The sequence below is a fragment of the Hoeflea marina genome (assembly GCF_003182275.1).
Classification (GTDB): Bacteria; Pseudomonadota; Alphaproteobacteria; order Rhizobiales; family Rhizobiaceae; genus Hoeflea; species Hoeflea marina.
Genome location: NZ_QGTR01000001.1, coordinates 512,158 through 569,828, shown reverse-complemented (window position 1 = coordinate 569,828; position 57,671 = coordinate 512,158). Strand labels below are relative to the sequence as shown.

The 57,671-nt window shown below is 61.6% G+C and carries 27 protein-coding genes, 1 tRNA gene and 1 CRISPR repeat array (2 of these 29 only partly in view); of the genes, 3 read left to right on the top strand and 25 right to left on the bottom strand.

Annotated features, from left to right (window positions below; genetic code table 11):
• Together DFR52_RS02550 and DFR52_RS02545 are read right to left on the bottom strand one after the other, a co-directional pair.
• Nucleotides 1-118, bottom strand: partial view of a septal ring lytic transglycosylase RlpA family protein gene (locus DFR52_RS02550; RefSeq protein ID WP_170132207.1) — the beginning only. 923 nt of this gene lie to the left of the window's left edge; the window shows 118 of its 1,041 coding nt (coding positions 1-118); it begins with the start codon at nt 116-118; the stop codon falls past the left edge of the window.
• A gap of 284 nt (nt 119-402) precedes the next feature.
• Nucleotides 403-792, bottom strand: a complete 390-nt coding sequence (locus DFR52_RS02545; protein ID WP_245415162.1) for a hypothetical protein — start codon at nt 790-792, stop codon at nt 403-405.
• A gap of 204 nt (nt 793-996) precedes the next feature.
• On the opposite strand from DFR52_RS02545, the gene DFR52_RS02540 reads away from it, so the two are divergent.
• Both DFR52_RS02540 and DFR52_RS02535 read left to right on the top strand, forming a co-directional pair.
• The gene (locus DFR52_RS02540) at nt 997-2,241 is read left to right on the top strand and encodes a CaiB/BaiF CoA transferase family protein (RefSeq protein ID WP_110030335.1); all 1,245 of its coding nucleotides are present in this window, start codon (nt 997-999) and stop codon (nt 2,239-2,241) included.
• 292 nt (nt 2,242-2,533) lie between these two features.
• Nucleotides 2,534-2,623: transfer RNA gene (locus tag DFR52_RS02535), tRNA-Ser, on the top strand.
• Between the two features lie 180 nt (nt 2,624-2,803).
• Here DFR52_RS02535 and DFR52_RS02530 read toward each other — a convergent pair.
• The 11 genes from DFR52_RS02530 to DFR52_RS02480 all read right to left on the bottom strand — a co-directional run bounded on the left by DFR52_RS02530 (nt 2,804) and on the right by DFR52_RS02480 (nt 28,576).
• Entirely contained in the window at nt 2,804-4,516 is a 1,713-nt protein-coding gene (locus DFR52_RS02530; RefSeq protein WP_110030334.1) for a nuclease-related domain-containing DEAD/DEAH box helicase, read from the bottom strand.
• Nucleotides 4,516-9,510, bottom strand: a complete 4,995-nt coding sequence (locus tag DFR52_RS02525) for a protein NO VEIN domain-containing protein (RefSeq protein WP_110030333.1) — start codon at nt 9,508-9,510, stop codon at nt 4,516-4,518. The genes DFR52_RS02530 and DFR52_RS02525 overlap by 1 nt, the downstream gene beginning before the upstream one ends.
• 190 nt (nt 9,511-9,700) lie before the next feature.
• The gene (locus DFR52_RS02520) at nt 9,701-12,325 is read right to left on the bottom strand and encodes a helicase-related protein (RefSeq protein WP_158284840.1); all 2,625 of its coding nucleotides are present in this window, start codon (nt 12,323-12,325) and stop codon (nt 9,701-9,703) included.
• A 1-nt stretch (nt 12,326) separates the two neighbouring features.
• Nucleotides 12,327-14,390 (bottom strand): phospholipase D-like domain-containing protein, encoded by a 2,064-nt coding sequence (locus DFR52_RS02515; RefSeq protein ID WP_110030331.1) that lies wholly within the window; start codon nt 14,388-14,390, stop codon nt 12,327-12,329.
• Entirely contained in the window at nt 14,390-15,721 is a 1,332-nt protein-coding gene (locus DFR52_RS02510) for a hypothetical protein (RefSeq protein WP_110030330.1), read from the bottom strand. Before DFR52_RS02510 ends, DFR52_RS02515 begins: the two co-directional genes overlap by 1 nt.
• A 63-nt stretch (nt 15,722-15,784) precedes the next feature.
• Complete coding sequence (brxL, locus tag DFR52_RS02505; RefSeq protein WP_110030329.1) at nt 15,785-17,878, bottom strand: BREX system Lon protease-like protein BrxL; 2,094 nt, start codon at nt 17,876-17,878, stop codon at nt 15,785-15,787.
• Between the two features lie 7 nt (nt 17,879-17,885).
• Nucleotides 17,886-20,399, bottom strand: a complete 2,514-nt coding sequence (gene pglZ, locus DFR52_RS02500) for a BREX-1 system phosphatase PglZ type A (RefSeq protein WP_110030328.1) — start codon at nt 20,397-20,399, stop codon at nt 17,886-17,888.
• Nucleotides 20,392-23,874: a BREX-1 system adenine-specific DNA-methyltransferase PglX gene (pglX, locus tag DFR52_RS02495; RefSeq protein ID WP_110030327.1), complete on the bottom strand. Its 3,483-nt coding sequence runs from the start codon at nt 23,872-23,874 to the stop codon at nt 20,392-20,394. Before pglX ends, pglZ begins: the two co-directional genes overlap by 8 nt.
• Entirely contained in the window at nt 23,874-27,395 is a 3,522-nt protein-coding gene (gene brxC / locus DFR52_RS02490) for a BREX system P-loop protein BrxC (RefSeq protein ID WP_110030326.1), read from the bottom strand. Before brxC ends, pglX begins: the two co-directional genes overlap by 1 nt.
• A gap of 3 nt (nt 27,396-27,398) precedes the next feature.
• Nucleotides 27,399-28,001 (bottom strand): DUF1788 domain-containing protein, encoded by a 603-nt coding sequence (locus DFR52_RS02485; RefSeq protein WP_110030325.1) that lies wholly within the window; start codon nt 27,999-28,001, stop codon nt 27,399-27,401.
• A complete protein-coding gene (locus tag DFR52_RS02480; protein ID WP_245415161.1) occupies nt 27,998-28,576 on the bottom strand; it encodes a DUF1819 family protein in 579 nt (192 codons plus the stop codon). Before DFR52_RS02480 ends, DFR52_RS02485 begins: the two co-directional genes overlap by 4 nt.
• 868 nt (nt 28,577-29,444) lie before the next feature.
• Here DFR52_RS02480 and DFR52_RS02475 point away from each other — a divergent pair.
• Entirely contained in the window at nt 29,445-30,647 is a 1,203-nt protein-coding gene (locus DFR52_RS02475) for a TorF family putative porin (RefSeq protein ID WP_110030323.1), read from the top strand.
• 97 nt (nt 30,648-30,744) lie between these two features.
• Here the strand turns inward: DFR52_RS02475 and cas6 are convergent, their stop codons facing one another.
• The 12 genes from cas6 to DFR52_RS25135 all read right to left on the bottom strand — a co-directional run.
• The gene (gene cas6 / locus DFR52_RS02470; protein ID WP_110030322.1) at nt 30,745-31,632 is read right to left on the bottom strand and encodes a CRISPR system precrRNA processing endoribonuclease RAMP protein Cas6; all 888 of its coding nucleotides are present in this window, start codon (nt 31,630-31,632) and stop codon (nt 30,745-30,747) included.
• A gap of 62 nt (nt 31,633-31,694) precedes the next feature.
• Nucleotides 31,695-31,982, bottom strand: a complete 288-nt coding sequence (cas2, locus tag DFR52_RS02465) for a CRISPR-associated endonuclease Cas2 (protein WP_110030321.1) — start codon at nt 31,980-31,982, stop codon at nt 31,695-31,697.
• 7 nt (nt 31,983-31,989) lie between these two features.
• A complete protein-coding gene (cas1, locus tag DFR52_RS02460; RefSeq protein ID WP_110030320.1) occupies nt 31,990-34,035 on the bottom strand; it encodes a CRISPR-associated endonuclease Cas1 in 2,046 nt (681 codons plus the stop codon).
• A gap of 5,660 nt (nt 34,036-39,695) precedes the next feature.
• Nucleotides 39,696-42,140, bottom strand: a complete 2,445-nt coding sequence (locus DFR52_RS02455) for a TIGR03986 family type III CRISPR-associated RAMP protein (RefSeq protein ID WP_110030319.1) — start codon at nt 42,138-42,140, stop codon at nt 39,696-39,698.
• A gap of 2 nt (nt 42,141-42,142) precedes the next feature.
• Nucleotides 42,143-43,453, bottom strand: coding sequence for an RAMP superfamily CRISPR-associated protein (locus tag DFR52_RS02450; RefSeq protein WP_110030318.1), 1,311 nt, complete (start codon nt 43,451-43,453; stop codon nt 42,143-42,145).
• The gene (locus DFR52_RS02445; RefSeq protein ID WP_158284839.1) at nt 43,453-45,300 is read right to left on the bottom strand and encodes an RAMP superfamily CRISPR-associated protein; all 1,848 of its coding nucleotides are present in this window, start codon (nt 45,298-45,300) and stop codon (nt 43,453-43,455) included. The genes DFR52_RS02450 and DFR52_RS02445 overlap by 1 nt, the downstream gene beginning before the upstream one ends.
• The gene (locus DFR52_RS02440; RefSeq protein ID WP_110030316.1) at nt 45,297-46,976 is read right to left on the bottom strand and encodes a Cas10/Cmr2 second palm domain-containing protein; all 1,680 of its coding nucleotides are present in this window, start codon (nt 46,974-46,976) and stop codon (nt 45,297-45,299) included. Before DFR52_RS02440 ends, DFR52_RS02445 begins: the two co-directional genes overlap by 4 nt.
• A gap of 197 nt (nt 46,977-47,173) precedes the next feature.
• Nucleotides 47,174-47,908: a hypothetical protein gene (locus DFR52_RS02435; protein WP_110030315.1), complete on the bottom strand. Its 735-nt coding sequence runs from the start codon at nt 47,906-47,908 to the stop codon at nt 47,174-47,176.
• 2,137 nt (nt 47,909-50,045) lie between these two features.
• Nucleotides 50,046-50,824: direct repeats of the CRISPR family, unit length 24 nt; unit sequence TGACCACGTTGAGTGGATAGAGAC.
• Between the two features lie 974 nt (nt 50,825-51,798).
• On the bottom strand, nt 51,799-52,995 hold the full coding sequence (locus tag DFR52_RS02420; protein WP_110030312.1) for an IS256 family transposase: 1,197 nt from the start codon (nt 52,993-52,995) through the stop codon (nt 51,799-51,801).
• 969 nt (nt 52,996-53,964) lie between these two features.
• On the bottom strand, nt 53,965-55,785 hold the full coding sequence (locus tag DFR52_RS02415; protein ID WP_146215528.1) for a hypothetical protein: 1,821 nt from the start codon (nt 55,783-55,785) through the stop codon (nt 53,965-53,967).
• A gap of 433 nt (nt 55,786-56,218) precedes the next feature.
• Nucleotides 56,219-57,463, bottom strand: coding sequence for a replication initiation protein RepC (repC, locus tag DFR52_RS02410; RefSeq protein ID WP_158284837.1), 1,245 nt, complete (start codon nt 57,461-57,463; stop codon nt 56,219-56,221).
• A 148-nt stretch (nt 57,464-57,611) separates the two neighbouring features.
• On the bottom strand, nt 57,612-57,671 hold the end of the coding sequence (locus tag DFR52_RS25135) for a helix-turn-helix domain-containing protein (RefSeq protein ID WP_110030309.1). Its footprint extends 156 nt past the window's final position; only the last 60 of its 216 coding nucleotides appear in the window; its start codon lies beyond the right edge, outside the window; the stop codon is at nt 57,612-57,614.

Genomic DNA, 57,671 nt, shown 5'->3' with positions numbered 1-57,671 from the left:
GCGTGCCAGAGCCGGATTTGGAGGTCGAGCTGCAGCCCGCCATGGAGGCGCAGGCCAAGGTCAGGAGCCCGAGCCCCAGCGCCTGGCGCGCCCATCTGTTGGATACCGCAGAAATCATTTGCCCCACTTCACGCCCAATGGCCCCGTCACTTCCGGAATGCCCCGTCCCGGGCCGTCCGCACCACAATGAGACCCTATCGGCCTTGTCGAAGCCTTAAGTCCACCGGCAAGATGGCGAAAATGCGTTTGGCCGCGCCAAGGAGCGCCACAAAGCCGAATTCATGGTGAACAGACGGTAAACTCCGCGCCCGGAAGGCGCCTGCGCCGGCCCGCGCATGCACCTTGGCGCCAACGCCGGCCCGCATCGGTCAGTCGGCGGCGGCTGATTCGGCCGCCCGGGACTCAGCCCTCGATGCGCGCCCTGCCCTCAGCGCCGTCGTCGCGGACCCAGTTGATCGACCGCTCGCCGGTCTTCGAGATGCGGAAGCAGGTGACCTTGCCGTCATACCAGGTGGGCCACTGCTGGCACAGCCGGCCGCCCTTGACCCACCAGCGGCCGCTTTCCCGCGGCGCCATCAGCCGGCCGAGCCCGAGCGCCGAGCCGTCGCCGGTGACCTCGCCCGAGGAGCGGTAGTTGAGCGGAAATTCGCCGCCGAGCGGCGTGGCGAGATAGACCCGCTTGCCGGTGACGAGCGCGCGCAGCGCGTCTCCGGCGAGGTCTTCGGCCAGGCCGGGCTGCATCGGCAGCATGAGGCCGAGCGCGAGGGCGGATGCGGCGAGCGGCAGGCGCATGGGACGTCCTTTCAAAATCAGGCGGCGTGGCACGGCCGGCCCGGCCGCGCTTCCCGACGGGAAACGGTCTGCAGCGGAAAAAGTTTCACCGCCGCCCTGCCCCCCGGCCCACAGTGCCGGGCACCCCTGCCCGATTGAGGATGGCGCTGGCGCAAAAGCGCGCTACACCTTGCCGATGGGAGAGCCGCATCGGGGAGGAATTGCATGGGACCGCTTGAAGGCATCCGCGTCGTCGAGTTCGACGCCATCGGGCCGGTGCCGCTCTGCGCCATGCTGCTCGCCGACATGGGCGCCGACATCGTCCGCATCGCCCGCCCCGGCGGCCAGGCGGCCTTCGAGGATCTCGGCGAGGCGATCCTGCACCGCGGCCGTGCCGGCGTGGAGCTCGACCTCAAGCAGGCGGCGGACCGGGAGGCGGCGCTGGCGCTGGTGGAGATGGCCGACATCGTCATCGAGGGGTTCCGCCCCGGCGTGATGGAGCGGCTCGGCCTCGGGCCCGATGTCTGCCTCGCGCGCAACCCGGCGCTCGTCTACGGCCGCATGACCGGCTGGGGCCAGTCCGGGCCGCTGTCGCCGCGCGCCGGCCACGACATCAACTATCTCGCCATCTCCGGCGCGCTCGGCGCCATCGGCGAGGCCGGCGGCGCGCCGGTGCCGCCGCTCAACCTGGTGGCCGACTATGGCGGCGGCGCCATGTTCCTGCTCGCCGGCGTGCTGGCGGCGCAGATCTCGTCGCGGCGGACCGGCCACGGCCAGGTGGTCGACGCCGCCATGAGCGACGGCGTGCCGGTGCTGATGAGCCTGTTTCACGCGCTGCGCCAGTCCGGCGGCTGGCGCGAAGAGCGCGGCTCGAACCTGCTTGATGGCGGCGCGCCGTTCTACCGCTGCTATTCCTGCGCCGGCGGCGGCCATGTCGCGGTCGGCGCGCTCGAGCCGCAGTTCTTCGCCCGGCTTGTCGCCGGGCTGGGGCTCGACCCCGGCCGCTACCGCCAGCACGACCGCGCCGGCTGGCCGGCGATGGAGGCGGACTTCGCCGGCGCGTTTCTGAGCCGCGGCCGCGACGACTGGGCCGCAGCCTTCGCCGGCAGCGACGCCTGCGTGACGCCGGTGCTGTCGATGGCGGAGGCGGCGGAGCACCCGCACAACAGCGCCCGCGCCAGCTTCGTCCGCGGCCCGGCGCCGGGCCCGGAACAGGGCGCCGACGCGGAAAGCGGACCCGGCGACGTAACGGGCCGTCAATCGCACGCTGAAACAAGTGAGGGACCCGACGGTGAACCGGGCGATGAATCGGGCCGGGCGGCGGCGGGCGGGTTGCTCCAGCCGGCCCCTGCCCCGCGCTTCGGCCGCACGCCCTCGGCCATCCGCCCGCAATCGGCCGCCACGGCCGCGGAGATGCTGAGCCGCTGGCGGAGCCCGCCCGCCGCAGACGACGGCCGCGACCCGGACTGAGGCGCGAGCGGCCCAGCCGAAACGGCCCCGCGGCACCGGTCGGGTGCGCGGCCCGCTGCGGCAGCCGATTGCGGCTGCTCGGGTGCGGACGAAAGCCCGCGATCGGGCGGCCCGCGCCGGCCGAAGCACTCTCGCCGCGGCCGCTTCCGCAAGCGATGCGGCGCGCAATCCGGTTGACGCCGGCGCCGGCCGCGCTGTAGAGATGCGCCACCTGCCCCGGGCAGCCAAGCCGTGGAGAGCGCCGTCAACCGGGCGCCACCCGCTACGGCCCGGCCCTGACCCCGAGGCCAGCGGAGGAGTGGCCGAGCGGTTGAAGGCACCGGTCTTGAAAACCGGCGTGCGGGAAACCGTACCGTGGGTTCGAATCCCACCTCCTCCGCCACCTAATCGAGCATATAGTTGTATTTAAATGATAATATGGAATGAATTTTGACTGTGTGCACTCTTGTGTGCACTTTCGTTTCGATGAGTATCAGTGCCATCCGGTGAATGCGCGCGTCAGGCTGGTTTCGCGTTGAGCGGTGCCAAATCGCCACGCAACTTTCAAAGAATGCCGACGAACTTATGTCTGAGCTGCTAAGATATGGTCACAGGCCTCGCGCGACCCAACAACATAAAGCAGAGATTTGGCACGTGACATGCCTACATATAGCGTTTCGCGATCTTTGCCCACATCACACCGGTCGAAAGCCCAGAGTATCACCACGGCACGCTCGAGCCCCTTGAAACGAGCGACCGTATCAACGGTCAGTCCCCCGCGGCTGAAGTCTTCGACCCGACCGAGTTTCACCGTGGCAGGCAGAGGTAACGTCTGAAGGGCTCGCTCGCGCGCGGGCCGATCGGCGGGATCACAGAGCAAGATTGCGATTTCGTGAGGAGCTACGCCCTCCTCAACGACGAGCTTGGTCACCAACGTTCCGATCAACGCCGCCTGCTTTTCAATCCCAGAAGCAAGGAGACGGTTAACCTCGACACCACTGATCTGAGGCGGCTCGACGACAGCACCACGGTAATGACTGTAAGCTGCCGCATGGATCGCATCGGTGTTCCGACAATTGCGGTCGAGCACCATCGGCTCACCCTGCACCGGTATTTCCGCGGAACGGCGGTAGATGTCCTGATTCTCATCCAAGAAGACGTAGAGCATGGCTTCGTCGGGTCGCGTCAAGAGCATCTCGACCGGGAGCCAGAACTCGTCACCGAAATCCTGAGCTTCGTCAACCACGATTGCGTCATAGATTGGACCCAAAGTGTCTACCGCGTTAGCGAGAGCCATAGGCATGTGATGATCAAACTCGTCGCCTCGCGGCAGGTTGGCGCGCGCTTCGGATAGCAGGTCCCTGCCATTCTTTGCCTTCACCCGCTCGATCCATCTGTGGCAGACCTGATGAAAGGTTGCGACATCCAAACCTCCGATTGTAGTGCACTGCTCGCGGAGATGATCGGCAAGTCCGCGGTTGTAGCAAAGCAATAACGTGCGCATGCCTTCAGAAGCCAGTCGCACGGCTTTCTCTCGTGCGATCAGGGTCTTCCCCGTGCCAGCGCCACCGGCAATAACGACTCTTCTCTGGCGCCTCAAAATATCAAGGATTGCGGCTTGGCGGATCGTTAGTGAAAACCGAACATCCTCTTCATCAGCAATACGGGCAGAGAGCAATGGTCGCGTTGAAACAGAACGAGCGAAGAGCGCGACGAGGGCATCCACACCGCGCGTGCCGATCTGCTGACCAGCCCCTTCTTGGCCTGACCAGTAGTCCAACACCTGCCCTACCCATGCGCCCAGATCGGAGAGATCACGCCGGTCGCCGATCATTTCGGCGGGGGCATCAGGTCCGCGAAGTCGGTCGCCGTCCCCGACATTCGGGACGAACACCGCATATCCAATGTTGAAACGCCCAATGCCCAGCTTCTTCCAAGCCGGACTTTCCTTGAGTTTCTCTAATAGGGCAAACTTTCCGCGCCGGGCCTGATCGAAGGGATTCTTGATGTCATGGGCGACGCCGTTCGCGTCGATTGATACCCAAGTCCGCGTGCGATAATCGAGCGAGACGCGTCCACCCTTTACCTCCAATGCGAGCAAACCGCGCACGGGGTGGGCTATGAGGATGTCGGTTTCTCCTTCACGCGGCCCACTACCGCCGGGCCGTGATATCCAAGCCACAGAATGTAAGATAACATAGTCGGGTCCGAGCTGTTCAGCGAGGGCCTTATACAGCAGGAGTTCTGCCTTGGATTCGGATACCGCATCATACGGCTCGGGGAAGCACTTCGCCATCAGCCGAGCACCTTAAGCGAAGAGTTGAATGGAACCCCTCGCCGTCCTTCTATGGTGCCGAAGTCGACAACGACGAATGGGATCGCACCACGCGAATCGATTTCGGTCACTACTCCTTTGCCCCAGAGATGATGCTCGACCTTTAGCCCTACCCGTAGATGAATGTCGCGCGACGAAGCTCGCTCTTCCGAAACCTGACGCCAATTATGGTCGAACCAGTATTCCTCGACCTTTCCGAAGGGATTGCAGATCGCACTTACACGTTGGCGTTCCATGTCACGAGCATGTTCGATGACGTATATCCAGAACTCATCAAGGTGTTCACGCGCCATCGCAAACTGGACATGGCTGAGCTTGATACCCCGCTCGGTCCAATCGCTTTCGAGGCCCTTTACCTCAATGAGACGACGACTGCCACTCGGCGATCTCGATACGATGTCAAAACCGGGGTTGAAGTGCGGTTGTTGTTCGGGAGCCCATCCCCGTGTTTGCTCATAGCTGAGCGCCGCTTTTATTGCTGCCGCGTCGATAAGTTTCGAGATGTCGTCGCCTGCAGACGCGACCGCAGCATCGCCATTTCCGCTCGGTCCACTGCGTAACACGTAGGAGAGCATGCGCGAACGACGCACTTGGTTCTCCGCGATGGCTTCATGCTTCCGATTGCCTCCGGCCTTAAGCGAAGCGCCAGTTCCGCGAGGCTCGCCACTCGATGTCGCGATGCCTCGCCCGTTGCCACCTGCTGCCGTCACTCCGGTTGTCGCAACATCACCTGGATCTGCACCGAAAGCACCGCGACCGGAGGCGGACCCATAGGCCTCATCATCGAGATCGACGTCATCGTTTTCACCGTCTTGAGAAACGTCATCATCCGTTTGAGGGTCATCGGCAGGCCCGGCAGCATATCGGTCCCCGGCGGTATCGTAACCAATTTTGTCATCCCAACCAGCTCCGTCGTTCTGTCTGATCTCAGTTCTCTTCGACCCTGAGTCGAGTGTGTCTTTGTTGTCCGACGAAGCTTCATCCTCTGCCACAGTACTTTCATTTATATCTTCGATAGGGTCGTCGTCGGTAGGGCCATCCTCGACGACCTCGATCTCGGCCGCAACATCGGCGCTAGTCTCAACTTGCTCGTCCTCGAGCTCACGGCCAACTTGGATCCCCTGGTTGTCATCGGCAGGCGCTTTGAAGTCCGATGCCAGGAGCGCCTGCTCAGCCTCCGTCCGATCCTCCAGCGACATGATGTATGCGGCGGTCAGACACAGCGGCGGAATGTCAGTGGATGGGCAAAATCGTTCGATTTCGGAGAACACAACGCGAAAGGCAGCAGCCCAGTCCACCCGACTCGTTGTCGAGCGTACATGCAACAGCCCTGCCTCACGATCCAAGTAGGCATTAGCGGACGATGCTGGGGATCGCACCGGCGGATTTAATGCGTCGATTTCTGCATGCACCATCAACTGGGCGGAAAAGCTAACATCAAGCCGCTGAAGAATTTCGATGAGAGCTTGCCGGGTCGCACGATTGGGTGCAAGCCAAAGGATCAAATCGGCTCTTGACTGCAAGAGAGAGGTCGCTTCGATGGCGGGGCGTCCATCGGGCTCATCTGCCAAGCGGAACCGGGCAATGTCGGTCAGCGCAGGCACATCCAGACGAAACAGGAACCGGATCGCGGCCGAACGACTGAGGTCGGTCAATCGAACGATACGATCGTCCAGAACCGAACCGAACGGTGCGGCCAATTGTTCAGAGTCCAGCCATATCGCATCCCTAGTCGAAATCGGGTCGCCATTGACGGCAAGAAATGCCCTCTCGTCCGATAGGAGATCGACAGCTTCCGCTGCGCCAGCGTCCTCACGCTCGAGCGCCTCGGCAAGAGCGGCGAGGCAGCGGCTATGAATGACAATGTCCGTGGCTGTTGGTGAAGGACTGCCCGCGATCCGCAAGGCCAGAGCGGCGAAGTGGCGGGGCTCGGGGGAGTCGGCGACCCCAAGCCGACGGTAGAGCTGATCGCGCTGTCGCATGCGCGCGCTTGCCGTGTGCCAAAGCCCACCGAAGGCCGGCGGGATCCAGAACACCTCGCCGGCGCCGATGAAGCCGACATCAGGAAAATAGATGAAGTCTGTTCCTTCAAGGCGATCGATACATCCGGCATTGTCAGAGCGCTCCAGACGCTCGCTCAACATCTGATAGGTTAGGTCGTTTACAGCGGTGCCTGAGCTCATGCAGTGTTCAAGATGAGCTACGATCTTTTCTGTCGGCGGCTCCGCTGGCAATTCTATGAGGTCCAGGAATTCTGTAACTACCGAGGTCGACTGGCGCAGGGCCGTCATCTCGACAACCGGCACCTGGGACGCGAAGCCGGTCGCGCGACCAGCCCGATAGACCCCGCGCGGTGAGTATCTTAGCCCCTCCTTCCGCTCTCCATCCACGATCGCGGAGAGGAACTTCACTTCCCGCAGTCTGCTTAGCACAATCCGGTCTTCGTCATCGAAACGAGTCCACCGCTCCAATACGTAACGAATGATGGGCGTTGTTCCGGCAACGATGTTGTCAAGATTGCCTGCCTCTGCGATGGTGTTGATGCGCTCGACTATGTGCTCTGCCGCGACCGTGATGGGCATGCCGAGCCTTTCGAACAGATCGCGGGACCGCGCGTTTATCTCACTCGGAAGCCAAGTCTCATCCACCCATCTCGCCGGTTCTTCGCCAAGAATCGCCGCCAACGGCGCGGACCAAAAATACAATTCGTTCGGTCTCGCGTATTCTCCGGCCCGTGTACGAACAAAGGCGATCCCGGCCAGTGCCGCAAGGGTGCCGTCCTCGTCGAGCTGGGAACGGTGGTTCAAGATCTCGGTAAGCAGCGCGCCATACTGCTGCCGCGTCAACTCTCCAGCGAGAATCTGCTCGAGGTGCTCCTCAACGTAATCGCGGAACGTTAGGACGTTTGTCTGCAGCACGTCCCTCGCCAGATCCATCATGACGGTGACGAACAGCCGGGTGTCGATGATCTGGAAGTGCCCGATGGGATCACGGAAGTCGCCGGGCAACTGGCCCCGTGACGGGCTGACAAATCCAGTGCCGGTCCGCAACATAGGAACTTCTGCCAGTGTGCCCGAAACTGCGCCGCTCTTCCTATCCGTCGGGAACGATGTCAGTAGGGAGTAAAAGCGTCGGGCGTCCGCGTCAGTGTCGCCTATCGCCGCGGTGGCCGACATGTCGTCGGTGATCACATCCGCAAGGTCGGATGCGAGATCGTCCAGCAAATATTCTGCGACGAGGCTTGAAAGATGTGGGAGTGATAGAATGTGGGAATTCACAAGGATGCGATTTGGAACCGTACGTCGCAGCGCAGCCGCCGATACGCTAGCGGGCAGTCGTCGAGCTTCATTTGGGCTGATTGGTTGATCATCGGCGTCCAGCATGAAGGAAATGGCTTTTAGCTTTGCAAGCACCATGGGCAGCTCGGCTCTGTCCGAGGACACGTCGATCAACAGTTCGATGGCTGACCAAAGCCTCCGCAGAGGCTTGCTTTCGCCCGCTGTTACTTCGTCCGCCCGGGCATCCAACGCGGCGACCAAATTCGCAAGCCGGAGATGCTGCACACCGATGCTAGATAGCACGGTCCAATGACGACGCAGTTTGGGATGGATCAATGCGAGACCAAATTCGGCGATCGCGGCCTGATCAGGGGGTGTCATGGTGTCGGGCGGGAGGGCCGTCTCTTTCGGCAGGCGCCATTCGCCCTGCGTGGTCCATATCGATGGCGCCTCGGTCGCAGCTTTTCCCAGTCTATCCCAAAACGGCTTGAACGCGGGCTCACTCCGCCGGTGAAACGCGGCCTCAGCCAACGCCCAGAAGCGCTCCGAACCTAGTAGATCGCGGATGCGGACGAAATTGTCCGCTAATGCCGCCGCGGCCGTCTCGATGAGCGCCTCGTTCCAATATCGGTCATGTTGTTCGCCCTCTAGCACAATCGCCTGACGGCTAGCATGGGGAAAGAAGTCGGCGTTCACATGGACGGGCATGCCGGTCGACTGGCGGGTCGGCAGGTAGGCGTAAAGCAAACCGTCTATCTGCTCAAGGTTCAGCGGCACAGCGACGCTGACCGTCATCGAACGGTCAAGCCGCGCCAAAGCATCGAACCGCTCGGAAAGCTTGGCAGCTGCAACAACGTCATCGGCCTCTCGTTGAAGGACAAGCCAGCGTTGAGTGTGCCCGGATGGATCGAACCGAAGTGTCACCGCTTCCGCGGACCGATCAATCTCGACGCTGACGATAAGCCTGCCGTTGCGTCGCAATTCGACACGTTGGATATGCCGAAGGAAAAGCAGACTGCCCTCGAGAACGTGGTCGATCTCCGCGACCACTTTGTCCGCGACATCCACCGGTGTGGGTGAGGCGTTCAGACCGGCCCTAACTTCAGAATTCTCTGCGGCCCACGGCAGCACAAACTGAGTGCCGGCGAAACGGGCGATCTCGCTCTTTACCACCTCTTGGGTCTGCGGATTGAGGCGCAACTCGACGCCGGACGACCGGACGATAGGCGTGTCAGTGATCTGATAGACCGATACAAAACCTATCCCGAAGCGCCCGGTCTGCTCAGGTGCGTGCAGCTTGCTTCTGCTACCCATCTCAGCGATCGCATGGAAGTTGCAGGGACGCCTCAACCCGGTAGGATCGCCGGACTTGGTCCACGGACATTCGGCGTCCTCAAGCCCACAACTGGTGAACTCTCCCTCGTTCCCGACAACCAAAGCATCATCGCGTGCATCGAAGGATAAGCTGTTGGCCCCGGCATCGTCAGCGTTCTGGATCAGTTCCAGCGCCATGATGCCATACCCTTGCAGCCCCTTCAGCGCCTGTTCGATGTTGCCAAGTAGATTTGCTCGATACGGAATTGTTACCGATTTCGGCGCAGCTTCGGAAAGCTCCGCGAACCGAGCTCCCTCGATTTTGGACTGAGGGTTCTGGTCAGATCGAATATGGTCGCTCAATTAGAATCCCCCTATTGCCAAACACATAGCTTTCTAGTTTGGGTAGATAAAGCGGTTTCAGCGACAATCGTATTCCCGCCATGCGTGAACCGGCGTCGCACCGGGATACGGGATTTGACGTACAGCTGCCATGATGTTGAGGACGGCTGGGAATCCCGTCTTATCCTGATGGAGCGAACACTTTCGTAGCTCACGTCTTTGATGATGGTTCTGGCGAAAAGTCTGGGCTCCCTTCCTCGAGCGACTGAAGAAGCCGCCTGTCACCTTCTGTCAGGCTCTCACGATCGCTGCCCGACGCAATGAAACCGTGCAGTTGCGAGCGCAGTTCGTCCCAGCGCCGTGACAGTACTGACCAATGATGCTCATCGTATGTACCCCGAAAGATCACGGGTCGAATTTCTATCTGCGGCATCTCCCTGCTACCGGCATCGACTGCCTCCCGCAGAAGCCGCGACCAATGGCTGTTCTTGCGATCGACGCGGCCGATCTGCTGCTCCACGACTCCGGGGTTCCATTCGAGATGGAGTAGAATGACGATCCGGCAGCTTTCGTGCAGGTTGAGCCCTTCACGTCCGACCATGGATTGGGCGATTAGCACATGCGGTTCGCTTTCCGAGCGATTGAAGGCAAGCTGAACCAGACGTCGCGTGGAAGGGAGTGTCTGGCCGTAAAGCATCCGTGCAAATGAGGCTCGAGGCGCACCGTACTCCTCTATCAGGCCCTCACGAAGCCTTGCCCACAGTGCATTCGCAGAGAGGTCGTCCAGTTTATCATCGTCTTGGGCGCTTCCCTCGCCGCGTTCGCGTAGGGCATCGGTGACATTGATGAGCGCTCCGATCACCGCTTTGCGTGAGATCTTCGAGCCCGACGTGTCCTCGCGCAAGAAAGGCTCGGCAGCCCGGGCCAGCGGCGTGACTATCGTCGACGGGTCCGTGTCCCTCGCAATGGCCTGCAACAGGGCGGTCTGGTCAGTTGCCCCGCTCTCGATCAAGGACGAGATGTGGTTTCGCAGTGCCTGACGGTGCGTTTCGAACGCTCTGTAGGCATCGGTCAGAATGTCATCGACATGCTTGCGGTCATAATCAAATTCCAGTTGCTTGGCAGCTGCGAGCAGCACCCCCTGATCGTCGTCGGAGGTCTTTTCCTGCGGCCAAGGTGTTCCATCTCGAACTGCCCGCAACAGCGCCCGGGCGTTGAGAAGATCTGTCAGGACACGCATGGGCCGCGTGAAGCGACCGAACACGAGTACCTTCTCGCCAGTGCGTGTGTAGTTTTCGATCTCGACAATGACCTTCGACAGCACCGGATGATTAAGAAGGCTCTCGGTGCCATTATCGAATGGTGCCGAAAGCGCCTTTTTCCACCAGTCCGCACGTTGCTTTCGCTTGCGCACGCCATATTCCTCGAATGAGAGCTCTGCGCTTGCTTTGACACCGTCTTCCGCACGGTCTTCCGCAGACTGCTGGCGATCGGCTTCGTCATCTTCGTGGCGACTGTTTCCAGCCCGCCGGCTCGCTAACTTGTCGATAATCCCGGCCACTCCGTGACCGTTGCTGATCGTCAGCCGTGCACGAGCCGCAGTCGTGTCAGCGGCCGCCTGTCCGATGACTGAGAGTGCCTCGGCGGCAAACACGATCCGGAGCCAGCCTGGCGATAGATCACCGGCTTGAACTTCGATCGGGTGCTGCCGTCGATAGCTCATTCCGCTTGGCGAGTGCTCGTTGAACAGAATGGTTGTGACATCACGACGCTTGTCCCGGCGCACAACCCAAGGCGCAAGACTTGCGTGAAACTTCGCCGCCGCCGTCATGTAACGGCTTTGTGCCGTTTCGTCGGTACGCCAGCGCCGGCGTGCCGCTTCGGCAGCTTCGCGGTACTCCAGCACAGCAGGTTCGATCGACATCCAAACAGGCTCAGACATGCAAACGCGCATGAGCGTGCTCTTCCACTGCCACACGTCAAGCTCGACCGGGGTCGCAGTCAGGCCAAGTCGTCGGCCCGTCTTGTCAGATGAAAGGATGACGCGATCAATAAGCACCGAGAGTTTCTTATATTCACCACGAGATTTATGGGCCTCATCGATGATGATCAGATCGAACGGACCAAGTGCAAGTCCAAGTGTGCGTTCAAGCAACTTGAGTTCAGGCGACTGGTTTTTGAAGCAATTTGAATTTAAATCGTCGAGTTCAGCCCGACTATCGAGGTTCTGGAACTGCTCGACGATTTTCTCAACGGCGGATTTAGTGAGATGGCAATGCTCGGCCCGCCTAATGATCTCGCCGGCCGCCAACTTGACACCCGGCATTTGCCGTTCCGCGAGCGTACATCCCTTCCGAATTCTTCTGTTCGCATTCCAGACGAGCAGCTTTAGGAGATCGGCGCGCCACCTCTTTCCGGACGTCTGTGCACGCACGTCACCGAAACGGTGAGAGAGGATGACGAGCGCGTCATCCATTCTTGCCGCGCCATCGGTTTCATAGTCACGCATCAAGCCGTCGAAGCTGCGCAGCATGTCTTTGGAACTCTCGCCGGCCTTGATGATCTCGTCGCGCCATTGTGGGGCGACGACCGGTGGAACAACGATGGCTACCCTGCCGCCGCTCCGCTTGACCGCAAGGGCCAGCGCGACGGCGATCCGCGTCTTGCCCATACCGACCTCGTCGGCGAGCACTGCACCGTGCTTTTTCATGGACGCAGCCAGAGCATTCAAGCCGTCGATCTGGCCCTCATCGAGATAGTCTTGTGGAAATAATTCCGGTTCTTGCGATCCACCGATGCACGCGCAAACCGCTTCCCATCCTGCGAACTGGCTCATATTAACCGGCATCCGATACTCCACATTCCAGTCCAACGAATTCGGTCACACCCCAATTGGCCTCCACCGCGCGCAACGCCTCGTCCAGAGCGAGGAACTCCGTGCTGCCGCGCTTGACGTGGTCCGGCAGGAAAGGCCGTTCGCGCAGGCAGGAAAGGGGATTGATCTCCAGTGGGAGCAAGGCTTCGACCAATATTCCTCTCGTCATCCCTTTGCTGGCCGCGCGCTCTTCGCCATTGCCTCCGTGTTGGGGCAGACTGCCCAGTTGTGTGAGCACACATTGCAGGCGCTGGGTCCAACGTGTCCAATCTGCCCCAGGCACCATCGTCTGGCGTTGGGCGATTGCTTCTATTAGCTGCATCGTTCGCCGAATTGCATAGCGCGCGTCCGGCATTGATCGTCTGGACGCTGCAGCCAGAATATTCGTGTCTGGCGGCGCAGGCGTATCTTCAGCGCCTCGGGTATCACCTTCCTCCGGCACTGCAGGAAAGCCGGCCAGAAGTTCAATGGCCTGCTCTAGGTCGATTGGGTCCAATCGGCGCGCAGCAAGCCTTCCATAGCGGTCCAATACAGGAACCAAGACAACCGAGGCACTGTCATCTTGATCTATGGGACGCGTCCCTACATACGCCGGCTGCTCGCCATCCCAAGGGAACCGTCCACATGCGTCTTCTATCAGCGCCTCATTGTTGGGTCCCAGAATTACAATCCTCGTGGCATCCTCGCCTTCAGGAACCGATAAGAAATTGAAAGTGTCTTCGGGTACCCACAACATATGGGAGACTGACGCAGCCATAAAGAGCGGGTCGCGCTCCGGTGGGCCATCTCCTGAGGAAAGCACCGAAACGTCTGAGATATCAGCGTTCCAGTCGATAGGAAGGACCTTGGCAACCGGAAGAAGGGGGGACTTGGTCCCCAATTTCCAGCAAAGTCCATCTGCCGCCATTATGACGCCAGCCTCGAGATTACCGCCACGGTTGGGCGGATTGAGAAAACCGGCAGGCGTGAGATTGCCAGAGCCGAGGTAAACCCAGGCCGAGGCGCAATTCTCGCTGTCTCCTTGCCTGTTTGCCGAGAACAGGAACTTAGCATGAAGACGCCGCACGTCGCCCTCCACCTTAAATGGATGGAGAAGCGTCCATTTCGCTGCTTTAATGCTATCAAAGACGCCCTTATCTGCCAGCGCGGCGCAGCCTTGACTCTCAAGGACCAGAGTAATCTTTGCCGATTGTGTCAGGAGCGATGCGTCTACCAACGCTTTGGCGATCTTGCTGGGAACCTTCGGCAGACCTGTGATCGGCTCCCCCTCCCAAAACCCCGAGCCAAGAACGAGATTGTTCCTCCGCTGGGAGCCGGCGTGTGCTTTGACACGGTGGGCCAGTTGGTTGATCAAGGCCTGTTGCTGGGTATGGATGAAGCGGGGCGTCACAACTGTATTTCCCTTCAGCCGGCTCAACCAGTGCTCCAATTCTAGAAATGCGGCAGCTTGCGTCTTCTGTGCCTTCTCGGCTTTTGCATCCACTTCGAGGAGCCGGCTCTGGTAATGCTGCCGCAACCCGCGCCAAAAGTCGCGCGCCGCAACGATGTCGACCCGACATTGCTCGAGCGCATCAACCGGCTCGCGCGCCAAAAGATCTTGTGCGGCAAGATCCAGCCGCCAGACAAGATCGATACTGTCCTCGGTGGTCTGCCGGGTCCAATTGCCGGTGGTAACAAGAAGCCGCAGAGCCCAGTCTTTATCATCAGCCGCGCTGCGAAATGCAAGGAGTGCAACTTTCGCATGCATGAGGCGATAAGGCGGTGAGTCATCACGAGCGGGCAGATGAAGGACGCCTGGCACTTCGCCTGGTGGGATTTGTGCCTGCGAACGGTCAAGGCAGAGGCCTATGAACGTGCGGCCAAGATCGGCACGCGCCGATCGGCCCTGACCGGTAAAACGCTCAACGAACGCCTCCATGAAATCTGCGTCGGCAGAAAAGCCGCAAATCCATCCCGCATGGCCGGTCATGCCCTCCGGGGGGCCTGCGTGCTCAACAAGGGAAATGGGCAGATGTGGATGGATCATCAGTTCCGCCCCTGCGCTTCAATGAACATGCCAAGCTGTCCGTTGAGATCAAGCGCCAGGCGCCGCAGATATACCAGGCGCGGGGAAATCGCGAGCGGCAGGACGTCACGCTCTGCGGGCACCAGGGCCCCGTCCTCCGCCCCCTCGGCGGCCGTATCGATGCCAGACGCGTTACCCTCTCCGTCGTCTACAGTAAGAACGGCGTCTGTCCGCCATGCAGCAGTTGGAACTACGGCATTACCTGTTACCCGCAACGTGTGGTTCTCGCGGTTCACGAGTTTCGTGATTGCCTGGACGTCGGATTGGAGTGACTCGTTACAGAACTCCCGCGCAGCTGCGGCCGCCTCGCTAGGCCCGTGACCATCAAGCGCCAGAAAACCCTGCGCTTCCTTGCGCCATAATCTCAATGAGGCCGATACGCCTTCGGGAAGTGGGCGTGTCAGGTTGAGACGAGAATGCACGACAATTTCTTGTTCGATGTGGGCCAACACTCCGATAGCAGCGCTGCGGGTCTGAACAAGCACCGCCCCGGCCCGCATATCTTTCCAGTGGTGATCGTCAATCTCCTCGGGTCGGTTTGTCCAGTGGGTGTGAGGATTTACGCCGAATTTCCCCCCGGCATCGATTCTCTCCACCCAAGCTAAGGCATTCCGACGACGCTCGGCATCAGGCCCCGGAAACGCCAACGCCTCACGCATAACCTTGCGCGCATTCTGTCCGGCATCGCTAGTTGGGTTGAGTTTTTGACGCAGGGAGGTCGTGAAGTTGTCCGGTTCACCGCGCACCCAGTCGCGGAGGTAAGCCGGCACATAACGCCGACCTTGCCCCTTTTCGCCAAAAACTGCCTCGATGAGTTCGTGTCCACGAGCGTTGACCGAAAAGCTGTTAAATCGAGACCCGTTCGCGTCAACAAAGCCCATCCCCGGAAGAGCTTCGACACAGCCCATGCGCATGGGCTGAGTGACGTAGGAAGAGGGCGACTTTAGCCGACGGAACGTCCGCTCCAGCTTCCTGTCATCCAGGGACTTGAGCTTGAGTGGCCCGCGCAGTCTCCAGTCTCCTCGGCTCCAGTCTCTTTCTTGGTAGCCGACCCAGCAGGCCAGCGCCTCTATGGCGTTGGCGACCTCTATCTTGCTTCCGGCAGAGGGGAACTCTTCCGCCACTTGAATGCCAATGAGCGCCAGCGCCGCCTGGCGAATGAACCACAAGCCGCCGAGCCCTGGAACAGCCGCTTCGTTGTAGAGCATTACTGCCCTGCCGAGCCCCAATGTTAGTCTTCTGCGCGAAGGTTTGACGTTTTCAGGCGCCAGCATGCCCCAATAGACCTTCATGCTAAATCTCCGATTTGCGCCGCGCCGGGTGAGTTCCTCTCACCGCCAAAGTGATCAGGGTCATCACTCCCGGACCTCGGAACCAGCATCGGCATGCCGGACATAGGTCACGTAGAAGCCCTTGATCATCCGGTGTTCCTGCATGCGGTCACTCAGCGAGAAGCCGTTGGCCTTGCGCAGCGGCGGCTGGAAGATGTCCAGACCGCGATCAAGGACGATCTTCCAGCCTGTGTCGGCGGTGATGTCGCGGGCGTGAACGCTGCCCGTGGTGTCAAAGGCCCAGGTGAAGTCCACTCCCGTGCCGATGCAGGCCTCCGTTATCGAATCCAGAAGCTCGCGCTGTGTCTCGATGTTGCCGTCATCCGGGCCGGTCACCAGATGGATCGAGACCTGATCCTCCGGCGCCTTGCGCCGGATAACCATCTCGACAAGCTCCATCATGTTCTTGATCTGGTAGAAGATCCGGATGTAGGGGTCGGTCACGACGATGCGTCTGGCACCGTCGAGATAGGGTCCGAAGAGCTTGTCGTAGCCGATGCCCTTCCGGTTCTCGGCAAAGACGACATGGCCGTCCTGCGGCCGGGGCGCTGCCGCTCCGGACGGAGCGGCGGGCGCCGGGAGCGGCCGGGCGTCCGGCGTCCGGTCGGCGGTGTCGCCTGCTTCGTCCTCTCCGGCATCAGCCTGCTTGCCATGGCGGTAGAATTGCGGGAACTCCTCTTCCTCGACCGTTGTGACCGGGATCTTTCGTCCATCGCTCGCCGTGTAATGGAAGTCGACGGCCGGATAGGTGCTGTCGATGCGGAAGAGCTGATCCTTGACCCGCTTGCGGCTTTCCATGGCGATCCGCAGAAGCTCCTCGACCTCCTGTTCGGTTTCGCCGCCGTTGGGAAAAATGATCTTCAGCAGCCCCGACATCGTCTTGTAGATGGCGTCGCGGTCACGGGTGGACATCTTGCTGCTGACCGTGAAGAACCGGTCGGGCCGGTGCGAGAAATCCTGCGCGCGAAGGTGGCGCAGGATCTCGGCCAGGTAGTCGACGATGAAGCCGTAGCCGGAGGTGAACATCTCGCTGCGGATGACATCCACCTCCCAGCCCGGCAGATAGGCATGCAGGCGATCGATGAAGGCGGAGTCGTGGAACTGGGCGGGCAGCGCTTCGAACAGATCGCTGTTCTTCAGCATATAGGGAACATTGTGGTCGGTGTTGCCGACGAAGGCGAAACTCGCCTCCGCCCCCATCGGATTGACGCCGCGGGAGAAGCTCTTGTTGGCCATGTAGTTCTTCATGATGTCGACGAGCGCCTTGTTCGCCGTCTTTTCGCGGCCGGCGAATTCGTCAAAGGCCACGACATCCCAGTAGCCGACGAGGCCGATGCGCCCGTTGGAATTGTTCACGAACAGCTTCGGCACGGAGACCTCGCCGCCCGAGATCAACTGGCCGTGGGGCGAGAACTCGGAATAGATGTGCGACTTGCCCGTGCCCTTCGGGCCGAGCTCGATGATGTTGTAGTTGCGCTCGACAAAGGGAACCAGGCGCATCAGCTGCAGCAACTTGCTGCGGCGGCCGAACACGCCAGGCTCGAAGCCGATGCTCTGCATCAGGAGATCGATCCACTCTTCCGTGGTGAAGGCGTCGCGGGCGGCAAGATAGCTGTCGAAGTCAACCCGCGCGACCTGGATCGGCTTGATGCTTTCGAGTATCCAGGGCGAGATGCGGGCGTCGTCGCTGAACTCGTACTGGACATCGGCGATGCACCAGACACCGGTGACGAGCAGCTTGGGATGCGCCCTCACCGTGCCGCTGTCGACGGCGACCTTCTTGATGCCGAGGTTTTCGAACGTGGCCTCGTAGCTGTCCGTCTTCTCGTTCAGCGCAACGCTGACCTGATCGATGACCTTGTAGCGGCCCTGCTCCTTGATCGTCGACTGCACCAGCCGGGCTTCGCTGCGGTGGACATAGTGCTTGCGCAGGATTTCCTTGACCGTCTCGATGCCGGTGGCGATCGAGGCCTCGTCGTCGGTGGCGCAATATTGCCCGAGAAGATATTCGAGCACATAGGTCGGGACGATGGCGTTGCCCTTGACGGCCTTCACCAGGTCCTTTCGGACCACGTAGCCGGCGAAGTGTTCGTTGATCCTGGCGTCCAGTGTGGTCATGTGATCCTCAGAAATCCAAATCGATGCTGGTGTTGCGCTTCAGCTGGAAGGGATGGCTCGCGTAATCCTGATGGCGGCTCGTCTTGCCAATCCGTTCGCGCAACTTCAGATAGACCGTCTTGCCATTGTAGCCATCGGCGGCCCGGTTGAGCAGGAAGCTTCTTGGCATTTCCCGTTCGCGCGCATTCTCCGATGCGAAATCGAACTGCAGCTCGTGCTCGTCGGAAATCGCCGTCCCGTCCTCGGCATACAGGCCGGCAAGAAGCATCCTGCCCTGCATCTTCTCCGACACGGGCTCGGCCTGATAGAGCGAAACGGCAATCTGGCCCGACGTGATCAGGCTCTTTCCCGGAGCAATGATCTGGACGCTGACCTGGCTGATGTCGGCGGTGCGCTGCTTGCCCACGCGCAGGACGGGAATGACGACTTCCTGCAGCGACGCGCCGCCATGCACATAGCGGCTGCCCGATCCCTGGCGCCGGAGACGGTTGATGGAGTTCGGAATCAGCACCTCGACATCGCCGCTCATGCCCAGTTGGGCGGATGTGAATTTCTTCATGCCCGCGGTCGGCTTCAGGCCACGTCCGAGGACGAAACGTCGGTTGCGTGACAGGATTTCGTCGCCTTGGGGATCGGCGAGGGCAAAGTCACTCTCGTCCAGCGCCTGATGCTGATAGAGGAAGCCGTGGTCGGCGGTGATCAGGATATTGGTCACATTGGCCGAAGTGAGCTTGCGGACCAGCTTCACGAGATCGTCTATCGCATCCTCTACGGCGCGGCAGAGATTGCCTTCGGTCGCGACCTTGTCGCCGACAGCATCGATCTGGTTGTGATAGATGTAGATGATGTCATGATCGCGGAAGAGCTCCTTGCCTTCCGACACAGCCATGTTCATGGCCTCTTCCGCCCGCATAGCCTTGGCGCGGTCGCCGGCGCGTCCCGCGGCCAGAATTTTCTCCCGCGCCGGCAGGCCCTGGGTGCTCTCGCCACCTGATAGAATGCCGTCACTACCGTCCGTCTTGAACGACAGATCGCTGTTGGGAAGCAGTGAAGCCATGCCGAGCTGGGTGTAGCTCGGCAGCGATGCGATCATCGGCTTGAGATCGGCATCGAAGCGGTTCAGTTCGCGGATCTTGCGCAGGCATTCCTCGGCCACTTCATAGCGCAGCGCGTCGGAGATGATGACGACGACCTTCTGGTCCTTGCGGCGGAATTCGGATGCGTGCTCACGATAGAAGCTTCGCTGCGGCACATAGCCGGGTATCTTCCAATCTTCCAGCCGGTTGACCTGATCCTGCCAGGCATCGTTGACGGCGAGGACGAAGTTCGTCGTGTAGCGCTTTTCCACTGACTGGTAGAGCGGCCTGAGAAGACCTGCCTGGCCGCTCTTCTGCATGTGGTGGATGAATTTGCGATAGAGCTGGTCGAGCTTGTACCAGCTGGCGGCATAGCGCTTCACGCCTTCGCTGACGCTGTTCATGGTCAGATTGGCTTCCGCCAGCGCCTGCTGGAATTCGGTGGCAAAACCAATTGCCTGGTAGATGTCCTCATAGGTCTTGTACCAGTGGCTCTGGCGGCGCTCCCGCACCCATCGAAGCACATCGGCGGAATTGACCGTCTGGGTCGCCATCGCCTCGACCAGGGAACGGATGATCTGCCGGTCCATCGCATCGAAATGATCATGGGGCATCAGAAGGCGGAAATCGCGTTTCTGCAGATCATCCTCGATCTTCAAGAGCTCCTGGTACTGCTGCGACAGCGCCTCGAAGGCTCCGGCCCAATGCCTGTTGTTGGCCCAGCGCCGGAACATCAGCGACGCCTCGGCGTTCAGCCGGCCCTCATCGCCAAGGGCGCGGTGATAAGCGGAATCGAACAGAGCGATGGCGAAATCCTGGAAGTCCGGCTGATCGGCGGCATAGCCGAAACCGGCCTCCACTTCCTTCCAGAAGAAAGCCATCAGTCCGGATCGGGCGATCAGCCGCAGGCTTTCATCCTGGCCGTCCGCCAGCTCTCCGAGCAGCGCCTCGATCACCGTATCGAGATCACCATCGGCACCGGCACAGACCGCCAGCATCTTGCGCCGGACATCCTTTTCCGAGCGTGACGGCTTGTCCTGTTCGAAGGTCCGGAGCCGCTCCAGCCGTTTCTGTGAGCGATAGAAGTCCGGGTGCTCGCGCACCGCTGCCTCGTATTTTGCGGGGATGCCGAGTTCGGCCACCCAGATCGCCGTCTGGTCAGCCTTGAACACGGCGCTGGCTAGCTGGACATCAAGCAGCCAGTTGTCTGCGGCTGCCGGTTCAGCCCCTTCTTTATAAAGCAGGAATCGGGCTTTGGGTTCCTGCCGCAGCATGCGGTATTTCAGGCCGAACTCATTGTTGGCAATTTCGAGTTTCGCGACACCGGCGAGCTCGACCGCATCGAATTCGCCGCGCAGGTCACGGTCGGCATCATACCAGAAGACGATGCGGTGCCCCTGATCCTCGAACAGGCGTTTGAGGCCCGCCGTGATGCGGTCACTCATCCGCAGCCTCCAGCCCCTTGATCGGCTTGAGCGCATCGCCAAACAGCGGATAGTTGGCCTTCACACCGTCATCGAGATCGATCTCAAGCTGTTTCTGTGCGAGTGGGAACATCACCTCGCGCTCCCATTTGGTCAGCTCGTCGATTTGTATGATGATGCCCGTCACATCCTTCAGCGCCTTGGTTCGCTGGCTCTGGCTGGCGCTTGCATCGTCCGCCAGTTGTTCGAGTCGCGCCCGCTCGGTTTCGAGCTTGGTGATGAATTCGCGCAGATACTCGTTGAGCACCACCGACACCGTGTCAGGGCGATAACGGTGCATGTAGATCAGCGCGTTGAACGAGCCTTTGGGGCTTGAAAACATCCAGTAGATCGGGCGCTTCTTGTAGCGCCTGACATGGTCATTGTAGAAATCGCGGGTGAAATATTTGCGGACATCCTTGTCCAGAGCCTTCTCGATAAAGCGCAGATTTTCCTGCAGCTTCTCCGCCCCGAAGGTGGTGGAGAGGAAAAGGCGGAAACGCTCGGTGATGTCGTCGGGGAACCAGTCACCATCGAGCACAGGGATGACATTGTCCTCGTCCGGCATGAAGCTCGGTTGCGGCACGCGAGCGAGGTAATCCGCCAGCGTCTCGCCCTGGTTGGCGAGGATCAGGCCCGGCCCGTCGAGGCTGTAGCGGCCGAACATGCAGCCCACGGCGTAGGACAGAAACTCGGCCATCGTGTCGGCCCGCAGACGGGCTTCAAGCTCTTCTTGGTTGGCCTTGCCGCCATAGCGATGGGCGGGGTTGCAGATGAGGGTGATCTCCTCGACGGGTACCTCAGGGGTGAGTTCATCCTGCAGGCCATAGGCATCGATGAAGATGCGGTTGTTCTCTTCCTCCAGCCGCTGCATCTCGACCGTTATGCCCTGCCAATAGGTGCGGAGGGCGGCATAGCTGTCCTCCAGCGTCTCGGCCCGGCGGTCGGTTCGGAGCAGCGGGTGCGTGGAGAAATCCCAGGAGGTTTCGTAGGCGTCCCAGTCGGAGCGGGCAATATGAACTGCCCGTCGAATCTGCCTATTCCAGTCTCTTGCGCCGATCGCATCATTGGGCAGCGGCAACGGCGCAACATGACCTACCTCGGTCTTGTAACCTGTGGAAAATGAGCGAACGAAGAATTGGGATGCAGAACTGCCGAGGCAAGCCAGAAGATCCGCGGTGGTTGCCTCTTGAGTGGTCGTCAGAAAAGGGCTGACATCGTCGAAGGCGAACCCCTTATCCACGTGACGAGGATAGAAACGCCCATTGGATAAACGGTTCCAAGAAACACATTCTTGAAAATACTCTGAAGAATTCCTCAGAGAGCTATTCTCAACGCTTTTAATATCGCTCGCAGAGTTCGATAAATTTACCACGTATGAGTTGTTTCCATACCATTTTCTCGCATCCCCACCACGTTGAAGCGGAGCCCAGACCAACCTGTCGGAAGTGTCTTCCATAGAATGTATCGAGGTTGAAATATCGGCGCGACATACCTCTTGCCATTGACGATAAAACCGGTCGTTGTCGCCGCTCTGGATGCCAATCATCGGGCGCGCAACTTGAGAGACTTGTCGCCCCTCAAATGCTTCATAGACAGCCGAGTTGTGCCAATAAGCTACGGGAGCACCTGGGATCTTTAGGAAGTTATTTTGATCGCTTAGATAAATTTCACAGTCCCGCTCCAAAAATTTTCTTTGAATTTCTTCGGGCGTCCGAACAAGTGAATGCTGTTCATACAGTTTCAAATAACATCCTCGATGCTGCGGTTTGTCTTGAATCCGGCTGGCCACGAAAGCTACCGATCCAAAATCCGGACCGAACACTCCTCGTCCGAGGTGAAGGAACGAGGAGATTCTGTTTTGCAGCAAGAATGCAGTTCTAAACTTTGAATATGATCCCAAGAACAGCCAGCTTGGGAGATTTATCATTCCCCACGCCCCTTTCGGCTTCGTGAGTTTAGTGGCGCGATCCATGAAGCAGGTCATTGCGTCAAGTTTTGCGGCTTTGAAGTGCTTCTCGATCCAGCTCTTCAATACGGCATTCATTCCCGCGCTACCCATATACGGTGGGTTGGCCACCACCACGTGATACTTCGGCAACAGTGTCTCGGCCATGCGCAACACGGCCACCACGCGCGCCTGTACTTCTTTCAACAGCAGGTCGGAGCCGAGATCCCGCGCCTCCACCACCCGCAACGTCTCGGCCGGATCGCGCAACTTCGGCACGATCAGCGAGCCGAAGTTCTTGGCCTGCTCGAATTGCTGAAGCGACACGCGCAACTCATCCGTGAACATGTCGCGCCCCACCACGGCGGCCACGTCCTGCATCTCGGCATCTGTAAAGGTCACGTTCTGCAACACACAGATGTCGGGCTTCGCCTCCATCCGCAGGAACCGCCGCCGCCCTAGCTTCGCCGCTGCTTTCATCGCCAACGCAAACGCCGCCAGCGCACCGGCGCGGTCATCGATCTCGATGCCGGTGAGGTTGTGGGTCAGGATTAGGCCGGGAATTTCCGTCGCCTCGTAGCCCTCTTCCTCGTAGATCGCATAGAGCAGGTCGAAGGCATAGGTCAGCATGTGCCCCGAGCCGCAAGCCGGATCGCAGATGCGGATATCTTCGGGCCTCCTGATCTTCAGAAAGTCCGTCTCGGCCTCTTCAGGCGCGATGTAGTAATCCATCCGCGCCGCCAGTTTCGACTGCGGACGGTTGAGCAGCCACAGCCGCCCAAGCGAGTTCTCGACCAGATAGCGGACGATCCAGTGCGGCGTGAACAGTTGCGTCGCTGCGGGGATGTTCTCGGCCGTGATCTTCTGGTTCTTCTTCAGCCCTGCGAAAACTTGATCCTTCTTTTCCGAAATGTAGAACTGGTAGAGCCAACCAATGATCTCGACATCCTGACAGGCCTCCTCGTTCATCACCTTGCGCAGTTGGGCAAGTATCGACGTCTGGCTAAGCAGATCCTCGGGCATCAGAAGTTCGGTGTAGTCGTCGATCTCCTCGAACATGAACGGCATCGGCCCGTGCCACTGGTTGCAGGCCTGAACCAGCAACAAGCGATAGGCCTCGGCCTGCGGATCGTTCGAAGGCGACCGACCGCTGAGCAGAGCGGCGATCTGCGGCGATGCGCCATCCGGAACACTGCCGCTCATCGCTTCCGACAGGATTTCCGGCCGGGTCTGGCCGTCGGCCGGCGAGACGACGCGCGGATTGGTGTAGCCGCAGGCATCCATGAAGCGCAGCGCCGTGAAGCGGTTGAACCAGGTATAGGCCACCTGCTCGATCACCTGTTTGCGATCGCTGGAGCGGATCGCATTCTCCAGCTCCCTGACGGCACTTGGGTGCTCACGCCTTGCTGCGGACGACGGATCGAGCACCAGATCGAGCTTGGCCGCGACCTGACTGATCAGCAGATTGCGCGCAGACTGCGCGAATTTCCTGAGGGCACCGGTGTCCATCAGATCAACACTTTCTTGCCGCTGCCGATCGTCGTCAGCAGGGCCTTTTTCATTTCATCGAGATACTGGTCCACGTCGTTCTCGTTCTCCAGATAGGTCTTCGAGAACGGGATGTAGAGTTCGCGCGCATTGGCGAATTCCGGCGGGCGCGGACGGGGTGCCGCACCGCGTTCTCCCATGCCATCCAGTGTTCTTGGTGGAACCGGTTGCGCCGGGGGCGAGCTCAGCGAAACGACCTCTCGCATGATCGCCGACAAGGAGTTGGTCCGAACCCCATTGGCCCGATCACGCAGGACCGCAATGATGGTCTGACTGTCCAGCCGATCCTTGTGCGCCTCGATGCTGCGCCGGATCTGCGCCTGCTGGTCCGAGGTCAGGGCCTGGAACTCACTGGTGGTCGACACCTTGTCCGCCACCTCATCAATCGCCTTCACCACCTCCTTGCGCTCCGCCAGCACCTGCTGCTCGATGGTCTCCTTGAGCTGGTAGAAGCTGGTCTTCAGTTCCTGGATGGAACTGCCCTTATAGCAATCCGGATCGGCCAGGGCCTCGCGGATCTTCTGGCCGGCCTGCGGATCGATATAGGAGAGGTTGGCATCCTGGGTGGCGAGGAAGGCCCGCACCTCGTCATAGATCTTTCGTTGCGGCCCGCTCATGAAGCTGCGGATCTTGTCGAGGATATCCTCCTTGGCATCGATCAGCGCATCCTGTTGCTCGACCGGCTCGGTGATGAACCAGACCGGTTGCTGATCACGCATGTCCGACATCCGCTGCCGCAGCGGCTCAAGCGCTGCCAGGAACGGATATTCAGAGGTCTGCCGTGCAAATGTTTCGAGGTCGGCAAGCAGGGTGCGAACGGCGGCAAGCCATTCGGCCCCCAGCGCCCGTGCATCATTGCTTTCGGCCGGCACGCCAAACAGATCGTTGAACACCTGTCGTGAGGCGCGGACCTGGGCTGCGGAAAACTCGATCTGCGGAGACAACAGGATATTGGCAAGGGCATTGCTGTTGTTCAAGGCCTGGGCCAGGCGCTTTTCCTCTAGCAGATCGCCATCGAGCCGGGCCTCAAGCTTGCCACGCGTGACCAGGCTTCCTGTCAGGCAGAGGATGGCGAGGGCCGGCCAGCCATAGGGTTTGGAGCCAAAGCGCTCGGTGAGCTGTTTCGCCGTCGTTCTGCTGCCGAGGCCACGCTGGGATTGCGCGAAATTCAGTACTTCATGTTCCGGCTCGGTCAAGCCACTGCCTTCGGCCCCGAACAGATCCCCATTCGGCTGACAGGCCCGCACCAGATCGGCCTCGTTGTAGGTGGACCGCAGCATCGGCAGATTGGTGTAGACCTTGTCAACAAGCTGCTGGAAACCCTTGGTCAGACGCTCCTGCGGGTCATCGCCGGCAATCTCCAGCTCGACACCGCGGACAAAGAGCTTGGCATCCCCGATCAGCTTGCGCAGGCGAACCGTGATGTCCTTGTGGCGTCGCGCGTTTTGCTGGCCTTTCTCGGCGATGATGCGATCGCGGCCTGGTTGCTCCGAACCGGTTCGAGCCTGCCGCGCGAACTTGTCGGTCTGTTTCCAGAGCCGCAGGTCCTGCATGAACCGGATGTCACGACCAAGGACCACGGCGAGTTCATCGCGGCCCATGCTGCGCATCCGAACGGCATCAGGCGTTTCGGAATCATCGTTGAACGGCGAAATCAGATTGATTGCCACTTCGTAGTCCCGCCCTTGGAGATGGTCGTCAAGCTTGCGTCCGAACGGATACTCGATGCCGGTCGACACGTGCTTGATTTTCCGGTGACGGAGGATTTCGTCGAAGGCCAGCTCCTCCATGACCTTGGTGAGCTCGGACGTGTCAACGGTTAGGCTCTTGATCTCGGCCTCGACATCCTTTTCCTCCAGCGTGAGGAACTCATAGACATCGCCATTGCGCTGGATCAGCGTCTCGCGCTCCAGCCGCGACAGCGCTTCCTCGATTCTGCGCCGCTGCTCGGTCTGATCGGCGTCAAACGCTGACAACAGAAGAATGGAGATGTTGCGAACGGTGGGTTTGAACTCCTTGACGTATTTGACCAGGAAAAGCGACTTAAGGACGCGTAGCGCGAATTCATCGCCGAGGTTCCGTTCGGCCAACTGGATCGACTGCTGGACCGATGATTTCAGAGCCGTGCGAATGCCCTCGAACATGAGATCGAAAGTGGCGATGCTGCCTATCTCGTTATCCGCAATTTTCTTCGCGACGTCCTGGAAGACGCCCAGCATCGAGCGCTCACCCACCGAACTGTGCTTGCCCTCGAACGCGTTGTGATCAGAAAGCCCCTGGATCGCGCGCTGAAACAGATCATATTGATAGTTTGGAAACGGATAGCTGGCGACGAACTGGTCTTTGCCGCTGAAGTTCTTGAAGCGGAATGAACCGTCGCCGAAATCGAAAAGGGTGCGGAGATTGTTTTCCTCGTGGGCATAGATGTTGCCCAACGTGATCTGGCCCTCATCGGTCTTGGCCAGCAACCGCTTCTGGATCACCTCGGCCACGTCCTGAGAATTGAGCGGCATCCGGTTTGCAAAACGGGCCTGGATTTTGGAGAAGTCATTTTCCTGCTGCTGGGTTCTATCGCCAATGACCGCGCCCATGTCCTGCTGGGCAGTGACAATGATCCAGGCCTGCCCCTTGCATTTGGTGTTGAGGCTTTCGGCGATGGTCTGCAGATTGGTCATCAGCTTGACGTTGTTGGCGATGAACTGGCCGACCTCGTCCACGAAGAAGTTCAACCGGAATTTCGGGCCTTGCGAATCGATCCAGGCTTTGACGGTGTTGGCGAAGTCCTCGATCGACACACGCGTGTCGTTGCGATACCTGGTCAGAACATCTGCGGCCACCTCTCCGCCGGTCGCTTCCGCAAAGGCGGTCGCTATGTTCTTCTCCTCAAACAGGACCTGTTCGCGTCCGCGCTCCCAGGGCTTTCCGGAGGTGCGTTCGAAGGCCTGCTTGAAGGCATCGAGCTGGCCGCGACTGTCGAGGTCGCGCTCGAACTGCGCGATATGCGGCTGCTTGCCGTAATAGCCGCACATCTCGTCGAAGACCTTTTGAAAGACGGAAAGCAGAGCATCCACATCCGTCTTGGAAATCACGTCGGCCTTCTGATCGATGTTGAAGAGGATCGATTTCGACGCGATCGACACCGCTTTGCGCAGCGCGCCGGCCAGCATCGGGTCGTCCCCAAGTTTGGTCTCGAAAATTTCGAGCGCGCGCTTGCCGTCGACTTCATCGTTCTCAAGCAGAAGAGCCAGCATTTTCAGCAGATGGGATTTCCCCGATCCGAAAAAGCCGGAGATCCAAACACCATTCGCGGTTTCGTAATTGTTGTAGGCATCAAGGAAGCGCTCAAGCCGCTGCCCGATCTCCTTGGTGATAACGTACTCGTCCAGCTCGACGAGCAAGCTCGACATGTCGTCGGCCTTGATAACGCCGTCGATCGAGCGGTCCACAGGCTTGGCAAAGATTTCGCGTAGCTTGGTGCCCATGGGTCAGACCTCGTAGTTCATGATGTTGAAGGCGCGGTAGTATCGATCTTCCTGCCGTTGGCCGAAGAGCTCCAGCGAAGCCCCCGTGGCCAGCGCGTGCGTATAGGTGCCCGGAAAGAAGAGGACCGTAGGGCGATCCTTTGCCGTGCTTTGCAGATTGTTCAAGACATTGTGGGAACGGATGAAGGGATAGACCTCGCCCACCCCGGACAGGAAGATGACGTCATGGGGCGTGGAACCGATCGCTTCGCCGATCTTCGGGATCAGATGGCTCTCGGGGTCGAGAATGCCCTGCAGCAGTTCCCGGATCTGCGCCTTGTCGGTGTCGGCCTCCCGTTCGATCAGCTGATCGAGAATGCCGCGCTCGCGCAGGATGTCGAGAGCCAGATCATAGAGGCTGAGGTCGAGCACGCGGATCCCGGCATGCGCCAGACGCGTGACCAGATCGCTCCGGTCATCGTTCATCACCAAGCCGTCCTCGGGCGGAAACGGACAGATGAAGAAAGGCACCTCGTTGCCGAGGCCCGCCTTGTTCAGGAACCGGGCGCTGGCAACCACCCTGAACAGGTGTTCGACGCGCTCGCGGCGGCTCATGACGTGATTCATCCGGTGTCCCCTCCCGGAAAGACTTCTAGCCCGTCCGGATCGCCTTCCACAATCAATGATTTAAGTCGCGGCGACAAATATACGGTTTGGATACGCCCGTCAGCGCTTAACAACCCGGCTTCGCGCATCATCCGGTACAGCACCTGACCGAGTTTCCGCCGCGTAGACGGGCTTATCGCAGCCAGGCCTTCGTCCCATTCCGCCTTGGCCGCGAACTGGACCTCGAAAGCTTGCTGCCCCAGGTCAAGCCGCCACGACAGGTATCTTTCGCCAAGCACCTCGACGGCGAATTCGCGAACGAACCGGTAGGCCCTGCAGGCGGCGACCCAGAGCAGCGCGTGCTGTTCCTGGCGGTCGGCCAGGTCGGTCAGGAATTCCCGCTCGGCGGCCGACAGGCAGGCGATCCGATTGCGGATCTCGCGAAGCGTTCTCCGGTTCGAGGCGGCCTTTGGCAGCGACGCCAGACCGTCCTGCATGGCGCGGGCGAGCGTCAGGTCCCAGGCCTCGCCCTCGCGATGGAGGCGGGCAAGCTCGACGCTCTCGTTGATGAGAAGCCCGCCCGTGGAGAACGACATCAGATATCCGGGGTTCCGGGCAACACTCACCATTCGGCCCGCCGCAGGTTCAATCGACTTCGCACTGACATGGCATCCCATTTCAAACTGGTCCAGACGCTGGATACGCCCGACGGGTTTTCAATCACACAGTCGCCGGGAGCAACAGGTTTTTGAAGATGGATTGCACGTTGTCGAGCCAACAGGATTCACAGTCAGGCGAGATCCCGGCCACAGCCAGTTTGCCGCCAGCCACACCAAAGCATACATCCGACGAAGCATGAAAACATCGAGCTCGTATCAGCTTCGAGAAACATCGGACGCATTCATCCAATGACGTGGCGCTCCACAAACAGGCCTCTCCAATTATTCTAATCTCTCTTTATATATCGGTATAATCGGCGCTCCAGCCATCACATCTGACAGCAATGAGCCAGAACGCGAAATGTGAATACATTCAATGCATTTACCTCTAATTTCGCAAATCCAAATTATATCAATTTGAGATAATCTATGCGAAAACTGATTTATACTTGACATAAATTTGTCATCCGCATTAGATTAGTAATATTTAACGCAATCATAGAGGCAACGATGGCCTTACATTCCAACACTGTATACGCGATTCTGAAGGATTTGCTTTCCCAGATCACGAACAGGCCACGACCGGACATCACCGCCGAAATGTCTTTGAGAGACCGCCCCCCGGACGGATTGGGTTTCACTGATCCCGGTCTTCGACAACTGTCGCACCGAATAAACCCTCATTTCGCCGGGCTCGGTCACCCATTGTCTCCTCCGCTGGTTCCCTCCGATACCCAAGGCGCCACCAAGGTGAAGGATCTGTACGTGTTGATAGCATCACGGACCAAATGAAAGATCAGTTGCGATGAAAAATGCCCTTTCAATCACCTGCGCCGCATTGCTCCTTGGTGGACTTGTCGAATCCCGGGCCGAACTGAAGTGTTCCGCCAAGTTCGACATCAACTCGAATGGAACCGTGGAGATCGGAAAAGAAATCGACATCTGCATTCTGCACCAGACGTCATCGGTTCATCGGACGTTCGACCGCAATCTGAATGGAGTGATCGATGGAAACGAACTCGCCGATTTGGAGGCAGGGGTTCGAAAATCCGCTGATTTTGTCACGCTGTCTGTTGATACGGCGGATGAGCTGGGCTCAAGAAGGGGTATCAAGCCACAGGCAGCGGCGAAACCGGAGCCCCCGAGCAAGGATCGCTTCAATACCAAGAGCGGCATTCTGCTGCGGAACGCGTATCAGGCGCCAAGTGTCATACTGGCGCCGACAGAAAACCTTGCAAAGGTCGCCGGCGCCAGCTTCACATTCAGCCATGACAGACTGACCGACAATTACACAGCGTCCGGTACCGGCGCATTGATGGTGTACGGGCACTGGGATCTGAACGGCCTGTCCGGATTCAACTCTGAACAGCCCCCTGGCGCAGGCAACTTTCTGACCGGCGCGGCGGCACATGTGGGCATAGAGTTCGACAGGAAGGTCAACCGCTCCAATCCGAGCCGCGACATCAATTCGCTCGTTTTCAAAGCCGGTGGCGAGGCTGAATTCGGCGGACCGTACTGGAGCCACTACATCAGGGCTGATCTGTTCGACTCAAGTGATTTTGAACTGAATTCACATGTCATCGGCGGGTCGCTGGAATATGAGCCCGTCAGTCTGGATCTTGGCATCGGCGTGGCGCGTCAGATCGGCGGCCTTCCTTTGTATTATCGTTGGCGCCCGGTCGCGCATATCGAGTATCAGCATGTCGCGGATACCGGCGGGTCGGCCGTGCTGGAGAGCCAGCCGGATATTGCATTTGGCGGCCCGGTCATTACCGGCGAACTGTATCTTGGCGGAGCACTGGAGAGACTGTTTTTCAATGCAACCTATTGGCAAATGTTCGACCTGGGCGGCGACATTCCCGATTTTCACTATTTTGAAGTTGGGGCAAACTGGGGACTGGATGAAAAGGGGCATCTGGCACTAACGGCAAAATATCGCACCGGGAACCTGCCAAAGACCCGCCAAAGCGTGGATGATATTACCATCGGGCTGACGGCAAAATTCTAGATCCGTCTCGACCTGTTTCGGCTTGGCGTCGCCGCTCTCGACACTTGAATTCAAGGGCTTTGCCTGCCGCCACGCTCGGCGACCACCGCACGGACGCTCAAGTGCCGTGTTCGCGTTGGAAATCGAAGCGGCCGCAGCCATAGGCGGCGTCGGCGCCGATGTGGCAGCGCTGGCCGAAGGCGAAGATGCGGCCGGCCAGATGCAGGTCGGGCTCGGAACCATCGATCGCGAGACGGCCGATCGTTCCCGCCATGCGGATCTCCCGGTTCTGCTTCCGCGACCGCCTCTTCCAGCGCAGGCCGACTGCGTCGAGCCAGAAGAAGTCGAGCCGGTGGCTGAGATCGACCAGCGCCGCGCGGTCGAGGCTGAGCTCGAGATCGTGCCAGCGCGCCAGGCCGGCAATCCGGGCCGCCGCCGTGGTCAGCAGGCTGCGCGGATGCTCGATAACATCGATCGAGGTCAGCAGCACGGGCGAGAGAAAATCGAGCACCGGAGCGGATGGCGGCGAGAGCGCCAGTCCCGGCCGGGCCAGGATGGTGCGGGCGATCACATGCGGCCTTGGAAAGAACTGGCCCGACGATCCGGCATAGTCGAGCCGTGCCGTCAGCGCCTTGCCCATCGCCTCGGCGGCGGCCCCTGCATAATCGGTGGCAAATCCGAAAAGCCGCAAGGTGACCAGAAGATCGGCGCCCTCGGCATCGACCTCGATCACCCATGGTCCCGGAAATTCCAGCCCGGGGTCCATGCGCCCCTGCTTCTGGAAGATCACGCCGAACGCGCAGGGCGGCTCCCAGGGGCATGGTTGGCCCGCCAGCGCCTCGGGAGATGCCCCATCCATCAGTTCCGCGCCGAAGGCGCCCCGGACGCGTCCGGGAAAGCCGGGATCTCCGATCGCCGCGCTTGAGCCGGCAATCGTCCAGATGATGTCGGTCTCGAACCATGCCTCCGCCAGCCCGTCCAGATCGACGATTGCGGCCGGAGCCATAAGCCTCCGTCGCGCGGCGCCGCCGGTTCCGTCCGGCCCGGCGATATCGGACTCAACAGCACTCATAGAAGAAAATAGTCCTCGGCCGGAGAGATGGGAGCGCCGCCGGCGCTCTTCGAATTCTTGCGGCCATCCTCGGGCAGCACATACATGCGCAGACTGTCGCCGGGGTCGCGCAGCAGGTCAAGCCTCGAGAACAGCGCATCGGCGGCGGCCTGCGTCAGCCTCAGCTCGAAGACCGAGTACTGCACCCGGACGCCGAGCTTTTCGAGCATGCCGGAGACCCGGTTTCTCAGGCTGTCCCGGCTGATGTCGTAGCTGATGACGATCAACTGCCTGTGCCCCGCCATGGGCGCCTCAGTAATTCATCAGATGGGGCAGGAAAGACCGGCCCGATTCAACATGGGCGGCAAAATCCTGCGCCTGCTCGAGCATCAGCCGGCGCCAGGTCATCCGCCGGCCACCGCGCGGCGAGGACACAAGCCGGGCCGCCCTCTCCTCATAGGCCCCGATCAGCGCCGCGTAACCCGAATTGTGGATTCGCGCGCCGCCCTCGTGGCTCTGGAAGTGCTCGGGGCGCAGCGCCCTGGTGTTGAAGGCCTCCAGCACCACGCTCTCGACCAGCGCCGCGCGAAAGATCTCCATGAAATCGAAGACCAGCGCGTCGCGGCCGTCGTCGATGCCGTGCAGCACACCGAAGCCCGGATGCAGACCGGCCGTCAGCAGCACGCAGCGCGTGTCGCGGCCGAGCAGATGCGCCGCGATATTGAGCGCGATATTGACAGCGTCCGGCGCGGGTTTTCGCCTCCGCGCCGGCAGGGTCCAGCCGTGCATCAGCAGCGCCGCCCAGCCACGCCAGAATTTCGCCGTCGCCTCGCCCTCGAAGCCCATCAGGCTGGCGGTGTCCGGGGCATGGGCGACAGCCCTGAGCGGCCGGGCGAATTGGCTGCAGATCTGATCGACCTGGTCGAACCCGCGGCGCTGGTTGAGCCGCCGCAACAGCGCCCGCTGGTTCTTGAGCCGTGCAGTCACGAACAGGCGCGCCAGCTCGAGCCGGAGCGACGGGTCGAGCACATGCCGCGCCTGCGCCAGATGTCGCCTTGCCCGCGGCGGCAGCGGAGCCGCCAGTGTCCCCAGGGTTTCCCCGTGCCCGTTGACGAAAGCCATCTCGACACCGAACGACAGGGCGTTGCGCATCGCCTCGGTGCTGACATCGGCATCCGGGCCCACCTCGATCCGGTCGATGCGAGTGGGATGAATGGCCGCGACCAGCCGTTCCGTGCCGCTACCGCGACGCTTTCCGGTTGGCTCGTCGCCGGGCGACCGGTCACGCACGGCAAAAGCCAGGTTCTTCAACCCCAGTTCGCGGCCCGGTGTCTGCAGATACAGCGTCCGCACACCGCGATCGTAGCCGGCGGCGGCCAGCGCCGCATCTCCCGCCTCCTGCCGCTTCTGCCCCTCTTCTTCCTTCCGGTCCCGCTCGGCGATCTCGCGCAACAGTCTGTCGGGACCGTATGCGGCGAGATCCGGCGTGTCACGGATCACCATGCTGCGCACGAAGACCGCGCCCAGATATCTGACGCTGTCGTCGAAGCCGCGCACCGCCGTCTTGCGCGGGTTGAGCCGCAGGCCGAAGCCGGCCAGCAGATCCGCGACCTTGGCCAGCGCCTTCTCCGCGTCCACCGCGCGCCTGGCCAGCACCACGAAGTCATCGGCGAACCTCACCATCCGCAGCGGCGTCTTCAACAGGGCCTCGTCGAGATCGTCGAGAAACAGGTTCGCCAGCAGCGGCGACAGCGGCGAGCCCTGGGCAAGGCCCTTGCCGAACTCGCCGCCGGTCTCAAGCCACAACGAAATGAGTTCCGTCAGCGGGCTTTCCGACACGGAACGGTAGAGGCGCTCCAGCAGCAGGTCATGGGAGACATTGTCGAAATAGGCCTCTATGTCGGCGTCCAGCGTGTAGCGCCAGCCCTCGTCGCGCAGCGTCTGCACCCGCAGCAGCGCCTGCTTGACCGACCGCCCCGGCCGGTAGCCGAAGCTCACATCCTCGAATTCCGCCTCGAACAGCGGCGTCAGCACCTGCGCGGCGGAGCTTTGCGCCACCCGGTCGCGCACGCAGGGGATCATCAAGGTGCGGACGCCGCCCGCGGGCTTGGGGATGTCGACCCGACGCAGCGGCCCCGGCCGGTAGCTGCCCGCATGCAGGTCGCACCCGAGCTCGGCCAGCCTTTGGTCCGAGCCGATGCCGAAATGCTCGCATGTCACCCGGTCGCCGCCCGAGGCGCCGCCATTCTCGCGCACCTCCTCCCAGCCCGCCGCAAGCCCGGCCGGGGACGCCAGCCGCTGGAACAGCAGGCTCCCGTCATGCGGCGCCGCCGGCGCCGGGTTGATCCTGCGAACCATGCACCCCTCCGCCCGAAAATTGCGGTTTTACGCTGGAATCGGTGTTTTTATATTTTCATTCAACAGTATATGATCACAGCATCTGCAATATGTTCACTTTCTGTCTGTCCGTACAGATGTATTTTTACTCTATGCTGGAAAGCGCGCAGAAAACCCCGATCTTGACAGGCGGTTGCGGAGGGGTAGGCTGACCGAGCAGTGACCACGTTGAGTGGATAGAGACCTTCGAGGAACATCTGGGTGATTAGATGCAATTGGCTGACCGGGCAGTGACCACGTTGAGGATAGAGACGCCTCGTCGGCAAGTGTCCCGATGATCGCGCCGCTGACCGCGCAGTGACCACGTTGAGTGGATAGAGACGCGAGCTTCTCCGGCAAGACCAACGTGGTCTGCTGACAGGGCAGTGACCACGTTGAGTGGATAGAGACATCACATTGTCGGCGCCGAAGAACAGGCACCGCTGTCTGCCAGCAATCACGTTGAGTGGATAGAGACGCAGCTCAGCTCGTTCACCTTGTCGCCAAGGCTGGGCCGGCAGTGACCGCAGGTCGGGGGACGGTTCGCTTTGGGCGCAGAGCCCGAGGTCGCAGACGGTGGTTAGAGCAAACGGCCCCCAGAGGCGGGCACATGATCCGTCACCAGCGTCCGGCAGTCCGGTGGGCGCCCGACGTCCGGCTTCGCGCGCTACGGTCGCGGCATGCGGAAACCGCATCTCCATGTTGGAAGTAGTCAACGCACTGAAACACAAAAAATCCAGCCCGGCTGCCAAAGCGGTTTCGCCTTTGTTTCGCCGCGGCTGGCCGATGCAGGCCCTAGGCTGGAAAACGCGACGAAAACCTCCGACCTTGAATGGCGGTTGCGGAGGGGTAGGCTGGCCGGGCAGTGACCACGTTGAGTGGATAGAGAGGCTTGGCGCGTGGTGACCTGCAGCAGGACCGGGCCGCTGGCCGGACAGTGACCAAGTTGAGTCGATGCCAAGGTCGGCAGCCGCTCCTTCGTCATGCCGGCCCCCGAGCCGGCATCCAGCGGATTTGGTGCTCAGGCTAGCCGGGCAGCGACCACGTTGAGTGGATAGAGACTGCTATTGCACCCATTGGGCGCAAGTTTCCGGGCTGACCGGGCAGTGACCAAGTTGAGTGGATAGAGACGAGAACTTCCGCAATCTCCCCTTCGCCGTAATACAGGCTGACCGGGCAGTGACCATGTTGACTCGAAGCCCGGAGCGGCAGCTCTCACTGCCGTCATGCCGCACCCCGCGCGGCATCCGTCGCCTCATCGCCCGCGGGCGATGGCATCGGCACCGCCGCGCACGCGGCCCAGGCATGGCGAAAGGGCTATTCCATGTTGGAATCTCCGCCAACCTACTGAACGGACGAGGCTATCGGCCGATGCCGAGCATCGTTGTTCCGCATCCGTTCCGCGCCACAGCAACGCGGTGACCCCTACGCTGGAAGCCGCGGCGAAAAGCCCGATCTTGACAGGCGGTTGCGGAGGGGTAGGACCGGGCAGTGACCACGTTGAGTGGATAGAGACAGGGAGGGCTCCGCATCGGTGTCTGGTGTTTCGCTGACCGGACAGTGACCACGTTGAGTGGATAGAGACGTTGCCGCCAGCGAGATCGAGATCAGCGGCGGCTGACCGGGCAGTGACCACGTTGAGTGGATAGAGACAGCATGTCGGCCCCACGCTCCTTGCAAATCCGGCTGACCAGGCAGTGACCACGTTGAGTCGATAGAGGCGCCAGTAGCAGCGCGCCCTTCTCGGCGTCGGCTGGCCGAGCAAATGACCACGGTGAGTGGATAGAGACAGCGTCGGATCCGGGTCGACATACCAGCTCTGCTGACCGGGCAGTTACCACGTTGAGTGGATAGAGACTCACTGGCTCCCATGCCAAGGAAATGATTCCGGTGACCGGGCAGTGACCACGTTGAGTGGATAGAGACGCTGTCAATATCAGCCTCGACTTCCTGCCTCGGCCGACCGGACAGCGACCACATTGCCTGGCTGAGCGGGCAGTGACCACGCTTGCGGAGCATCCTCAAAAAGGGAGTCCCCCGCGCCGCCGACGCGGCGCAACTGGACCCCGGCTCGGGGGCCGGGGTGACGGGCGGAGGGCACTGTGCTGTCCACGCGGTGCGTGCTGGAGCAGCCGGCAGCGGCGTCTCGCGCGGGGGGCGAAGGAACAGGAGCGACCGGCAGTGAGCACCCATGGACAGTTCGTCAGGCGCGTCGGCCGGACCCGCCCTCCCCGCGCAGCATCCATCGCCACATGACCCGCAGGCGAGGTCGTCGGCGCGGCCCGAGCATGGTCCGAGGCGAAACGGCGATTCCATGTTGGAATCTGTCCCAACCATCTGAACGGAAAAGGCTATTGGCAACGGCCACGCGCCGCTGTTCCACATCCGTTCCGCGTCACCGCGCACGTTGACCACTACGCTGGAAAACGCGGCGGAAACCGCGCTCTTGACAGGCGGTTGCGGCGGGGTAGGCTGACCGGACAGTGACCACGTTGAGTGGATAGAGACCCTTTCTTGCGGTAGCTTTCGACCTGGGCCTGCTGACCGACAGTGACCACGTTGAGTGGATAGTGACTTCTCAGTGCCGTGGTCCTTATCCACAATGGTGCTAACCAGGCAGTGACCACGTTGAGTGGATAGAGACGACTTCAAAATTTTCACCGTTTCTTCCAAGGCCGACCGGGCAGTAAAAATGTTGGGTGGACAGAGACTCCATCGCGAAAGTGTTGCCTGCCCAGTCGGCTGACGGGGCAGTGACCACGTTGAGCGGATAGAGACGCAGGCGTATGACGTGCCATTGGGTCAATTGGGCTGACCGGGCAGTGACCACGTTGAGTGGATAGAGACGCAAGGACGTGACCAATCCGGACGGATAGAGAGCTGACCGGGCAGTGACCACGTTGAGTGGATAGAGACATCTCCGGCCACGACTTGTCCGGGTAGTACAGCTGACCGGGCAGTGACCACGTTGTGTGGATAGAGACGCGCCTCGGCTAGTGCTGCCTCTGCCTTCTGCTGACCGGGCAGTGACCACGGTGAGTGGATTTAGACGCGCTTTTGTACCGCTTGGATCGATCCGCTTGGTTTTCTGGGTAGTGACCACGTAGAGTGGTTTCGCGTCGGCGAGCCGGGCGACTGTTCCGGGGCATCCGCAGCAAGAGAGTCTCTCACCGCGCGGACGCGCGGTGGCTTGACCCCGGCTCGGGGCCGGGGCGAGGGCTGGAGGGTTAGTGGCCGCCCTCCCCGAAACCGCCGTCTCTCCTGCTGGCGATGCCATCGGGCACGATGTGAAGGGCGCCAGCATGGCAGAGCGTCATTCCATGCTGGAAATGCCGCCAAGCATCGGAGCAAATTGAGCTATTTGGAATTTCCAAGTGCCATTGTTCTTCTTTCGTTCCGCGGTGCTTTCGGGTTTTGGCCACTACGCTGGAAAGCGTTGTGAAATCCCCGCTCTTGACAGGCGGTTGCGGAGGGGTAGGCTGACCGGGCAGTGACCACGTTGAGTGGATAGAGACCTGCCCATTGTGCCGGCGCCCTCGGCCTGATGGCTGACCGGGCAGTGACCTCGTTGAGTGGATAGAGACCATGATCGCCATGGGTCGGCACCGGCATGGCAGGCTGGCAGGGCAGTGAGCACGTTGCCTCGACGCCAGGTCGGCATCCCTCTCCTGCCGTCATGCCGGCCCCGAGCCGGCATCCAGCGGACTTGCGTCGGCGAGCCGGGAGACCAGTTCGGACCATCCGCAGCATGAGAGTCTTTCGCCGCGCAGACGCGTAGTGGCTGGACCCCGGCTCGGGACCCCGGCTCGGGGCCGGGGCGACGGCTGGAGGGATCGTGGCCGCCCTCCCCGCAAATTGCTTTCTCTCCCGCTGGCGATGCCATCGGGCAGGATGTGAAGGGCGCCAGCATGGCAGAGCGTCATTCCATGCTGGAAACGCCGCCAAGCGTCTGATCAAATATAGTTATTTGGATTTTCTAAGCGTCGTTGTTCTTTTTCCGTTCTGCATTACTTCGGCGCTTTGACCACTACGCTGGAAAGCGGTGTGAAATCCCCGCTCTTGACAGGCGGTTGCGCAGGGGTAGGCTGACCGGGCAGTGACCACGTTGAGTGGATAGAGACGTTTGCGCAGCCCCTTGATCACCCGCACCAGGCTGACCGGGCAGTGACCACGTTGAGTGGATAGAGACGCGTTCCGTACCGCCTGCGAAGGATTTCCAGGCTGACCGGTCAGTGACCACGTTGAGTGGATAGAGACCGCCGTTGAGGCGCAGCCAGTGACGGTTGCAGGCTGACCGGGCAGTGACCACGTTGAGTGGATAGAGACATCGTCAGCGCTGCGAAAATTGGAAGCATACAGGCTGACCGGGCAGTGACCACGTTGAGTGGATAGAGACTGTGGCTTACACAGCCTCCGCCGTTTCCACGATAGCTGACCGGGCAGTGACCACGTTGAGTGGATAGAGACTGTCGTCTGACGATGTGAACACAACGCCTTGCTGATCGGGCAGTGACCACGATGAGTGGATAGAGACGCATTGAACATGAGGGGTGTCGGTGCAACTGCTTGCTGACCGGGCAGTGACCACGTTGCCTCGACGCCAGGTCGGCATCCCTCTCCCGCCCTCATGCCTGCCCGAGCCTGCATCCGGCGGACTTGCGTCGGCGAGCCGGGCGACTGTTCCGGGGCATCCGCAGCAAGAGAGTCTCTCACCGCGCGGACGCGCGGTGGCTGGACCCCGGCTCGGGGGCCGGGGTGACGGCTGGAGGAATCGTGGCCGCCCTCCCCGCAAACCGCTTTCTCTCCCGCTGGCGATGCCATCGGGCACGATGTGAAGGGCGCCAGCATGGCAGAACGTCATTCCATGCTGGAAACGTCGCCAAGCATCGGAACAAATAGAGCTATTTGGAATTTCTAAGCGTCGCGGTTCCTTTTTCGTTCCGAGCTGCATCCGCGCTTTAACCACTACGCTGGAAAGCGCGAAGAAACACACCATCTTGACAGGCGGTTGCGGAGGGGTAGGCTGACCGGGCAGTGACCACGTTGAGTGGATAGAGACGGCGCCGTACTTCGTGGCGCATGCCACGATTTGGCTGACCGGGCAGTGACCACGTTGAGTGGATAGAGACCCTCAGTTGCTTGTGCTGCTCGTCGCGGCAGGCTGACCGGGCATTGACCACGTTGAGTGGATAGAGACGTGAGCCGGGGGCCGATGGTTGCGAGGATGGGCTGACCGGGCAGTGACCACGTTGAGTGGATAGAGGCATGCCGGCGCTCCCATCTTGTAAATCGTCCAGAGCTGACCGGGCGGTGACCACGTTGAGTGGATAGAGACGTCTCTGTGCTATCCACGTGATGGAAGCACTCCGCTGACCGGGCAGTGACCACGTTGAGTGGATAGAGACCCAATGATTGCCCAGCCAAGATGGTCGACATGGCTGGCCGGGCAGTGACCACGTTGAGTGGGTAGAAACTACCCGGCGGGAGAGACATGGAAGCCGTCTATGCTGACCGTCCCGGTGCCTCATCGCGCCGCTCGCGCCATGATCGATTTCGGGCGCCGTTGCCGGCAGCATGCACGACCGACAAGGGCCGGATCTGGTGATCCGGCCCTTGTCGGTTTGTGGCGGCAATGCGGGGCGTCAGCGCCGCGGCGGGTCCGCCCTGGGCGCCGGCAGCAGCCGGTCGCCGCCGCGCGGCTTGTCGGTGCTGTGCATCTGCTGGGTTGCTTCGCGCAAGGCCCTGTACGCGCCGAATGGCTTGACCGGTTTCTCGGTGGCCGGGTCGGCCTCGTAGGCCTTGTAGACCAGCCGGCCGGCCTCGGCCAGCGCGGTGCCGGGGGCGGGATCCGACATGCCCAGCCATTCGCAGATGGCGGCCGACTGCAGCGGCCAGGCCGCGCCCACCTGCCCGCGCATGTGCGTCTCGAAGGCCTCAAGAAACGGTTGCAGGCTCAAGCCGCCACCCTCTGCAAAGCCATGGCCGGTCACCGGATCGAACATTTCTTCGGGTGTCGACGGACGGAGCAGCGGCTCGCCCAGCGGCCCGTTCGCCTCCGCCTTCACAACCACGCGGCCAATCCGCATCTGGCCGGCGCCGAATGGCTTGCCGCGGCCGATCATGTGGCGGAAGCGCTTCTGCGCGTCGCCGCCATGGGTGATGGCGAAGAGAATGGCGCCGATTTCCGCCGCCGTCACATTGTGCAGCCGGATCTCGCCGGTGAACTCAAGCGGCCTGTCCTTCTCGGGAACCAGGAACTTGAGCCGCGACAAGGTATCCGGGCTCGGATTCTTGCCTTGGGAGGAGTCGCGGACATCCTGCTTCTGTTTTTCGCCGAACGCGGCAAAGCGCTTGAGCGCGCCCGGATAGTCCGGCTTGCTGAACTGCGGGAAATAGGCCTTGCGGCCGGCGATCCTGGCATCGGCGGCGGAAAAATCCTTCTCGGTGCCGCGCAGGTAGAACGGCGCGAAGGAGGCGCGCGGCGCCATCTGGATCACCTCCACCGGAGTGGAAATCCGCGCCGGCGTCCGCGTGCTCAGCGGCGCGAAGGAAAAGGCGACGCGGCCCTTGCGCGCCACCGAATCCGGAGCCCGCGACAGGTCCGCATCTTCCATGAGCCAGTCCCGCGGCTCGATGACGTAGCCGAACAAAGCCTCGGCGAAGTCGACATTCTCGTAATGGTCGGAGAATTTCGGCCGGTGCGCCGGCTGCCGGCCGTAAAGCACCTCGCCCACCGACCTCTTGTGCGGAATCTTGAACAGCCGCGTGAGACCGAAGAAGAAGCCGCTGCCCTGGGTGGGTGCAGCCGGATCGCCGACATGGAAGACCGGAATGCCCGGATCTTTCATCGCCAGCTTGCGCAGGGTCGCCCAGTTGCCTTCGGCCTCCAGCCTGTCGCCCTTTCCCGGCCGGCTGTGCATGCGCTCGAACAGGATCGCGATGTCCTTGTCGATCGCGCGCACCGGTGCCTTCGGATCAGGCGTGACGAAATACTCGTAGATCTTGTTTCCGCTTCCCGGCAGCTTTCCGGCCACCACCATGACGCCCTGCATCGAGCCCGACGGGTCGGCGTCGTAGACGGCCTTATCGTAGGTCTTTTCGACCAGGCGGAACGCGTGTTGCCGGGAAAAATCGATCGCATTACCGCGGCCCATCTTCAGCAGCGTGTATTTCCCATCGACTTTACTGTCGTCAAAGACCGGCGCGGCAGTCCAGCGCGGATAGCCCGTATGGCCCCTGTTGTTCTGTTGCGGCGCAAGCAGATGGCCGGGCACGCCGAGGGCGGCCAGGCTCGGAATGCGGACATGGCCCCAGTCGAGCCCGCAACTGAGCTCGTAGACGAGGCTCTCGCCGCCGAGCTCGACCACCTTGCCTGCGTCATCGCCGGATTGCGCCGGACGGATCCTGAGAAAGCCGCCCTTGACCTCTTTGACCTTCGAGACACCGCTTTCCGTGGCATAATAGGGATGGACGAAGTCACGCAGGCCGAAGCGGTAATGCCAGTTGCCCTGGGTCATCTTGGCGTAGGAAACGATCTCGGTCACCGCCCGGGTCAGGCCGCGCAGGGTTGCGCCGGGCAGCACATGACGCCCGCCGATACTCAGCGGCTCCACCGCGCCGCCGTCCTGGCCCTTGCCTTCGGCAGCTCCGCCGATGAGCAGCGGGCTTTCGGCGATCCAGTCGACGAGGATGCGGGCCGAAAATCCGTCGGGGAGTGGATCGTTCAGTGCCGCGCCCGCCACGCCGGGCTCCGGCATCGCCACCCTGTCGGGCAGGTCGATGAAGCGGTAGGGCTGGGACAGCCGGTCGAGCGGCACGCTGTTTTCCGACGGGCGCTTTCCCGAGGGACGCCTGTCCGCCGACCTTGCGCCGGAACCGGGCTGGGAAGCAGAGGGCGCCGCAGGCTTTTCTGCCAGCAGTTCCAGGGCGCGCGCCACCACGTCCTCGAGCGTCTCGTCGGTCGTGAAACCGTAGAGCACATTCTTCAGCTCCTTGGAGACATCTTTGTTGTCCGGGAACAATTTCAGCCGGCCACCAAATTCGGCCATCCGCCGGGCAGCCTTTTCGCCACCTTCATCCAGTGCCATGCTCAGCCCTCCTCCGGTTCGAACCAGCCAAACCCCTTGTTGGTGCCGTGACCAAGCTGGAGGCCGTTTGCATTGATGTCGGCGGCAAGCCGATGGAACAGCTTTTCCGCGTCTCCGTTGACGGGCTTGCCCGCGCGGGGATGCAGGCGCAGCTCGAACGACAGACGGGTGCCGGTGAACGCCGCGGTGGTGAACAGGGCGCCGAACACCGGCGCGCCAGTGAAACGGTCGATCTTGAGCGAGGTGATCTTCTCCTCCCGCGCTTCGCTGACCATGAGATGGCGGATGTCCAGGATACCTTTCCAACCGGTGTCGCCGAAGAGTTCCCTGACAGGATCGGATCCGGCCTGCATCTCGCCGCGCAATTGCATGATCCGGCCCAACCAGTCGGCGCGCGATCGCAGGACCCCGGCGATGCTCGACCCGTTGATCAGAGGCATGCCGGCCCTGAGCTTCTGCGCGGAAAGCTGGACAGTGCCCTGTTCCATTGCCTTTTCGCGGCCCTCGCCTTTGACCGATGAATCGATGACCGCAAACGGCATGGCGCAACGCAATCGCACCCGAACCGGAGCGATTGCCGCGCTTCGCACAAATTCGCCACTTGCCGCAGCGCTGAGGCGGTCCTCACTGACCTGCTTCAGTTCGCCGTCGGCGTTGAGCTCCATGGTCCGCATACTGACCGCCGCAACCTGCAGATGGCCCTGACCGTCGGCCTGGGATTTGCCGATGGAAAGGCCGTCGCGCATGGCGAGCCGCAGCAGGTTTTTGAGCAGCGCCACCGCTTTGGCGTGGCCGGGGCCGAATTCGAGCACCGTCATAGATGCGTTGAAGGAAACCCCCGGCGGCAGCATTTCCTGGAAGAACAGCTTGTGGTCGTCCGCCACGCCGCTTGCCGCATCGATGGCGGTGCGGGCAGCGATGAAGGCACCCTTCCCCAGCCCGTCGGACTTGCCGCCAGACTGGCCGTAGGGCATCGCCGCCGTGTCGGGAAGAGTGCCGGCACATCGCCCCGCGTGCACCAGCAACAGCCCCATGGCGCCCGAGCCCGCGCCAACGCTGTGCTTGATGGTGCCGAAGAGCGCGTCAAAGCCCGGATCCTTCGGAAAGGTCTCTTCCGCAAGCCGCCGCAGCACGCCCTTGAGCGAGGTGGAGGGCAGATAGGGAAGGAAGGCTTCATCGCGGACGATGGCCGCATACTGCCCCGCCTCGTTGGTGCCGTCGCGGCGGGGCATATCCTTGAATTCGCCGGTGCCGACATGCGTGGCGGTCAGGGTCTTGAGGCTGAAGCGGATCTCGATGCGATTGCCGAACATCAGGCTTCCTCCACGAAATCGACGTTCTCGACCAGAACCCAGGGCCTTGCCGTGTCGGCCCCCGCCGCGGTGTCGGCACCATCGGGCTGCAGTCGGTGCAGCCGAATTTCGCCGTATCCGTTCTCGCGGACAAACGGGCAGGTCTTCCAGGTCGCGGGCTGCCCGCCCAGGTCCGGGACAGGCAGGCCGAGCCGCAAGGCCTCATCGAGCTTGCCACGCGCCGTTGGCGGAACCTGCAGGCGGAACACGGCGCCGGGTTCGGTCTGCACGAAGGGATAGTATGCCTTGCCGTAGGGCCGGCGGCGGAGCGCCGGATATTGCCCGGCCAGGGACTGGCGGGCGAAGAAATTCACCAGCGTCACGCCCAGAATGGTCTCGAAATAGCGGCGGTAGCGCTCGGTCATGGTCAGTGCCGAGACGGCGCCTGCCTCGACCGGATCAAACAGCACCGCCGGCGTGGTCAGAACGATATCGATGATGTCACCCTCCGACATGTCCTGATCCGGTTCCTCGGCGGCAACGAAGCTCGCGATGGCGGCGGTGCGACCGATGCCGTCCATCTCGCCGCTGAAGGCCGACAAGAGCCGCGCCGCGATCTGCCGGTCGGCGATGGCTGAGCTGTCAACGGTCAGCCGCCATTTGTGCTTGCCGACGCCGACCATCGAGGTCGAATACAGCTTCTTGTCCACCGCGGTGAAGCTCCGCTCGTCCATGCCGATCCGGTGGCCGTCCTTGTCCTCATTCATGGCGATGTGGGTGCGCAGCAGCGGACGCCCGCCGAACCGCGGCAGCCCGAACCAGGCGCGAAAGGCGTCCTGGTCGCCATCCTTGCCGCCGGCGATGTAGTCGGGCGCCGCCTGTTCGCCGTTGAAAAGCACGCCCCGGCCCGGTCCGGGAGCCGCGATGGCGTCGGCAAACAGATAGGCCTTTTCCAGCTTCATGAACACGACCGAGGCCGGGAGCGCGAGGGCCTCGCGGCATGGCGCGGCGCCGGGCTCGCCGGACAACGGGAAGGCATGGGAAATCCTCAGCGCCGCCAGCGCCGCCCCGAGCGGCGACCGCTCGTCCTCCGGGTCTTCCCCCGCCAGCCTCAGCCGCTCGGCGATGGCGCCCTTGAAGACCGCGCCCGGGATCACGCTGGCCCCTTCAAACACATTGTCCGCTTCCCGGCTGGTGTCGACGAGCAGCGGCCGATCGAAGCGCACATCGAAAACGAGCCTTTCAGCCGTGAGATCCCCGGCCTTCGGCGCAAGCGCCGATCCGCTCAGCAGATCGAGCGAACTGGCAGCCGCGACGACCTCGCCAAAGCCGGCGCTCTTGTAGCTGCCGATGGCCGGAATCAGCCGGATGGCCGCGCGCATCGCCTTTTCGATCCGGACGGGGTCCAGTCGGTTGTCGTAGCTGATCACCAGGGTGCCGCTGAACCGGACCTCGGCGCCCAGAGGCGCGGCAAGCTCAATGACGTTGAGAGCGCCGCGCTTGACTGTGCCGGTGCTGTCATCGATCTCGATGCGGGTCGTGTGGCTGCCCGTCGGGCAGCCTGGCGCGCCGAGGTCGCCGAACAGCGCCTGGCCGCGCTCCGGCCGGTCCTGCTCCGCGCTGGTCGGCTTGGAGGGCACGCCGAACAGCAGGTCGATCTTGTCGCCGGTGATCAGGTCCGTATTCAGCGCCAGACGCTCGAGCGCGTCGCGAAGCACGCCCTTGATCTGCGCCGCCGGAATGATCGGCTCTCCCGCCTCGCCGCGAATGCAGGCGGAATCAACTCCGACCCGCGTATTGACCACGCCCTCGAACAGGAACGGGCTTCGCAAGGTGAGCACCAGTTCGTATTTGCGCCGCTCGGTCATTGTGCCGAACCTCCGTTGCCCGATGCCGCGATCGGGCGGACATAATCCCACAGCATGGCCAGCATCGCGATATCGAGGGCCAGGGCCGCGGGCTTGCCGTCGCATGGCCTCAGGATGGTGATGTCGTTGATCGTCAGCGCCTTTTCCGCCCCGGCCCGTCGCGAATAGTCGGAGAAGATCTTCTGCAGGCGTGACTGATCCTCCCGCATCACCCGTTTGCCATCGGCGCCAAACTCCGTCGCATTGCGCCTGTAGGCGGTGCCATCCAGTGATGCGACCTCCAGCAGCTTGTAGAGCTGGGAACGGGGGAAGCCGTTCTCGCCCTGCAGCCCGGCAATCCGGTCGATCAGGCCGCCGATATCCGATCCCTCGATGGCGAGCTGCAGATTTGTCTCGGCCAACCACTTGGGCTTGGACTGATCGTGATCCGATAGATGTCCACGCGCATAGAGCGCCGCGCGATAATCGTCCAGATTGCCGGACGGCAGGGTGAGGCTCTCGAAAATCTCGATCTGCATCGTGTTGCGGCCGAATTTCGCGGGCTCTGGCGATGGTAGGGTCTTGAGGCTGTCCACCATCGCCCCGGCCAGCGCCTTGGCCTGCCGGATCGGTGTCTTGCGGTCGCAGATCACCAGTCCGGCCGAGAAGCTGACCGGATTTCCGCCGATGTGCCAGCTCTCCACGGTTTCAAAGAACAGCTCGGCGAATTCGAGCGCCAGCCAGGAGGGCATGACGAAAATCATCTCATCGCCGCCCCAGAGCAGGGTCTCGAAGCGCGCCCGGGTGACGCCGTCATGCTCATCGACATAGAACCAGGCATTGCTCGTCCCGTCCTTGTAGCGAGCCGCGAGCCAGTCGACGATGTCGGAGAGCAGACCGCGCTGCAGCTTGAGAAGGTCGGCGGAAAATTCCTTGAGCCGTCCGAGCGTGGGGTCGGCGGCGATGGCGGCCTCGCGGTGTTTGCCCAGCCGGTTGCCGTCGGTGAAGAAGACCGCCATCTTGTTGTGCAGCGACACCGGAAGATCGCCCCTGTCCGACAGGGCGCCAGTGCCGTCCAGCTTGTCGCCCAAGGCGGTGATCTCCTCGAAATCGTCGGTGAAATCGAACGGCAAGGCGCCCCGGGTTGTGCCGGTGGCCAGGCGGCGCGCGTAGAATGTCTGCCGCTGCTCACGTCCATAGGCGAGCCGGTCGGCGATGGCGGCCGAGACCGCCTTTCCCGCCATGGCGGGGCGCGGGTCGCGGCGTTCGCCCGGCTTGACCTGGCCGGGTTCGAAGCGCGGCAGTGGCGGCCGGCTGTCCTGGCGGGTCTTGGCCGCGCAGATCGCCTCGCTGCGCAGCAGCGCCTCGCGCCCGGTTCCCGCCACCAAAGCGGTCGCGTAGGACATGTGCTGGTGACAGCCGGTCTCGCCGGGATCCGGCCGCGCCAGCGCGGTATCGACCGCCCGGAGCACCTTCCTGGCGTCGTCCTCGCTGGCGGTAAAGCTGTAGACGCCCTGCGAGGCGCCACTATAGATCTTCTTAAATGCGTTGCCGAGCCGGTCGGTCATGATCTTTTCAACCAGATCGGACGAATTGAGAAAGGTCAGGCTGGCGCCGCGGATGGCCGAAAGCTGTTGAACGTCGAAGACGGTGTTGTCAAAATCTCCGGCTTCAAAGCGTAGTACCCAATTCCCCATCCCAATTCCCCCGAAATGGCGCCTGAGCCAAGATACGTGTCAAGGCGGCCGTGGCAAGCACAATCTTTGGGTTTGTTTTGGTTTGCGATCAACTTGCCATGGATGGCGCGCCACACGGCTGCTGATCGGCCGGCCCTCGCCGAGCGGAGTTGGCAGTTTTTGCCGTCCAGTGTGGCTGCCATTCCGCCCCCTAACCTTCAAATCCGCGTGAAGCGGATCGTTCCCGCCGTGTTGAGGCCGGAGTCCCAGTTGCCGCGCGCCAGGTACAGGCCGGACATGCTGGTGCCGTCCTCGGCCACAACAAGCCGCGCCGCGCCGTCGAAACTCTCCTGGCTGGTGCCGGTCAGGCTTTCGGCCCGATTGGTCTGCCGGTAGAAATAAGCCACCGTCGGCGTGCCGTCGGGACCGCGCGACAGGTCGAAGCTGGTCGTCACCGAGCGCTCGATCCGGGATGCCGGATCCTCCGACCACAGCTCCATGCGGACGTCGATCCAGTCCTGCGTGATGCGCGCCCTCAGCACCAGCGGCGAACTCAGCGGCACGGCCTCGAAGGCCCGCGTGTCGTAGCGCGGGGCCTTCACGCTCCTCGCCGCTGCCTGCATCGCATCAAGCCTTGGAAAATTGCTCGTCAGTTCCACCCGCCACTCGCCGTTGAGATCGGGAAACACCCGGCGCTGCAGGATCCTGCCGACCACGCGCCGACGGCACGCCCAGCACCAGACCTGCCGGTTGAAGACGACGAGGACGACGAGCCCCATCAGCATGGGCACCGCGGTGTCGGCCGCGGGGATCAGCCGGTCGCTCCATCCGCCGAGAAGAGCCCTGACGGACTCCCGCAGATACGAATAGACCATCACGGCGAACGCAATGCCGCCGAGCAGCCAGCCGGTGAAAGCCGTCACCCAGAACTTGATGCCGAGCAGCTTCTGCATGGGACCTCCCCTGATGGCGAACGACAGCAATCATCCGCACTTCGATGGGCAAATCAAGCGGGATGCATGGCAATTCCATGCTGGAAATGCGAAAATCTATTTTCTGTCATGAGTTTGCCGGAAATTTTGCCGGGAATGTACTGATTTTGTTTCTTGCAGAGGCTGGAAATTTGCTCTGCGCTGGAAATCAAGTCTGATGCGTATCTCTTGACAGGACGATACGAGGGGGTAGATTGCCGGGGCAGTCACCACGTTGAGTGGATAGAGACGCATTTCTGCTCCGCAATTTCAGGCAAATTCTATTGCCGGGGCAGTCACCACGTTGAGTGGATAGAGACGCAATCACCGCACCTACCAGGTGCGGCACGGAAAATCCGCTGGCCGGGCAATGACCACGTTGAGTGGATAGAGACGCTACCCTCGACGTTGCCGTCGAACGAACCGGGCTGACCCGGCAGTGACCACGCTGAGGGAACGGCCCGTCGGGCACAGGGGCCGCACCCTCCCTCCCCGCTCGGCATCCATCGCCTCATCGCCCGCGGACGACGGCATCGGCACCGCCGCGCACGGCCCGGGCATGGCCAGGCGGCGATTCCATGCTGGAATCTTCGCCAAGTTTCTGAACGGAAAAGGCATTCGGCCCATGCCACGCGCCGCCGTTCTTCATCCGTTCCGCGTTACCGCCGCGCGATGACCGCTACGCTGGAAACCGCGCCGAAAACCCCGATCTTGACAGGCGGTTGCGAAGGGGTAGGCTCGCCGGGCAGTGACCACGTTGAGTGGATAGAGACTCGAAATTGCCGACTGTCATGAAAGCAATCGGCTCGCCGGGCAGTGACCACGTTGAGTGGATAGAGACACGACGGCAAAGCCGCCAAAACCCACTGCGCTCGCCGGGCAGTGACCACGTTGAGTGGATAGAGACCAGCCGAAGCCGGACGCGATGCTGTCGATCATGCTGACCGGGCAGTGACCACGTTGAGTGGATAGAGACCCCCGCGGAAGATTTCCTTTGCGGATGGTGGTGGAGCTGACCGGGCAGTGACCACGTTGAGTGGATAGAGACGCGTACCTTCCGCGCCCTGCAGCTTGCCCTTGCTGACCGGGTAGTAACCACGTTGAGTGGATAGAGACCGCCTTGACGACAGGGGCATGCTGCCGTTTCTCAGCTGGCCGGGCAGTGACCACTTTGAGTAGACGGTCTGCCAGGCGCATGTGCCGCACCCGCCCTCCCCCGCACAGCATCCGTCGCCTCATCACCCGCGGACGACGGCATCGGGACCGCCGCGCACGGCCCGGACATGGCCAGCCGGCGATTCCATGCTGGAATCTCCGCCAAGCGTCTGAACGGACAAGGCATTCGCCCCATGCCACGCGCCGCCGTTCGTCTTCCGTTCCGCGTCACTACCGCTCGATGACCGCTACGCTGGAAACCGCGCCGAAAACCCCGATCTTGACAGGCAATTGCGAAGGGGTAGGCTGGCCGGGCAGTGACCACGTTGAGTGGATAGAGACCAAATACCTTTTTGCGCACCCGGTGCACCTCGCTGGCCGGGCAATGACCACGTTGAGTGGATAGAGACTTGTCGCCGACCTTTGCCGTCTGCCACCAGCGCTGACCGGGCAGTGACTTGAGTGGATAGAGACCCATCGGGTAATCTGCCGGAAGTCCCCATTTGCTGACCGAGCAGTGACCACATCGAGTGAATAGAGACCCGGCCACGCAATTGAAGCACGGGGCCACTGTGCTGACCGGGTAGTGACCACGTTGAGTGGATAGAGACTTGGTCGTGGTGGCATCTTCGGAGATGTGATGACTGGCCAGGCAGTGACCACGTTGAGCGGGCGGTCCGACGGGCGCATGGGCCGCACCCTCCCTCCCCGCGCGGCATCCATCGCCTCATCGCCCGCCGGCGACGACATCGGCACCGCCGCGCATGGCCCGGGCATCGCTAGGCGGCCATTCCATGCTGGAATCTCCGCCTAGCATCTGAACGGGCAAGGCATTCGGCCCATGCCACGCGCCGTCGTTCTTCATCCGTTCCGCGTCACCGCCGCGCGATGACCGCTACGCTGGAAACCGCGCCGAAAACCCCGATCTTGACAGGCAATTGCGAAGGGGTAGGCTGACCGAGCAGTGACCACGTTGAGTGGATAGAGACCCTCTCGAGCAGTTTCTTGATGTCGGACTGGGCTGACCGAGCAGTGACCACGTTGAGTGGATAGAGACCGGCCAGCATCGTTGAGGGCAAATTCAAACCCGCTGACCGAGCAGTGACCACGTTGAGTGGATAGAGACACCTGGACAAGCCCGGTGGTCGTGTTGTTGGCTGACCCAGCAGTGACCACGTTGAGTGGATAGAGACGATCAGCGCGCAGATACTCGCTGTGGAAAAACCGCATTGCTAGTGACCACGTTGAGTGGATAGAGACGACGGATGCCGGTTGTAGATCCCGCAGATCGAGCTGACCGAGTAGTGACCACGTTGAGTGGATCGAGACGCCTCGGCGACATCCACATTAGTGATGTTGAAACCGGCTGGCCGGGCAGTGACCACGTTGAGTGGATAGAGACGCCGCCGAAGAAAATTGAGAAGAGCACCACGCCGCTGACCGAGCAGTGACCACGTTGAGTGGATAGTGACGGTATGCGTCCTGTAATCAGGACATCTGGGCTGACCGAGCAGTGACCACGTTGAGTGGATAGTGACACGTTGCGTGTCGTCCAGACAAGTTTGAACGCTGACCGAGCAGTGACCACGTTGAGTGGATAGTGACCGCCGCCAGCCATGACCAAAATGAGGCCGACGCTGGCCGGGCAGCGACCACGTTGAGTGGATAGTGACGAAGCCTTGGAGGGTTGTACCCTCACGACCCAGGCTGACCGAGCAGTGACCACTTTGAGTGGATAGAGACCTGTTCTTGCGGGTGTGAGTTGATCCCACTTGGTGACCGGGCAGTCACCACGTTGAGTCGATGCTCAGGTCGGCATCCCTCTTGACGTCATGCCGGCCCCCGAGCCGGCATCCAGCGGGCTCGCGTCCGCGAGCCGGGAGACTCGTCGGACCATCCGGAGAAGGAAGTCCCACGCGCCGCCGACGCGGCGCAACTGGACCCCGGCTCGGAGGCCGGGGTGACGGGCGGAGGGTGCGGCGCCTTCCTCGGAGTGCGTGCTGGAGCAGGCAGTTGCGCCTCGCGCGAGGTCGAAGGAGTAGGAGCGACAGGCAGCGACCATGTTGATTGAATAGAGACTCCCGCTGTCGTCCACCGTGACGGCCGATCCGCTGACCGGGCACTGACCACGTTGAGTGGATAGAGACTCGTGTCATCGTCTGCGTCGACGAACTTGTTGGCCGCTGACCGGGCATTGACCACCTGAGGGAACGGCCCGTCGGGCGCATGGGCCGCCCTGCCCGCGCGGCATCCGTCGCCTCATCGCCCGCTGGCCAAGTCACCGGCACCGCCGCGCACGGGGCAAGGGCATGGCCAGGCGGCGATTCCATGCTGGAATCTGCGCCAAGCATCTGAACGGAAAAGGCATTCGGCCCATGCCACGCGCCGCCGTTCTTCCTCCGTTCCGCGTCACCGCCGCTCGATGACCGCTACGCTGGAAACCACGCCGAAAACCCCGATCTTGACAGGCAATTGCGAAGGGGTAGGCTCACCGGGCAGTGACCACGTTGAGTGGATAGAGACATTGCTGCGGTCAAGGTGAGCGCTGAAATCCTGCTGACCAGGCAGCGACCACGTTGAGTGGATAGACTGCAGGGGTCATCCCCCCGACAGCAGAATCCGCTGGCCGGGCAGTGACCACATTGAGTGGATAGCGACTCTGAGAGCACAGGGTCATGTGCGTCAAGTTCTGCAAAAAGGGGCGGTCATGGTGCTGGTCATGCGGCTTGGCGCATTGCGAGCTTCTTGTGCTCGCGCAGCTCGTCCATGTTGAGGTAGCGGTTGGCCTCCATCCAGTTTTCGTTGGTCTCGACGGCGAGCGCCCGGACCAGACGCAGGCAGCTCTGTGAGTTCGGAAAGATGCGCACGACATAGGTGCGGCGGCGGATTTCCTCGTTGAGCCGCTCGAGCATGTTTGTCGATTTGAGGTGCTTGTGGTGCTGGCGTGGCAGGCACAAGAAGGCCAGCGTCTGCTCAATGGTGTCCTCCACCCAAGCCGTTAGCCTTGGGTATTTGCCCGACCACTTGGCGAGCCATGCGGCAAGGTCCGCCTTGGCCTCGTCAAGATTGCGCCGATCGTAGATCCATCTGAGTTCCTGCAGGCAGTCGTCGCCGTGCTTTCTGGGCAAGTAATCGAGCGCGTTCCTGAGGAAGTGGACGTAGCAGCGCTGCCATGCCGCTTCCGGGATGACCTCGCCGATCGCCGCGACCAGGCCGGCATGGTCGTCGGAGACGACGAACTCGACGCCCTTGAGGCCGCGTGCCTTCAGCCCGACGAGGAAATCCTTCCAGCTCGAGCGGCTCTCGCGATTGGCCATCTCCACGGCCAGGATCTGACGCCTTCCGTCCCAGTCGATGCCGACCGCGATCAGCACCGCCTGGCTCATGACGATGCCGGCTTCCCGGACCTTCTCGTAGCGCGCATCGAGGATGAGATAGGCGAAGGGCTCGTGCAGCGGGCGCTCGGCAAAGGCTTTCAGGCTCTCGTCGAGGCGTTTGTTGATGGCCGAGATCGATGAGGCCGAAAACGCATGGCCGCACAGTTCTTCGGTGATCGGCCTGACCTTGCGGGTTGACACACCCTGCACATACATCTCCGCTAGCGTGGCCACCAGGGCCCGTTCGGAACGCTGGTAGCGCTCGAACAGCTCGGTGGAGAAGCGCCCCGCCCGATCCTGTGGGACCCTGAGCTCAAGCTTGCCGATACGGGTGACAAGAGTGCGGCCGTAATAGCCCGAGCGGTAGCCGACCCGCTCCGGCGTGCACTCGCTCTTCGAGGCTCCCAGCGCCTCATCCATCTCGGCCTCAAGCACTTCCTGCATCACGGCACGGATCACTTCGCGCAGTCCATCGGGGCTCGAAAGCAGAATCTCTTTGACGGCGGAGCTGGAGGTCTTATTCTTAATCTTGGTCATGGTGGCGTTCCTTTCTCGGAATCGGTGAAGTTGAACATCACCAGCCTGCCATGACCGCCCCCTCTCAGACAATTTGCAGAACTCTCGGCACACTACCGAGCACAGCCACGCAACGCACGGGTTCCGCTGGCCGGGCAGTCACCACTTTGAGTGGATAGAGACACTTTCGGATCGTGGCCGGCGCTGTCATCCTGCTGACCGGACAGTGACCACGTTGAGTGGATAGAGACTGTGGCCGCACCTCCGGACGGATCGGCGCCGACGGCTGACCGGGCAGTGACCCCGTTGAGGGAACGGCCGGTCGGGCGCATGTGCCGCACCCTCCCTCCCCGCGCGGCGTTCATCGCCTCATCGCCCGCTGGTGAAGTCATAAGCACCGCCGCCCACGGCCCGGGCATGGCCATTCGGCGATTCCATGCTGGAATCTCCGCCAAGCATCTGAACGGACAAGGCATTCGGCCCATGCCACGCGCCACCGTTCGTCTTCCGTTCCGCGTCACCGCCGCGCGATGACCGCTACGCTGGAAACCACGCCGAAAACCCCGATCTTGACAGGCAATTGCGAAGGGGTAGGCTGGCCGGGCAGTGACCACGTTGAGTGGATAGAGACCCCGTTTGCTCCACCTAGTGGATGGCTGATGGAGCTGACCGGGCAGTGACCACGTTGAGTGGATAGAGACTTTCTTTCACAGGGTACACGTCGGCGAATTTGAGCTGACCGGGCAGTGACCACGTTGAGTGGACAGACCGACACCGTGGTGGTGCAAATCATCGAAGCCAGGGTTTTCAGGGCTGCGCCAAATGCGCCGACAGCCACAGAATGGCCATGACGCGCGAGCGAGTGATCCACCCGCCCCCCGCTATCGCGCAGTCGCAGCGGCGCGCCGGGTTAAGGGTTCGCCGCGTGGGTCTCCGGCAGGCAGGCGTCGCCTTCCCGTGCCAGGGTGGGGAAGGGTGCGCCGGCCGGGCTCAGCCTGGCCAGAGACGGGCCAGCCCCTGCCAGACGAGGATCACCGCACCGGCGGCCACCGCGCCGATCGACAGGAGATAGGCGGGACGCCTGAGGTCGCGGATCCGGGCCTTCACCGGGAGGCCGTCGCCGCGGCGCGGCTTCCATTTGCCCTCGTAGAACTGTCGGGTGACATAGAAGGCGGCCACGCCGGCCACCATGAACACACCGCCCAGCACTGAATGGAACCAGTCCGCGGCAGCCCCGCCCGCCGCAAACACGCCGCCGGCGACCTGCGCATAGGTGAGGAACAGGCCGACGGCGGAGGCCACCAGGGCGATGACATTGAGCCCTGCCCCGGCTTCGGACTGCTTCTCGGTCTCGATCTCGGCCAGCTCGTTGCGCGCCTGTTCGAGTTCCCGCGCCACCTCCTGGTAGAGATCCGGATTGCCGGAATGGCGCATCATCGCGGCGTAGAGCTCGCGCGCCTGCTCCTGGTTGGAGACATTGGAAAACCAGCTGATCTGGCTGAATTCCAGAAAGCCGCGCCTGAGGTCGTTGACCTGGCGGCGGTAGCGCGACGAGCGCAGGCTGCCATGCAGCCGCATCGCCGCCGAGAGCCAGGAGGAGAAGGCGAGCAGCCCGGTCTTGTTGATCTGGACCATGAGCTGCAGCCGGAAATAATGCCGCCGCAGATGTTCCTGGAGCACCTGGAGCGGGAAGAAGTCGCCTCCGAGCGTCTGCACCAGAAGCGTCGTCGAATAGGACGAGAACATGTAGCGCGTGCCCTGGTCCCAGAACCGGTCGTAGCAGTGGTCCTTCTCGAATTCCGCAAGGAATGCCGGGTCGTAGGGGTAGCCATTCCCGGGACCGTCGGCGAAACACAGGCGGACGAGATCCGGGCGTTCGACCGCGGCGGCTTCTCCGACCGCGACAAACGACAGCGATTGCATCCGCTCGTCACCGGTCTGGAACAGCTGCGGGCCGAGGGCATTGCCGTCGATGTTGAAGCCCTTGAACACTTCCCTCCACCACGGCGCCACCGGGTGCAGCCGCTCAGGCATCAGCATCTGGTCGGCCATTGCATTGGCGGTCGCCACGTCGAGAGCGAAGATCTGCCCCTCCTGGCTGCCGGCCGGAGCCAGCTCGACCGAGGAGGGAAACAATGCCCGGTTCCATGCGACCGCACCGCCGCCGCCCGTGCGCCCGGGAGTTCCGAGCTTTTCGAAATAGGGAGGAAAGACGCGGCGCAGGCAATCCTTGACCACCAGCACTTCGGCCAGGCTCAGCCCGCGGGCGTCATCGATGAGGCCGCCATCCTCGCCGAAGCGCCGGACATCGGCATTCTGGTCGGCCACCAGCTCCACCGAGAAGATCAGCAGCCCGGGCTCGCGGACATGGTGGCAATGGATGCGCTCGACCAGCAATTCCAATGAAAAGGAATGGGCCGAGGCGGTTGCCGTCCAGGGTATCCCGCCAAAGCCGTATCCGGCCGTCACGACCAGCCTGTCGATCCCTTCCCGGGCATAGGTGGTGAGCAGCGGGCCGCGCCCCGCGCTGGCCTCCTCATACAGAAAGCGCTGCACATAGGGGTGAAAATAGGCAAGCTCGGCATAGTCGTTGCGGCGCTTGTGATCCGCGTCGCTCTCGTAAGCCCGGTCGGATTCCGCGGCAATCCGGCTGCGCCCGATGGTCTTCGGATCCCCGAGAGGCTTCCAGATCTTGCCGTCCAACCCGGCCAGATGGTCGTTGAGCAGCGGCTTATCGGCATGATGATCGAGGCGCAGCGGAAACAACAGGATTTCCCTGAACACGCGAACAGGAATGTCGCCTGATTTCAATGGTCCATCTCCCAAGTTGCCGGCAGCCGGGCGCCGGTCTCGGCGCACCCGCGGCCCATGATCTCCGCGAGGCTGTCTTCAGCAACTCTAATGCAGCGCATCCATTCCACAAGTGTCAAATGGAGCGCGCTGCAACCGGTATATGTCCGACAACCTGTGGCGCTTTCTCGAGATCGAGCGGCAAGACAGCCTTGCCGCGCCGGGGGAACGGATGACAGCGCCCTCACCGCACGGCGGGAACCGGCCCAGGCGTTTCCGTGCCTGAAACGGTCGAGCCCTGCCAGATTGCATCACCCGCGGGGCAGCTTGTTTGAACTGCTCTGCAACGTCCATCGCAGGCGCTGTTCCTTCGGAACTGTCGTGCCGGGCGGAAATTTCCGCCCGGCGCTGTTTCGAGCGGAGCATCACCGCTTCCGCAAGAAAAATCGAAATGTCAGGTTTTATAAGGTTTTGACGAACTGCCTTTCGCTTCAACTGGATAGGAATCCTCATGGGATTGCGACTGCTTGCTCTGCAGAGTCCGCAGAAGCCGTGCTTCATCCTGACTGCCGTTCACGAGGTTTCTGAGCATGGTGCCGAGATAGGCCCCGTGGTTCCGGATATTAGCTTGATCTCGAAGCACAATTGCCACCGCAAGGATCGAGGCTACCTGTGTGCTCGCCGATACGGCGCTCTCCCAGAGCTTGTCGCCGACAAGGAAAAACGTACGAACGAGGTCCGCGGCAGCGAACATACCTGGAGCGCTCAACTGTTGCCCTTGCAGGTAGTCAACCAATTCGGGACATAGGCGCCCGATCTGCTGGACATCGACCGATGGTCCATTCGCGAGCGAAGCAGTGCCACTTTCGGGTTCTTCGCCGCGCCTTCTGAATCCATCGGCGCTCAGGTAGGATTCAATATTTTTAACTTCAGTGTTTGACTTATGGATGGGATGCCCAAAGTGAGCACCTGAGCTGCCCGTATTGAGCATCAGTGCGTCCCTGTCATCGCAGTGCTGGTCGAGCATTTTCTGCAGTTCGCAACTGCTCGCTCTTCGAGGCAGTCGGTAGTCCCCGGTGTAGCGATCAAGTACGTCGATGACCGCTGAGGTGGGGGGCAATGAAGTACACGCGATCAGGTCGCGTATCTCCGGGCGGATCGCCTTGATGCGCGTCCTCAACTCCTCCTGCCGGATCTCCTCCACGCATCTGATGCCAGCTTGGTGAGCAATCATTTCGGCCTGATCAATCAGCGGTCGGATGTCGATAGCGGATGCGTCACCTGCAAATGCGTCGGAACCGAAGGCGGGCTTTCGCTTCCCGTTGCCGAAATGGCCGCGAGAGATGTAGTCCTTCTTCTCCAGAAGCCTCAGCACCCGGTTAAAGGTGGAGGAAGGCATGTGGTCTGCGTTGCCCTGCAGCTTTCTGTTGCTGGCCTCGATCCGATGGGGTTTACCGACCGGCAGTCGGCCCTTGGGGAAGCACTTGAAGAACCCCTTCACCACCGCAATTTCAGACGCACTCAATCCGAATGCCCTGCGATTATCGGTGAGAAGGTCCAGAAGCTTCCACCGATCAACCCCCTCTGGGGAGATGACCGGCTCGTGGGCAGAGACCAAGGGCGGCCTCTTGCCTGACGGCAGTTTCTGCGGTTGTCGGGTCACCCTGCGGAGGCCGATATTGTGAGTTGTTGCACTCATTTTGCAGTCCTTTTTTTGGACGCAAAAAGCCCCTGCGCAAAAGCGCATGTTCTTGACATAGAGCCGCGGAGATGGTCTTTGAGAGTTGCTGAGACTATCAAAGAGCTCCCACGTTTTATGGCGTCGGGGCTTTTTTGCTTTGTGGGATTTAGTGGCTGCGGATTGACTGAAGATAGTTCTCGAGGTCGACCCGCATCACGAGAACGCG

Coding starts and splice junctions, on each gene's coding strand:
- DFR52_RS02450 (WP_110030318.1), bottom strand. CDS start 43,453: ATGTTCGGCAATCGCATCGAGATCCGCTTCAGCCTCAAGACCCTGACC.
- pglZ (WP_110030328.1), bottom strand. CDS start 20,399: ATGAGTGACCGCATCACGGCGGGCCTCAAACGCCTGTTCGAGGATCAG.
- DFR52_RS02545 (WP_245415162.1), bottom strand. CDS start 792: ATGCGCCTGCCGCTCGCCGCATCCGCCCTCGCGCTCGGCCTCATGCTG.
- DFR52_RS02455 (WP_110030319.1), bottom strand. CDS start 42,140: ATGGCACTGGATGAAGGTGGCGAAAAGGCTGCCCGGCGGATGGCCGAA.
- DFR52_RS02435 (WP_110030315.1), bottom strand. CDS start 47,908: ATGCAGAAGCTGCTCGGCATCAAGTTCTGGGTGACGGCTTTCACCGGC.
- pglX (WP_110030327.1), bottom strand. CDS start 23,874: ATGGACACCGGTGCCCTCAGGAAATTCGCGCAGTCTGCGCGCAATCTG.
- DFR52_RS02515 (WP_110030331.1), bottom strand. CDS start 14,390: ATGATCCATCCACATCTGCCCATTTCCCTTGTTGAGCACGCAGGCCCC.
- DFR52_RS02540 (WP_110030335.1), top strand. CDS start 997: ATGGGACCGCTTGAAGGCATCCGCGTCGTCGAGTTCGACGCCATCGGG.
- cas6 (WP_110030322.1), bottom strand. CDS start 31,632: ATGGCTCCGGCCGCAATCGTCGATCTGGACGGGCTGGCGGAGGCATGG.
- DFR52_RS02520 (WP_158284840.1), bottom strand. CDS start 12,325: ATGAGCCAGTTCGCAGGATGGGAAGCGGTTTGCGCGTGCATCGGTGGA.
- cas1 (WP_110030320.1), bottom strand. CDS start 34,035: ATGGTTCGCAGGATCAACCCGGCGCCGGCGGCGCCGCATGACGGGAGC.
- DFR52_RS02530 (WP_110030334.1), bottom strand. CDS start 4,516: ATGGCGAAGTGCTTCCCCGAGCCGTATGATGCGGTATCCGAATCCAAG.
- brxC (WP_110030326.1), bottom strand. CDS start 27,395: ATGGGCACCAAGCTACGCGAAATCTTTGCCAAGCCTGTGGACCGCTCG.
- DFR52_RS02510 (WP_110030330.1), bottom strand. CDS start 15,721: ATGAAGGTCTATTGGGGCATGCTGGCGCCTGAAAACGTCAAACCTTCG.
- DFR52_RS02440 (WP_110030316.1), bottom strand. CDS start 46,976: ATGGGGAATTGGGTACTACGCTTTGAAGCCGGAGATTTTGACAACACC.
- DFR52_RS02445 (WP_158284839.1), bottom strand. CDS start 45,300: ATGACCGAGCGGCGCAAATACGAACTGGTGCTCACCTTGCGAAGCCCG.
- DFR52_RS02485 (WP_110030325.1), bottom strand. CDS start 28,001: ATGAATCACGTCATGAGCCGCCGCGAGCGCGTCGAACACCTGTTCAGG.
- brxL (WP_110030329.1), bottom strand. CDS start 17,878: ATGACCACACTGGACGCCAGGATCAACGAACACTTCGCCGGCTACGTG.
- DFR52_RS02480 (WP_245415161.1), bottom strand. CDS start 28,576: ATGTCGTTCTCCACGGGCGGGCTTCTCATCAACGAGAGCGTCGAGCTT.
- cas2 (WP_110030321.1), bottom strand. CDS start 31,982: ATGGCGGGGCACAGGCAGTTGATCGTCATCAGCTACGACATCAGCCGG.
- DFR52_RS02420 (WP_110030312.1), bottom strand. CDS start 52,995: ATGACCAAGATTAAGAATAAGACCTCCAGCTCCGCCGTCAAAGAGATT.
- DFR52_RS02475 (WP_110030323.1), top strand. CDS start 29,445: ATGAAAAATGCCCTTTCAATCACCTGCGCCGCATTGCTCCTTGGTGGA.
- repC (WP_158284837.1), bottom strand. CDS start 57,463: ATGAGTGCAACAACTCACAATATCGGCCTCCGCAGGGTGACCCGACAA.